This window comes from Gordonia sp. GONU, from assembly GCF_024733855.1.
GTDB lineage: Bacteria > Actinomycetota > Actinomycetes > Mycobacteriales > Mycobacteriaceae > Gordonia > Gordonia amicalis.
This window is the reverse complement of record NZ_JANRHB010000003.1, coordinates 230687-288357: the sequence shown is the minus strand read 5'-3', so window position 1 is coordinate 288357 and position 57671 is coordinate 230687. Positions and strand designations below refer to the sequence as shown.

Genomic DNA, 57671 nt, shown 5'->3' with positions numbered 1-57671 from the left:
GTGAAGATCGACGATTCCCTCGAACCCGCCGACGTGGCCGCACTCGCCGACGCCGGCCTGACCGCCTATCACGCGGCCGCCAAGGTCGCGCGGATGACCCGACCCGGCGACACGTGCGTGGTCATCGGCGCAGGCGGTCTGGGGCACATCGGAATCCAGGTGCTCTCCGCGATCTCCGCGCTGCGGATCGTCGTCGTCGACCGGAATCCGGATGCGGTCGAACTCGCGAAGGAGGTGGGCGCCGACATCGGCATCATCGCCGACGGAACACATGTGCAGCAGGTCCTCGACCTGACGGGCGGACACGGCGCCGAGGCCGTGCTCGACTTCGTCGGCGAGGGCGGGGCGACCGCCGAAGGGACCGCGATGCTGCGCCGCGCCGGCAGCTTCTTCGTGGTCGGCTACGGCGAGAACATCGACGTCCCCACCATCGACGTGATCTCCACCGAGATCAACTTCATCGGCAACCTGGTCGGTTCCTACAACGACCTCGGTGAGCTGATGGACCTCGCCGCCCGGGGAAAGGTGAAGCTGCACACCAGCACCTACGCCCTCACCGATTTCCAGCAGGCACTCGACGATCTCGACGCCGGTCGCGTACGCGGCCGCGCGATCCTCGTCCCCTGACCCTTCGAGGCTCGTCGCTATCGCTCCTCGCACCTCAGGGAGCAGAGGACGCGCGCTCCGCCGGCTGAGCCGGTACCGAGCGAAGCGAGGCACCCCCGCCGGCTGAGCCGGTACCGAGCGAAGCGAGGCCCCCCCCCGCCGGCTGAGCCGGTACCGAGCGAAGCGAGGCACCGCGTCGAAGCCCCACGCAGGCCGAACCCGCCCCTCGCACCGCAGCGAGCAGAAGGCACAACAGATTTCCCGCAGTACCCAGCCGAGAACATCAAGCCGAGAACACCACAGAAAGGCAGGACGACCATGGCCAAGGAGTTGCGCTACAACGCCGAAGCGCGACTGCGGCTCGAGCGAGGAGTGAACGCACTCGCCGACGCGGTCAAGGTGACATTGGGACCGAAGGGCCGCAACGCGGTCCTCGAGAAGCTCACCGGCCCACCGACCATCACCAACGACGGGGTGACGATCGCCCGGGAGATCCAGCTGCGGGACCCGTTCGCCAACATGGGCGCACAGCTGGTCAAGGAAGTGGCGATGAAGACCAACGGCGTCGTGGGTGACGGCACCACCACGGCAACCGTGCTGGCGCAGGCCATGGTTCGCGAAGGTCTGCGCGCGGTCGAACAGGGTGCCAACCCGATGCGCGTGCGCCGCGGGATCGAGCGTGCGATCAGCACGGTGATCGATGCGCTGTCGGAACAGTCCGTCTCGCTCGGCGGCCGTGGCGATCTCGAACGCATCGCGACCCTGGCCGCGAGTGACGACGAGGTCATCGGTTCGGCGATCGCCGCCGCGGTCGAGTACGTCGGCCGCAACGGCGTCATCACCACCGAGGAGAGCGACACCCTGGGACTGTCGGTGGACGTGGTCGACGGCATCGAGTTCGACCACGGCTACATCTCCGGGTACATGGTCACCAATCACGAACGGATGGAAGCGGTTCTCGACAATCCGGTGGTGTTGCTGACCAACAAGAAGATCACCTCGGTGCAGGAGATCATGCCGAGTATCGAGGCGGCCAAACGGGCCGACCGTCCGCTGGTCGTACTCGCCGAGGACGTCGACGGTCCCGCTCTGCAGCTGCTCGTCGGCGGCAACATGCACAAGACGATGCAGTCGGTGGTGGTTCGTGCGCCGGGATTCGGTCATCGCCGCGTCGCCGAACTCGAGGATCTCGCCGTCGCGCTCGGCGGTCATGTGATCGCCAAGGACACCGGCCTCGAACTGCATGAGGTCTCCCTCGAACATCTCGGCCAGTGCGACCGGATCACCGTCACCGAGGACGCCACCACGATCGTCGGTGCACGCGGCGACCAGACCCTCGTCGATGCGCGGGTCGCCCAACTCGAGGCGCAACACGCGCGCGCCCGGATCGACGCCGACCGGGACAGCCTGGAGCTGCGTATCGCACGGCTCACGGGCCGCGTGGCGGTGATCCGGGTGGGCGGCGTGACGAGCGTCGAACTCAAGGAACGCATGCTCCGTGTGGAGGATGCCCTGGCCGCAACGCGTGCCGCGGTCGAGGACGGCATCGTCTCCGGCGGTGGAACCGCACTTGCCCAGGCGCACCGGGCCCTCGACGTCCTCGGCGACGTAGGAGGTGACGAAGGAGCCGGCATCGACGTCGTCCGCAGGTCGATGGCCGAACCGCTGTTCTGGATCGCCACCAACGCCGGATTCGACGGCGAGGAAGTGGTCAAGGTCGTGAGTGGTCTTCCCCTCGGCCACGGATTCAATGCGATGACGGGCAACTACGGCGACATGTTCGACGAGGGCGTGATCGATCCGGCCAAGGTCACCAAGGCCGCGCTGGAGAGCGCCGCGTCGATCGCGGCGCTGCTGATCACCACCGAGACCGCGGTGGTCGAGGAGGTGTTGACGCACCCGGGCGCGATCGAGGCCCCCGGATTCGGTGATCTCGCCGAGGGGATGGTGCGGCCCTCCAACATCTACTAGTCCTCCCTCCCCCCAAGACCCCGGCGGGGACGTCGCCGCTGCAGCGGCGACGGGGGCCGGTCGCGATTGCGGATTCGTTCTCGGCGTCGATCGCGACCGGCCCACTTCCGCTGTCTGCGGACTCCTGACCAGGTATGACCCTGGTCGACACGACTGGTCGTTAACGCCCCATGACCAGCGCTTTGTCCGATACACTGCGGTGGACATGAGACCTACATCACAGTAGGGAGTTGCAGTCCCGGTGAAGCCCAAGCCAATTACAGCCCGCTCTCGTGAACCCATCGCCCACGTGGCCCGGGCTCGCGAGAAGTTCCTCAGTGCCGACGATTCCGCGGACGGTCGCCTCGACGACGCCGTCCGCGATGCGATCTCCACCTCGTGGCGCCGATCCCGGTCGTTCAAGGTCCAGGCCGACCGCCTGGAACTCCCGTTCGTGCGGGAGCCGAACACCGACAGCCCGCTGATGACCGCAGCCCAACCGGTCCTCGATCAGCTTGCCGCCGACCTGTCGTCCGAACCCGTGAGCATCATCCTCACCTCGCCGGACGGCGTCGTGCTCTCCCGCGCGGCCGGCAGCGGCGAACTCCTCGGCCGGCTCGACGAGGTGTCCCTCGCCCCCGGCTACAGCTACAGCGAGGAGCACGCCGGCACCAACGGGATCGGAACCGCGCTCGAGACCCGGCAGGCGACCCTCGTCACGGGTGCCGAACACTACGCCGGATGCCTCGCGCAGCTCAGTTGCGCCGGGGTGCCCATCCGAAATCCCTTCTCCGGCGGCGTCGTCGGTGCCCTCGACCTCACCGGGTGGGTCGAAGAGGGCGGTTCTCTCCTGCTGTCGCTGGCCAGGTCGGCGACCGTGCAGATCGAACAACAGATGCTCACCAACGCCAGTGAACGCGAATCCCGGCTTCTCTCCGCCTATCTCGCCACCTGCCGGCGCGCACCGCAGATGATGGTGCTCGCCCTCGCCGCCGACGTCGTGCTGATGAACCGGCGTCTCCGGCAGAGCATCGACCCACAGGATCAGGTGTCGATGCTCGAGCATGCCGTCGACCAGACCCTCGACATCGCCGCGGGTCGTCGGGTGAACACGCTGCCCAGCGGTCGCTCGGTACGACTCGCACCGGTCACCGAGTTCTCCGACGCCGACGCGGGTATCGCGATTTTCCATGTGCACCTGATGGATTCGGCAACCACACCACCGAAGCGCCAACCGGCGAAGGCCTCGGTGTTACCCGGGATCGTCGGGCGCAGTTCCTCGTGGCGGCAGGGATGCGAGCGCATCGCCCAGCATGTCGCGGCGGGTCAATGGATCGCGGTCTCGGGCGAACGCGGTTCCGGCCGGTCGGCGGTTCTGCGGGCGGCGGCGGGACAGTACCGACGCGGGACGACCCGGGTGTTCGCCGCCGAGGACTTCCAGGACACCGACACGATCGACGGCTTCGCCGCCGAGATCGACACGGACGGGTTCGCGATCATCCTGCGCGATGTCGACGAGTTCGACGACGACATGCTGTTCGACGTCGCCGAGGTGCTGCAGGGACGCGAGCACGCAGGCTGGCTGGGGATCACCCTCAGCACAAGCGACGCGATGCCGACGCTGGGCGCGACGCTCCTGCCGTTCTTCTCGCACACCATCGAGGTACCGCCGCTGCGCCATCGCATCGAGGACCTCCAGGTACTGGTGCCGACCATCCTCCGACAGCTCACGCGGGGACGGGAACTCGACGTCGCGCCGGACGCCATGCGGCAATTGAGCAAGTACACGTGGCCGGGAAACGTCGCGGAGCTACGCCAGGCGTTGCGCGACGTGGTGACCCACCATCGGTCGGGAACGATCGCCGCACAGCATCTTCCACCGACGTATCGCGCACAGAGCCGGCACACCCTCACGCGGATCGAGGCACTCGAACGGGATGCGATCGTGCGGAGCCTGGAGGAGAACGGCCAGAACAAGGTCGCGGCCGCGAACGCGCTCGGCATCTCGCGCGCGACGATCTATCGCAAGATCAAGGAATTCGGCATCGACGTCTAGCGGCCAGATCGGGAGGCCGGCAGATCGGGACGATGCCACCCCCGCCGAATGGCATCGTCCCCGGTGGGCCGCACGAGCACGGCATGACCGAAGTTGTTCACGATCGTGAATCCCGGATAGTCCAACATGTTCCGCGCACCGTGACAAGCAAAAGTGTCAAGGTGTGATGGTCGTAACAGCCGGCCGCGATCGCTGGATTCCGGCGCGGCCCGACCCCTCGACCGAGGGCCCGATACCGAGCGGACGATCGGCAGGGGCATGATGAACAAGTGCCCCGTGAGACGGGCACCACACAGCGGTCCGATCACGAGGAAGTGCGATGACCACACCCATGTCCCGGCGGGATCTCGAGTTCCTGCTGTACGAATGGCTCGATGTCGAGGCACTGACCTCACGGGACCGCTTCGCCGCGCATTCACGCGACACCTTCGACGCCGTCCTCGAACTCAGCGCCGACATCGCGATGAAATGCTTCGCTCCGGCCAACAAGATCGGCGACGCGAACGAGCCCTACATCGGCGAGGACGGCAAGGTCGTGCTCCCCGACGAGGTGGTGTCGGGGCTCGCCGAGTACCGGAAGGCCGGCCTCATCGCGGCCTCGTTCGACGAGGAGCTCGGCGGCATGCAGCTGCCCACCGTCATCCGGCAGGCGTCGGCGGTGTGGTTCCAGGCGGCCAACGCCGCCATGTCGTCGTACAACTTCCTCACGGTCGGCAACGCCAACCTGCTGGCGGAATACGCAACCGCCGAGCAGCGCGACACCTGGGTCCGGCCTCTCGTCGAGGGCCGCTTCTCCGGAACCATGTGCCTGTCCGAGCCGCAGGCGGGATCGTCGCTGGCCGACATCACGACCAAGGCCGAACCGGCCGGCGACGGCACCTACCGGATCACCGGGACCAAGATGTGGATCTCCGCCGGCGACCACGAACTGACCGAGAACATCGTGCATCTCGTGCTGGCGAAGGTTCCCGGCGGCGGGCCCGGCGTCAAGGGGATCTCGCTGTTCATCGTCCCGAAGTTCCTGCCCGACGGCACCCGCAACGACGTCGCCCTGGTCGGTCTCAACCACAAGATGGGTAACCGCGCGACCACCAATACGCTGCTCAACTTCGGCGACGGCACCTTCTCCCCCGACACGACGCCGGGCGCTGTCGGCTACCTGGTCGGCGAGGAGCACCGCGGCCTCTCCTACATGTTCCACATGATGAACGAGGCGCGGATCGGCGTCGGGTTCCTCGCCACCGCACTGGGTTACGCCGGCTATCAGGCGTCGCTGGAGTATGCGAAGGTCCGCACGCAGGGCCGGCCGGTCGACCAGAAGGACCCGTCGACCAAGCCGGTGCCGATCATCGAACACGCCGACGTCCGGCGGATGCTGCTGGCCCAGAAGTCCTATGTGGAAGGCGCACTCGCCTTCGAGCTGTATTGCAGTGTCCTCGTCGACCAGGCCGCGACGGCCGCGGACGCCGAGGAACGCGCGCGGATCGAGTTGTTGCTCGAGGTGCTGACCCCGATCGCCAAGAGCTGGCCGTCGCAGTGGTGCCTGGAGGCGAACAGCCTGGCGATCCAGGTCCACGGCGGATACGGCTACACCCGCGAGTTCGACGTCGAGCAGTACTACCGCGACAACCGGCTCAACCCCATCCACGAAGGGGCACACGGCATCCACGGCATCGACCTGCTGGGCCGCAAGGTGATCATGCAGGGCGGGGCCGGGCTGGCGCTGCTCGCCGAGACCATCGGCGCGACCGTCGCGCGCGCACTCGAGGTACCCGATGCGACGGCCCACGCCGAGGTGTTGCAGTCGACCGTCGACCGGCTCGTCAAGGTGACCGCGCACATCTGGTCGGCGGGCGATCCGAAGCTCTCCCTGGCCAACGCAACGCTTTATCTCGAGGCCACCGGTCACATCGTCATCGCCTGGATGTGGCTCGAGCAGCTGCTCGCCGCGGACGGCCGGACCGGTGACTTCTACGATGGCAAACGTGCTGCGGCCCAGTACTTCTTCCGGTATGAACTACCGAAGACCGGTCCGCAGCTCGATCTCCTGACCGCTCTGGACCGGACCACGCTCGACGTCGAACCGTCCTGGTTCTGACCTCACCACCACATCGACGCGGCGCCCGATGCGCCGCGTCACGTAAGAATATGCAAGGGAGACAACGATGTCCGTGATGGATCTGTTCGACACCACCGGCAAGGTGGTCATCGTGACCGGCGCTTCGTCGGGACTCGGTGTCTCCTTCGCCCGTGGCTTCGCCGAGGCCGGCGCCGACGTCGTGCTCGCCGCGCGTCGGGCCGAGAAACTCGCCGACACCGCCGCTGCCGTCGAGGCGCTGGGGCGCAAGGCGCTCGTCGTCCCCGCCGACGTCTCCGATCCCGAACAGTGCCAGCGCGTCGTCGACGCGGCGATGGAGACCTTCGGCAAGGTCGACGTCCTCATCAACAATGCCGGTGTCGGCACCGCGTACCCCGCCACCCGCGAGACCCCTCAGCAGTTCCGGGATGTCATCGACATCAACCTCAACGGCTCGTACTGGATGGCGCAGGCGTGTGGGCGGGTGATGCTGCCGGGCAGTGCGATCGTGAACATCTCGTCGATCCTCGGCATCACGACCGCCGGACTGCCGCAGGCTGCCTACGCCGCGAGCAAGGCCGGTGTCATCGGTCTCACCCGCGACCTCGCCCAGCAGTGGGGTACCCGCAAGGGCATCCGGGTCAACGCGATCGCACCCGGCTTCTTCGAGAGCGAGATGACCGACACCTACAAGCCCGGCTACCTCGACTCCCAGATGCCGCGGGTCGTCTTGGGCCGCACCGGCCACGGCGAGGAGCTGGCCGCCACCGCGATCTGGCTGTCGTCTGCGGCAGCCGGGTACGTCACCGGCCAGACCCTCGCCGTCGACGGTGGCGTGACGATCACCTAGACCGGGCACGCGATTGCGGCGCTCGACGGCCATGCGGCTCTAGACTGGCCGCAATGGAATCCGTACCCGCTCCTGACAATCCGTTGCATCCCACCCTGCGCGAACCGGTCAACCAGGTCGACCCCCGGGCCAAGACACTGTGGCGCATCGGACCCCTGATCCTGGGCGTCCCGGCCACCGTCGCGGCGATCGTGGTCGCGGTCGTCGTGGCCGACGCACGATGGGGCGCAGCGCTCGCCGCAATCGCGCTCGCGGTGCTGACCGTGTTCTACACGACGGTGGTCCCGTTGTGGCGGTATCGCTTTCACCGCTGGGAGGTCAGCGAGGACGCGGTGTACGCGCAGTCCGGCTGGTTCGTCCGGCACCGGGTGATCATCCCGATCGCACGTATTCAGGTCGTCGACACCGAGGCCGGACCGATCGAGCAGTTGCTGAGGCTGGCGAAGCTGACCGTGACCACCGCCTCGTCGGCGGGCACGATCCACATCGCCGGCCTCGACGCCGAGCTGGCCCGCGCGACCGCATCCGACCTCACCATCCGCACGCAGGCGTTCACCGATGACGCAACCTGATCCGCAGCCCGGCCCCGAGTCGCCACCGACCCCGGTGCCGGGCCTGCACATCGACGCCCCCGACGAGTGGCATCGCCTGTCGCCGTGGATGATGGCGGTGACCCCGGTCGAACAACTCCCCTCGCTGGTGCCGATCCTCATCGCACTGGTCTTCGCGGGTCAGGGCGCGCCGTTGATCACACTGATCGCGACGATCGTGATCGTGCCGCTGGTGACCGTCGTACCGTGGCTGACGACGCACTACCAGGTGACCGACGAACACGTCCGGGTCCGTAGCGGACTGGTCACCAAGAAGGTCGCCACTGCCCGGCGCGACCGGATCCGAAGCGTCGACCTCACCGCGTCCCTCGTCCACCGGGTGCTGAACCTGCAGAAGGTCACCATCGGAACCGGCGGCGACGAACAGGCGTCGCAGGTCAAACTCCGCGCCGTCACCCTCCCCGAAGCGCGCGCACTCCACGACGACCTGATGCCGACGGCAGGAGCCCGACCGGCTGCAGCGGCGTCGAATTCGCCGGCCTCTCCCGACACACCGGCGGCGGCACCCGAGGTGCTGACGCGATTCCAGAACGCCTGGCTGCGGTACTCACCGTTCTCCCTCGGCGGTCTCGCGATCGCCGCCGCGGTCGGCGGCATCGGACTCCAGATCGCGAACGACGCAGGCATGTTCGACGAAGGGGTCGGGCTGGCGCGCGACGCGTTCCACAGCCTGCGGTCGATCCCGCTCGCGCTCATCATCGCCGTGGGCGTGGTGGCGGTGATCCTCGTGGGCGCCGTCCTGTCGGTGATCGGATATGTCCTGAGCTACTGGGATTTCCGGCTCACCCGACATCCCGACGGAACGCTGCGCACCGAACGCGGACTCCTCACGACCACCGCGATCAGTTTCGACGAGAAGCGCATCCGCGGCAGCCATCTCACCGAACCCGTCCTGATGCGCCCATTTCGAGGCGCTCGTCTGCAGGCGATCGCCACCGGGGCAACCAAACACCCGCTCCTGCTCCCGCCCGCTCCGATCGACGAGGCGATGCGGGTGGCCGATCTGGTCACCCACGAACGTTCCGAACTCACCGCATCGCTGACCGGGCACGGCCGCGTCGCCTACCTCCGGCGGCTCAACCGCGGGTTCCTCGCGGGTCTGGTGATCCTCGTCGGTATCACCGTCCCGGTCGTCACCGGCGCGATCCCGGTCGGCTGGATCGCGGTGGGTGTGCTCGCGCTCGCCGGGTCGATCGGCCTCGGCGCGGTCCGGGCGCGGCACCTCGGCCACCGCCTCACCTCGTCGTCGGTCGTCATCGCACCCCCGACCGTCGCCCGACAGCGGATCGTCATCGACCGTGACGGCGTCATCGGCTGGGCGAGCAGAGCGTCGGTCTTTCAGCGTCGCGCCGGGGTCAGCACGCTGATCCTCGCAACGGCCGCCGGTTCCGAGCACTACTCGCTGGTGGACGTGGACGATCCGACCGCCGCGGCGATCACCGGCGAGGTGTCGCCGGACTGGGTGGCACCGTTCCTTCGCTCCTGACCCGACCGACGACCTGGACGACTGACCGAGACGTTCTCGGAAATCCGTCCGACGGCGCCAACCGCTGTGGTAGACATCACACCAGATGAGTCAGCACTGACTGTTCTGGGGTCGATGGAGGGTCGGACACATGTCGGATGACCAGCAATCAAGGGTGAGCGATTCCGGTGACGGGACCGCCCGGGAGGGCTTCTCCCGCCGCACGGTCCTGCGGGGATCGGCAGCCGCGGCCGTGCTCGCCGGCACCGCTACGGCACTCCCACACGCGCACGTGCCATCGGCTCGGGCAGTGCCGCGCCACGGGCGCGGCCGCGACGTCGCCGTCTTCGGCGGCGGGATGTCCGGTCTCGCCGCCGCGCACGAGCTCGTCGAGCGCGGCTTCGCGGTCACCGTCTACGAGCCCGCACACCTCGGTGGGAAAGCCCGCAGCCACGACGTGCCGGGCACCGCGAGCGGCGGCCGCCTGGCGCTGCCCGGCGAGCACGGATTCCGCTTCTTCCCCAGCTGCTATCAGCACGTTCCGGAAATGATGGAACGAATCCCCGCGGGCCGCAGCAGCGTTCGCGAACGACACCTGATCAGCGTCGAATCGGCGACGATCGCCTTCGACGAATCCGGCTACGCACCGACCACGGCGCCCGCCTCACTCCTGGGTTTCGTCGACCACGCACCCGAGATCGTCACCCTGGACAACCTACGCAACGCCATGATGACCGGACTGAAGTTCGTCGTCGACGTCCCCCTCACCGAACTCGCCTACTTCGTGTCGCGGGAGCTGGTGATCGCGACGAGCTGCACCGAACGCCGGATCGGTCAGTGGGAGAACCAGTCCTGGATGCAGTTCGTGAAGGCGAAGGGCAAATCGCGCTCCTACCAGCGTTACCTCGTCGGTGCCCTCACCCGCGCCCTGGTGGCCGCGAAACCCGACTCGGCGTCGGCCCGTACGATCGGCCAGATCGGCCTGGCCCTCACCACCGCCGCCAGCGGCCTGATCCCGCAGTACCAGTCCGGGCTGGTCATCGGTGACGTCGACCGTATTCTCAACCGGCCCACCAACCATGCGTGGATCGACCCGTGGGTCGCCTATCTCCGGAGTCGAGGCGTCCGATTCGCGATGGGGGCGGGTCTGGCGCAGCTGAACGTCGCCCGTGGCCGGATCACCGGTGCGCGGCTGACCACCGGCTCGACGGTCGAATCCGATTGGTACGTCGCAGCCATGCCGATCGACCGGCTCAAGCCGCTGCTGTCGCCCGAGCTGGTCTCCGCGGACCCGACGCTCGCGGGCATCCACCAGCTCCAGGACGACTGGATGGTGGGCATCCAGTACTTCCTGTCGAGGCGATCGGAGTTGCCACCGGGGCACATCGCCGCGCTCGGGACCCCGTGGGCGCTGACGGGCCTGTACCAAGCGCCGCCCTGGAAGGTCGACTTCTCCCGCAAGTACGGCGACGGTCGCGTGAAAGACTGCCTGTCCATCGACATCTCGGAGTGGGAGAAGCCCGGGATCCTGTACGGAAAGCCTGCGAAGCAGTGCACCAAGCAGGAGATCGCCCGGGAGGTGTGGGCGCAGATGAGCCGGGCGATGAACGCCGGTGGACGAAAGATCCTGAACTCCGCGGACATCGTGACATGGTCGCTCGATCCCGGGATCACGTGGTCGCCGAACATCGCCAACGCGACCCCGCTGATGGTCAACACCGCCGGGTCGTATGCGAACCGGCCGAACGCGCACACCAGGATCCCGAACCTGTTCATCGGCGGCGACCACGTCCGCAGCAACATCGACCTGGCAACGATGGAGGGCGCCAACGAATCCGGTCGTCGGGTCACCAACGCGATCATCGCCGCGGCCGACAGTCCCGCGAAGAATGCGACGCTCTTTCCCCTGTGGGAGCTGCCGATGCTCGACCCCCTCAAACAAATCGACCGCGACCGCTACCGCGCCGGCCTCCCGCACATCCTCGACGTGTGAGCCGTGCGATCTAGGATGCGGAGGTGACCACCTCACCCGGTGGCGCACGCCCCGCCGTCCAGCAACGCAGTGGCGTGACGCGTACCCGCATCCTCGACGCAGCGATCCGCGTGCTCGTCGAGCGCGGCTACTCCGGTGCCAGCACGGTCGCCATCCAGAACGAGGCCGGCATGAGTCGCGGCCGGCTCCTGCACCACTACCCGTCGCGGGATGCACTGCTGATGGCCGCGGTCGGGCACCTCGCCCGCACCCGGATCGAGGAACTCCCCAGTCGGGTGGACTGGCCCGACGACCCGATCGCCCGCATCTCGCTCGCCACCGACGTCGGGTGGTCGACGTTCCATCAGCCGTACTTCGTGGCGTCGATGGAACTGTGGGTCGCCGCCCGGACCAACGAGAACCTGCGCACCGCGTTGCTGCCGACCGAACGCGAGATCGGCAAGACCGTGCGCGAGGCGGTCGCCGGGTTCCTCGGGCCGGAACTGACGGCGTCGCCGCGGTACGCAGACCTCTACCCGATCCTGTTCACGAGCATGCGCGGTGCCGCGACGACCTACCTCATCGATCGACGCGACCCGCGCACCGACCCGCACCTGCCGCTGTGGAAGGACATGATCCGGGTGTACCTGGTGGACAAGTGAGGCCCCGCCCTCCTGCTGACCGAGGACCGTATCGAGGTCCCGCTTGACCATTTCCTTCCCGCCTATTGAGCTCAATAGGCGGGAAGGAAACCGATAAGCGGGAGCTTCTACTACCGAAAGTCGTTGTCACCAGGACGATCCGCACGATTGCACGTCGGGCAGGATTGTCGGTGGCTGATCGTATGGTGTTGGTCATGGATCGTGGACGCGCACCTGGCCGAAGCGATCCTGTCACGTGAACCCCTGTCCACCACGCGATTCACCGCCCTGGTCGACCAGGTCGTGCACAAGCACGCACCGGATGCGGTACGCCGACGCAACGACCACGCCACCCGCGACCGCGGTGTGACGATCCGCCCGGACCGATTCCAGCCCGGCCGGTCACGCACCACCGGCCACCTACCCCACACCGACGCCGCCGCACTCAACGCACAGCTGACCGCGATCGCCACCACCGCCCACCCCGGTGACGGGCGCACCATCGACCAACGCCGCGCCGACGCCCTCCTCGCCTTGGCTCACGGGCAACGAGCCCTGGACTGCCTCTGCCCGGACTGCACGCCCGAACCCGCTGAGCAGGAGCTCGACGCCCGCGAGCCCGGCGACGCGCCCACCGAGCGCGACGTACCGGAGCCCGCCGACAAGGTGAGCGCCGACAGGGTGAGCGCCGAAAAGAGTAGCGCCACCTACGCATCCGCCGACGCGCCCGAAACCCCCGACCGCGGCGGGAAGACCAGCGAACGCAACCTCAAACCGTTGTGCCGGTTCCACCATCGCATCAAGACCTTCGGGAGGTGGCGCGACCACCAGGACGACTACCTCGCCGTATTGTTCGAAGCACCCACCGGCCACACATATCTGGGCAACGCGTTCACCGGACGTGACCTCTTCGGTGCCCTGACGCCCCGGAAACCACCCGATCACCCGGCCCGGCAACGACTCGCAGACGAGCGGGCCGCCCGCACCACAACTCATCGTCGACAACTCGACGAGTGGGACACAGCCAACCCGCCGCCCTTCTAAAAGGGGACAGGCGGGAGTGCCTCGAGCAACCGGTCGACGAACGCCGCCTGCGCCGGGTTGAGTTTCTTCCGTGCGGTCTCCGGGTCGAACCACTCGGCGCGGTCGATCTCGGGGAACGACTGCATCCGCCCCGACCGCGGGGGCCAGGCCATCTCGAAGGTGTTGCTGATGACCGTCGACACGTCGAGATCACCTTCGACGGCGAACCCGATCACGATCTTCCCGCTCTTGAGTTTCACCTCGCCGAGTTCGATGTGCGGGCCGTCGGGCACCGGGGTGCCGACCTCCTCGAGGTACTCGCGTCGGGCTGCCTCCCATTCCGGTTCGTCCGGGTCGATCAAGCCCTTGGGGATGGACCACGATCCCTCGTCGGGCTTGCGGGCCCAGATCGGACCGCCGGGATAGGCGAGGAGCACCTCGACGCCCTGATCGGAGTCGGTCCGGCGGAACAGCAGGATTCCTGCGCTGCGGCGAGTGGTGGAAGCGGTCACCCACACATCATCGCGGAAACGCGTCAGATGTCGTCGAACGTCTCGGCGGGCGGCACGATCGGCGACATCTGCCGACGCATCGCTCGCTCCGAGCATCCTGGGCCGTCGAATGGGCATATCGTTGTGGACATGGCCTCCAGACTCGACCCCGAGGAATCGGGCCCCGACGAACACATCGTCGATCCCGACGTCCCGCATGAATGGCCGCACGCCTCGGCCTTCGCCTTCGGTGATTCGACGCCGATCGGCGAGACCGATCGCCTGGCACGTGAACGCGCCGCGTACGAGGCGGCCGGACACGCCGATTACAACCGTGGCCACGCGGTGGGCGGGTCCGACGGAAGCACCGAGGGGCAGTAGATGGAGGTCTTGTCCAGCCGAGTACTCCTGCTCTCGGCAGATCCCGAACGACTGCAGGCCTTCTACCGTGACCAGTTGGGTCTCCCGATCCACCGCGAGTACCCCGGCGGCATCGTGTTCTTCGCCGGCAACGGACTCATCGAGATCTCGTCGCACATGAAGACCGACGCACCCGACCCGTCGAGCAACGCGGCGCTCTGGTTGCAGGTCCGCGACGCCGAGGCCACCGAGAAGCAGTTCCGCGACCGCGGCGTGAGCGTCACACGCGAGCCGCGAACCGAACCGTGGGGCCTGATCGAGATGCATGCCGAGGACCCCGACGGACGCCGGATCATCGTCGTGGAGATCCCCGCCGATCACCCGTTGCGCAAGGACACCCGCTAGTCGGACGGCCTCGGCGGTGGTGAAACCGGCAGGACCGGGCATGACAAACTGGTTCGCATGAGTTCCTGGAACGCGCCCACCTGCGCGAGCGGCCCGAACGCCGGTCTGAACGCCACCGTCGAGCTGCCCGGTTCCAAGTCCATCACCAATCGCGCGCTCGTCCTGGCCGCGCTCGCCGACGGCCCGTCGACCGTCCGTGGAACCCTCCGCAGCCGCGACACCAACCTCATGCTGGATGCTCTGGCGGCGCTCGGTGTGCAGGTGCGCGTCGATCCTGCTGCCGAGACCACCGTCTCCCTCTCCCCCGGGCCGCTGCACGCAGCCGACATCGACTGCGGCCTCGCCGGAACGGTCATGCGGTTCCTGCCGCCGCTGGGTGCGCTGGCCACCGGCCGGGTGCGCTTCGACGGAGACCCGCAGGCCCGCGTCCGGCCCCAGACCACGATCCTCGACGCCCTGCGCGGTCTCGGGGTCGCCATCGAGGGTGACCGCCTGCCCTTCACCATCGACGGCACCGGCCGGGTGCGAGGCGGCGAGGTCACCATCGACGCGTCCGGGTCGTCGCAGTTCGTGTCGGGTCTGTTGCTGTCGGCCGCCCGGTTCGACGAGGGACTGGTCATCCGCCACGTCGGGCCGCCCGTCCCGTCGACACCGCACATCGACATGACGGTCGACATGCTGGCGACCGCGGGCGTCGAGGTCGACACCTCCGAGGCCGATGTCTGGCGCGTGTCCCCCGGTGCGATCCGGGCCGTCGGCTGGACCGTCGAACCCGACCTCTCGAACGCCGCGGCGTTCCTGGCCGCGGCCGCGGTGACCGGCGGAGAGGTCCGCGTGCCGTACTGGCCGGCGGTCACCACGCAGCCCGGTGCACGTATCGCCGACGTGCTGGCCGCGATGGGCTGCACCGTCGAGCACCTCGAGGGCACGCTGACCGTCCGCGGTCCCGCGGTGCTGAAGGCGGTGAACCTCGACCTGCGCGACATCGGCGAACTGACCCCGACCATCGCCGCCCTGTGTGCCCTCGCCGACGGCGAATCCGAACTGCGCGGCATCGCCCATCTGCGCGGCCATGAGACCAACCGGTTGGCCGCCCTCACCACCGAGATCACCCGGCTCGGCGGGATCTGCGCCGAGACCGAGGACGGGCTCCGGATCACCGGGACGACGCTGCACGGCGGGACCTGGGAGTCCTACGCCGACCACCGCATGGCCACCGCCGGCGCGATCGTCGGACTCGTCACGCCCGATGTCGTGGTCGACGACATCGAGACGACGAGCAAGACCCTGCCCGACTTCCCCGGTATGTGGCAGCAGATGATCGGTCGCCCTTGAGCCGCCGCGCGGCGAGCTACGACGAATCCGATGTCCGGGTTCGTCCGGGAAAAGGCACGCGTCCGCGCACCAAACAACGTCCGTCCCACGACGATGCCGAGCAGGGCATGGTCGTGTCGGTGGATCGCGGCCGGTGGGGTGTCGTCCTCGGCGGCGATCCGGACCGTCGCGTCGTGACGATGCGGGCCCGAGAGCTCGGCCGGACTCCAATCGTCGTCGGCGACGACGTGTCGGTGGTCGGCGACCTCTCCGGGAAGCCGGACACCCTGGCGCGGATCGTACGTGTCGCCGAGCGTCGAAGTGTGTTGCGGCGCACCGCAGATGACTCCGACCCGTATGAGCGGATCGTGGTGGCCAACGCCGATCAGTTGTTGATCGTCACCGCGATGGCCGACCCGCCGCCGCGCACGGGGTTCGTCGAACGAGCACTGGCGGCGGCCTACGTCGGCGGCCTGTCCCCCATCCTGTGCCTGACCAAATCCGACCTCGCCGATCCGACCGAGTTCACCGCCGCCTTCGCCGACCTCGACCTACCCGTCATCCGCGCCGGACGCGACGACCCCATCGACGACATCCTCGACGCGCTGCGCGGGCACATCACCGCCTTCATCGGACACTCCGGCGTCGGAAAATCGACGCTCGTGAATCGCCTTGTGCCCGACGCATATCGAGCGACGGGGGTGGTCTCCGGTGTCGGCAAGGGACGCCACACCTCGACCCAGTCGGTGGCGCTTCCGCTACCCGGGACGGGCATCCCGCGCGGCTGGGTCGTCGACACCCCCGGCATCCGATCCTTCGGACTCGCGCATGTCGGTCCCGACGACATCATCGCGGCGTTCGACGATCTCCGCGACGCCATCGAGGAATGCCCCAGGGGCTGTACGCATCTCGGCCCGCCGGCAGATCCCGAATGCCGGCTCGACGACCTCGAGGGGCACTCCTACCGGCGCGGCATGGCCGTCCGGCACCTACTGGCGGCCGTCAGCGGAACACTCAGCGACGACGACGCCGTGCCCGCAGCTGACGAATCGCCGTCTTGAGCCCGGTCGACCTCGGCATCCCGGCAAAACGCTTCTCCGACGCGGTTTCCGGGGCGTCGTCGGCGGTCGCGCGCAGGAACCGATCGGGCAGCGCCAGCTTGTTGATCGTGCGGAGCGTCTGGAAGTACTGCACCGCAAGCGAACCCGTGGTGTAGGGCAGGTCGTACTTGTCGCACAGCGCCCGCACCCGTTCGGCGATGTCGGCGTAGCGGTTGCTCGGCAGATCCGGATAGAGATGGTGCTCGATCTGGTAGCAGAGGTTGCCACTGAGGAACGCCATCGCCGGCCCGGCGTCGAAGTTCGCCGTGCCGAGCATCTGCCGCAGATACCACTGACCCTGGGTCTCGTCCTCGAGCGACTCGACCGTGAACTTCTCTGCGCCGTCCGGGAAGTGGCCGCAGAAGATGACCACATAGGCCCACAGGTTGCGGATCAGGTTCGCGGTGAGGTTGGCCGTCAGCGTGTGCTTGAAGTTGGGTCCGGTCAGCGCGGGGAACAGGACGTAGTCCTTGGCGACCTGCTTCGCGATCTTGCGGCCGAACTCTTTGATCTGCGGGATCGCGACCTCTTTGGGCTTCTCGCCCGCGATGACCTCTTTGAGGCCGATGTCGTGCAGGCCGATCCCCCACTCGAAGGTCGCAGCCAGCATCACGTTGAAGAACGGCTGGAAGAGGCGTCGCGCCTCCCACGGCTCGTCGCGGGTGACGCGGAGGATCTTGTAACCCACGTCGTGATCCATCCCGACCACGTTCGTGTACTTGTGATGGATGTAGTTGTGGGAGTGCTTCCAGTGCGGCGACGCGCACACCATGTCCCATTCCCAGGTGGTCGAGTGGACCTCCGGGTCGTTCATCCAGTCCCACTGCCCGTGCATCACGTTGTGCCCGAGCTCCATGTTCTCGATGATCTTCGAGAGCGCGAGCGCCCCGGTCCCGAGGAGCCACAGCGGCCGCGACCGACTGCCGAGCAGAGCTACTCGGCCGGTCACCTCGAGGGCGCGGTGCGCCAGGATCGTGCGACGCAGGTACTTGACGTCCCGCATCCCCCGGTCCGTCTCGATCTCGCGGCGGAGGGCATCGAGTTCGGCACCCAGCGCCTCCACATCGGCGTCCGTCAGATGCGCGTACTCGTTGATGTCAGTGATCGCCATTGCGTCCCATTATGCCGACGTTGTCGAATCCGTGCCCGGGCGCGGTCGGGCGGACGCCCGACGCGCCCCCCGACCACGATCCGAGGATCAGGCCGCAGCCTCGTCGTCGTCGCGCGTCGCACGCAGCGGCGTCACGACGGCTCGACTTCCACGGCCGGCGCGCCGCCGCTCGCGCAGACCCGCGATGGCCGATCGCAGTCCGCGACGGGTGCCGGTCTGTTCGTCGATGGTCGCCTGCAGCCGAGCACCTTCTGGGAGCCCCTGCTTGAAGCGCCGCTCCGACGCCGTCTCCGGCGCATCGTCGGCCGTCGCCTTCAGGTACTTGTTCGGCAGCGACAGCTTGGCGATGGTGCGCCACGTCTTGGCGTACTGCACCGGGAACGGCCCGGAGGTGTACGGCAGGTCGTACTTGTCGCACAGCGCCCGGACGCGCACCGCGATCTCGGCGTACCGGTTACTCGGCAGATCCGGGAAGATGTGGTGCTCGATCTGGTACGACAGGTTGCCGCTCATGAACGCCAGCACGAAACCGGCGTCGAAGTTGGCGCTGCCGAGCATCTGACGCAGGTACCACTCGGCCTGGGTCTCGTTGTCGACGTCCTGCTTGGTGAACTTCTCCGCACCGTCGGGGAAGTGCCCGCAGAAGATGACCGCGTTGCTCCACACGTTGCGGATCACGTTGCCCAGGGCGGTCGCAGTGGCCGCCTTGCGGTAGGCGTTGACGTATCCCACCTTGTGTCCGGTGGTGGCGGCCACGAGCGCCGGGTAGGCGAGATAGTCCTTGGCGACCTGCTTGCCGACCTTCGACAGCACGTCGGCGACGTCGCGCTTGTACTGTTCCTTCTCCTCGGGCGTCCGGCGCTTCTTGCCGAGTTCGAGGTGCTGCACGGCGACTCCGTACTGGAACGCCAGCGCCAGGATCGTGTTGTAGACGAGGTTGCCGTAGTTGAACGGCCGCCAGCGCTGGTCACGCGTGACGCGCAGCAGGCCGTAGCCCACATCGTCATCCATGCCGAGCACGTTGGTGTACTTGTGATGGATGTAGTTGTGGGTGTGCTTCCAGTGCGCCGACGGGTCGGTGTTGTCCCACTCCCATGTGGTGCTGTGGACCTCGGGATCGTTCATCCAGTCCCACTGCCCGTGCATCACGTTGTGGCCGAGCTCCATGTTCTCGACGATCTTCGCCACTCCGAGTGCAGCGGCACCGGCCCACCAGGCCGACTTCTTGGTCGACCCGAACAGCAGGGCGCGTCCGGTCAGCTCCAGCCCGCGCTGGAAGCGGATCGTGTTCCGCAGGTACCGGGCGTCCCGCTCGCCGCGGCTGGCCTCGATGTCGGCGCGGATCGCATCGAGCTCCGCGCCGAGTGCTTCGACGTCGGCTTCGGACAGATGCGCGTATTCGGGGATGTCGGTGATAGCCATACGTGTGGTCCCTTCGCCGGGTGGGTGGCTGCGCTGGTGTCGGCGTCGACAACCGGTGCGGCTCATGCCTGGGTTCCAAACCCTACGTTTCCGTAACTTACGCAAGCGTAGGTTACGTGTCGCGTGTGTGTCCAGCGATGTGACGTAGCAAGGGCACGGATTTGCGCGGCGAGGGTTTCGACGGGGCTCAACCAGCAGACCAGCCGGGCTCAAACAGCAGACCAGCCGGGCTCAACCAGCAGACCAGCCGGGCTCAACCAGCAGACCAACGGGGCTCGACCAGCAGATGAAACGGGACTCTCAGTCCGTGGACGAGGCCTCGCGGTAGTCGTCGACGAACAGCTCGAAGCCGATGAGGTCCTCGAAGACACCGTCGGAGCGGGCGGCCAGCTTCTGCCTGCTGACCTCGCGGAAACCGGCCGCGCGGGCGAGTTTCTTGCTGCCCTCGTTGCTGTCGGCGGCGAACAGCGTCAACCGCCGGAACCCCAGCTTCTCGAAGGCATAGCGCACGGACGCCGGGAACGCCTCTCCCAGAACACCCTGACCGCGTGCCTCGGGATGCGTGTAGAAGCCGGCCTCGGCACCGGTGACCTCGTCGATGTGCAGCAGGGTGATGTCACCGAGGTAGTCGTCGGTCTCCAGGTCGGCGACCGCCCAGGTGCAGGTGAGGCCCTGCGCCGCGGTCCACCACTTGCGCAGACGTTCCGCCGCGGCGTGCTCGAGTTCCAGCGGGTCGGGTCGTGCGAAAAGGTATCTGCGGGAGACCGGGTCGTCGAGGGTTTCGCGGATGCGCGGATCATCGTGTTCGGCGAGGGGCCGGAGACGGAACCGCTCGGTCTCGAAGACGTCGGTGCGCCATTCCGTCTTCGGTTTCCGCACATCGTCGGCACGCAGTGAGCCGACCCACGCGTCACGAATGTGTCCGCGGACCTCGATCCCGTCGGGCACCGCGGCGTCGAGACGGAACCCGCAGGAGTGCGCGACGCGCAGGGCGTCGATGTTGCCCGCGACCGTGGTCCAGCGGACGACCTCCTTGCCCGCCTCGGTGAAGGCGTAGTCGACCGCCAGGAGGACCGCGCGTTTCATCACGCCCCAGCCACGGGCGTCGGGGTGGAGGTCGTAACTCAGCCTGCTGAGCGGACCCTCCCCCTCGAGGTCGACGGTGCCGACGAACCGGCCGTCGAACTCGACGGCCCACAACATCCGGGAACCCTCCGCCCAGGATCGGGGCGCATAGTCGAGGGCGAACCTCTCGGCGGCGGCGCGACTGTAGGGCGCCGGGACGGGTGTCCACCGCATCATGGCCGGATCAGCCGCGAGCTCGACCATGCGATCGAGATCTCGGGGCTCATGAGGCCGCAGTGTCACCCCGCCGTCGGTGAGAACGGGGACGTTTTCGGGAATCGGGACCGCGGCTTTCACCGGTCAGCCCCCAGACCGAACTGGACGCTGAGCTCGACGGGACCCATCACTGTGACCACGCACGTTCCCGAGCGTACCGTCTGTTCCCGAGGCGTCGCCGGGTCACAGACGAAGAAGGTGGTCAGACGTCCAGCGTGCAGTCTCCGGCAGCGGCACTGATGCACGTCTGGATGCGTTCGCCCTCGACATGTTCGACGCCGGAACGGAGATCGCGCACGCAGCCCTTGTCGAGCATCACCACGCAGCTCTGGCAGATCCCCATCCGGCAACCGAACGGCATGATCGCGCCCGCGGCCTCGCCGGCCTCGAGAAGAGTGGTGGCGCCGTCGACAGCCGCGGTCTTGCCGGACCGGCCGAAGGTCACCGTCCCGCCCTGCGCACCCACCACACCGCGTTCGAGGGCGAACCGTTCGATGTGCAAGCGGTCGGCCAGGTCGGCGTCGGAGTAGAGGTGATGCAGACCGTCGAGGAAACCTGCGGGGCCACACGCCCAGGTCTGGCGCTCACGCCAGTCCGGGCACAGGGCCGGCAGCACCTCAGGGGTGATCTTGCCTGCCGTGCGGGTGTACTGCACGTGCAGGTCGACGAGACCCGAAGACGCCATCTCCTCGAGTTCGTCGGCGAAGAGCAGGTCGGCCTCGGTGGGTGTCGAGTGGATCAGGCGGATGTCGGTGTTCTGCTTGCGCTGTTTGACGGTGCGCAGCATCGAGATGATCGGCGTGAGTCCGCTGCCTGCGGTGGCGAACAGGATCTTCTCCGGCAGCGGGTCGGGCAGGACGAACTCACCGCGCGGCGCGGCGAGGCGCACCACGGTGCCCGGCGTCAGGCCGTTCACGAGGTGGGTTGACAGGAAACCCTCCGGCATCGCCTTCACGGTGATCGCGATGGTCTTGTCGTTCGCCGACGTATCGGGGGTCGAGGTGAGCGAATACGAGCGCCACGTCCATCGGCCCTCCATGAGCACGCCGATCCCGACGTACTGTCCCGGCGCGTAGTCGAACGAGAATCCCCAGCCCGGACGAATCCGGATGGTCGCGGTGTCCTCGGTCTCCCGGATCACCGAGATGACCTTGCCGCGCAGCTCGCGCGCCGACCACAACGGGTTGGCGAGATGAAGGTAGTCGTCGGGCAGCAACGGCGTGGTGATGCGGGTGACCGCCGCACGGACCCACTGGGCACCGCGACTACGCGCCGCGACCCCGGCCACCGGTTCTTCGAATCGCTCGAGCAGACCCAACCCACACACCGCCTTCGACGTCAGGAACACTGCGATGACACTCTAACCTACGCAACCGTAGGTTAGCGCCGTCGGGAGTCGGGGACGAGTCGGGTCAGAGCAGTTCGAGCAGGAACGGCAGCTCCTGGGTGGCATACCACGCGAGGTCGAAGTCCTCGGCGTCGCCGACGGCCAGTTCGGCGTCCAGGTCGCCCATGTCGGCTGCGTCGATGACGACCACGGCGGCACGGACCTTGTCCTCCGCCTCCTTGACGTCGACGTGGACCGAGGCGATCGCCGAGACCGGAATCGGCCCGCCCACCTTCACCACGGCGTCGTCGAGATCGGGACGGAGTTCCACCTCCTCGACGTCGGCGGCCACCACGACCCGACGAGGCGGCAACGAGGGGGTGTCGCCCGGCTTCGTGACGGCCTCGTCGGCGGCGAGATCGCCCTCGGCGGCGGCATCGCCGGGCTCCGGCGCCTCCCCGGCGAGCAGACGCAACGACGCCCGTGCCGCCTCGCGCATCGCGACCTCGGAGAGTTCGTCGTCATCGCCGGAGACGAACGCCTCGCGCAGCGCCGGGGTCAAGGAGAATCCGGTACCGCCGATCGGACGGAACTCTCCATCCGAGTTGAGCTGCATCAACATTGCCAACGTCGCCGGCAGGTAGACCCTCATTCGACCTTCGCTCCTCGCGGTCCGATTGCGGTACCCGCTCACCTTAGCCGCGACCTCGGCTTAGCCGGTGACCAGCAACTCCTCGAAGGACTCGGCGACGTAATCCGCCATGTCGGGCAGGTCCCGGATGACACCGCGGTCGGCCATGAACGCGAACTGCAACCGGTCGCCGTACTCGACGACGCTGACCGCGAGCGCCCGCGGGGACACGAGAACCGGGATGTAGAAAACCTCGCGCACCGGAACACCGAGCACGAAACGGTCGGCGACCGGGGCCGTGCTCATCGCCACCGGCACGTTGTACGAGCGGCTGTCGAGAGACCGGAACGCCCGGGAACTGATGTCGGCGAACGGCACCATACCCAGCTCGGGAAACAGCGGACTCGGGCCGGTACTCATGCGTCGCGACGACTGCGCGTACCGGTCGGCGAGTCCCGCGACCTGGGCGAGCCGCACGGTCGGGTTCGATTCCCCCACCGGCAGGTCCGTCACGAAGCTCGGTTTGCCGACACTGATCCAGCCGGGTTCGGACTCCGCCTCGACCTCCACCCCGGGGTCCCGGGTCGACAACGGGATCACCACCCGAACGGTGTCGGCCGGTACCGTGGCCGGGTCGACCGACAGCATCCACCTGCGCATCACCCCGGAGATGATGGCGAGCTCGACGTCGGTGACGGTGCAGTTGTGGTGTTCGGCGATCTTCGCGCAGTCGCGGCGCGGCACCGACGCCGTGGTGAAGGTCCGCGTCGTCGTACCCGAGTTGTTGAGCGGACTGCGGGGAGCGGAGTCGGTGAGCTGACCGACGACGTCCCCGAACCGCCGGACGGTGTTGCCGACCACCGAACGCACCTCGGACACCAGGCCGTTGCCGTGCACCATGGTCTCGACGAGGTCGCCCGGACGGGCCATCGCCTCGGCGAGCGCACCGATGACCAGGCTCGTCGTTCCCGGCGGGGAGCCGGGCATCCACAGTTCCTCGGGTAGCGACTCCGGCGTGTCGGTGTCGTCGCAGATGACCTCGCTGATCTCCGGGTGCTCCGGACCGTCGATCAGGCAGCGGTGCGACTTCGTCAGGATCGCCAGCCGTCCGTCGGCCAGACCCTCGATCAGGTACATCTCCCACAGCGGCCGTGTGCGATCCAACGGTCGGGACATCACCCGGGAGATGAGCTCGGCGAGGTCGGTGGGACCGCCCGGCCGCGGCAGGCCCGAGCGCCGGATGTGGAAGTTGATGTCGAAATCCCGGTCGTCGACCCACACCGGGCGAGCGAGCCCGAGCGTGACCTCGCGGACCACCTGCCGGTACCGGGGCGCACGCTGGAGTCGGTTCTCGACCAGCGACACCAGCGACTGATAGTCGATCGCGGGTCTGCGGGACACGGAAGCGGAAGCGGAACCGTTCTCCCCGGTCGCCGTGTCACCCGCCTTCGTCCCTTCGCCGGCGCAGGGGTCGACGACCAGCAGCGCCCCGAGATGGGTCGTCGACCGGGCATCGTCGAGGAAGTAGTACATCGCGTCGCGCGGCGACAAACGGTTCACCACGCCGCCGATCCTAGCCGCCCGGACGCGTGGTGGCCGGAATCGACAGCGTCAGCAGAACTCGAGCGCCACGAGTTGCCAGCGGTATTCGACCTGACCGAGGCCGGCTCGCGCACCCCGGCCACCGGCGCGCGGATCGGCACCACGCACACGGCACGGCTTGCGTTCGACGCGCCCGGCGAAGGCGCGGACCCGCCCGCCACTGGTGTACGACCCGAAGACCTCGGCGCTGCTGGTGTCACGCAGCTGGACGTGGACGCGGTGGAGGACCGTACCGCGAGCCGGCGGTCCCCCGGGGGCACCGCTCGTCTCGGCGACGCGGAAGGCGTCGTGGCGGACCAGTGCCGCCACCTGGTCGGCGATCGCGGGCGACACGGAGTCGCCGAGGTGCGCGATCCCGCGGCGGCGGTCGATCACCTCGAAGAGCAGTCGAGACGTGGCGACGGTGAACCTCCGGGCCTCCACCGCGGCGGCCACGGTCTTGCGCGACGGCCCCGCACCGGAGCGCGGCCGTGGGAACACGGTGCGCTCCCGGTCGGTCCCGGCACCGGTCGCCCCGGCCCCCATCGCGCCGGGCCCGGCCGGTTCATATGTGGGGGCCGGCCGAATCCGAACCCTCGTCGTCTGTGCGCCGGCGGGTGGAGCGGAAGTGAGTGTCTGCATGGGGATTGGACGCAGCCACTCCCCTGTCAGGTTCCGCTTTCACCCGAAATTTTTCAGCGGCGCTGCTTCTTGGCCTTCGGCGGCTTCGGGCGGCTGCCCTTGGTGTTCGCACGCGCGGCCGCACGACGCTCGCGACGGCTGGCCGACTCGGCGGCACCGGCCAGTTCCTCCTCCTCGGAGTGGACGACCGTGCCACCACCCTCGTCGGGGCCGGAGAACGTCATCGGCACATCGCCGTCTGAGACGCCGGACCCGCGCAATGCCGCGGGCACCTGCGAACCGGCATCGGCCGCCGGTGCCGGGGTGGGTGCACCGGCACCGACCGCAGCACGCAGATCGGCGGCGGTGGGCAGCGGCGCCTGCGGTGCCGGCTGCTCGGTCTGCACCTGTGCGTTGAACAGAATGCCGAGCGCTTCCTCCTTGAGACCCTCGAGCATGCCGGTGAACATGTCGAAGCCCTCGCGCTGGTACTCGACCACCGGATCGCGCTGCGCCATCGAACGCAGGTGGATGCCCTCGCGGAGGTAGTCCATCTCGTACAGGTGGTCACGCCATTTGCGGTCGAGGACGCTCAGCAGGACGCTGCGCTCGAGCTGGCGCATCGCACCCTCACCGGCGAGCTCGTCGATGGCCTGCTCACGCTTGTCGTAGGCGGCCTTCGCGTCGGCGACGAGGGTCTCACGCAGCTCCTCGGCCGAGATGTCGTCGCGCTCACCGTATTCCGTCTCTCCGACAACGGCTTTGGGATCGAGTTCGATCGGGTACAGGGTGCGCAGGGCGGTCCACAGCTCGTCGAGATCCCAGTCCTCGGCGTAGCCCTCGGCAGTCGCGCCGTCGACGTAGGCGCCGACCACGTCGTCGATCATCTGCTTGACCTGCTCGTGGTGATCCTCGCCCTCGAGGATCTGGCGACGCTCGGCGTAGATGATCTTGCGCTGCTCGTTCATGACCTCGTCGTACTTGAGGACGTTCTTGCGCATCTCGAAGTTCTGCTGCTCGACCTGGGTCTGAGCGCTGCGGATGGCCTTGGTGACCATCTTGGCCTCGATCGGCACGTCGTCGGGCAGACGGCTCATGATCGCCTCGAGCGCACCGCCGTTGAAGCGGCGCATGAGCTCGTCGGCGACGGAGAGGTAGAACCGCGACTCGCCCGGATCGCCCTGACGGCCCGAGCGGCCGCGCAGCTGGTTGTCGATACGACGCGACTCGTGGCGCTCGGTGCCGAGCACGTACAGGCCGCCGGCCTTGCGCACGGCCTCGGCCTCGTCGGTCGCCTCCTTGCGCGCGACCTCGATGGCCTCGTCCCAGGCCGCCTCGTACTCGTCGGGCGTGTTGACCGGGTCGAGACCGGCCTTGCGCAGGCGGGTGTCGGCGATGATGTCCGGGTTGCCGCCGAGCACGACGTCGGTACCACGGCCGGCCATGTTGGTGGCCACGGTGACCGCTCCCAGACGGCCCGCCTCGGCGATGATCTGGGCTTCCTGCTCGTGGAACTTGGCGTTGAGGACGTTGTGCGGGATCTCGCGCTTCTTCAGCTGGCGCGACAGGTACTCCGACCGCTCGACGCTGGTGGTACCGATGAGCACCGGCTGGCCGATCTCGTGACGCTCGACGATGTCGTCGACGACCGCGGCGAACTTGGCCTCTTCGGTCTTGTAGATCAGGTCGCCCTGGTCCTTGCGGACCATGGGTCGGTTGGTCGGGATCGGCAGCACCCCGAGCTTGTAGATCTGGTCGAACTCGGCGGCCTCGGTCTCGGCGGTACCGGTCATACCGGACAACTTCTCGTAGAGACGGAAGTAGTTCTGCAGGGTGATCGTGGCGAGAGTCTGGTTCTCGGCCTTGATCTCGACGCCTTCCTTGGCCTCGATCGCCTGGTGCAGGCCCTCGTTGAAGCGGCGGCCGTCGAGCACACGACCGGTGAACTCGTCGACGATCAGGACCTCACCGTTGCGAACGATGTAATCCTTGTCGCGCTGGAACAGCTCCTTGACCTTGATGGCGTTGTTCAGGTAGCTGACCAGCGGCGAATTGGCGGCCTCGTACAGGTTGTCGATGCCGAGGCGGTCCTCGACGAACTCGACACCGGCCTCGTGCACGCCGATGGTCTTCTTCTTGATGTCGACCTCGTAGTGGACATCCTTCTCGAGCAGCGGGGCGATGCGCGCGAACTCGGTGTACCACTTGCTCGACCCTTCGGCCGGGCCCGAGATGATCAGCGGGGTGCGCGCCTCGTCGATGAGGATCGAGTCGACCTCGTCGACGATCGCGTAGGCGTGGCCGCGCTGGACGAGGTCGGCGAGCGAGTGCGCCATGTTGTCGCGCAGGTAGTCGAAGCCGAATTCGTTGTTGGTGCCGTAGGTGATGTCGGCTGCGTAGGCCTCACGGCGCGCAGATGACGACATGCCGGTGAGGATCACCGCGGTCTCGAGGCCGAGGAAGCGGTGCACGCGCCCCATCCACTCCGAGTCGCGCTTGGCGAGGTAGTCGTTGACCGTGACGACGTGGACGCCGTCGCCCGACAGCGCATTGAGGTACGCCGGCAGCACGCAGGTGAGGGTCTTGCCCTCACCGGTCTTCATCTCGGCGATGTTGCCGTAGTGCAGCGCCGCGCCGCCCATGAGCTGCACGTGGAAGTGCTTCTGGTCGAGCACGCGCCACGCCGCCTCGCGGGCCGTCGCGAAGGCCTCGGGCAGCAGCTCGTCGAGCGTCTCACCGTCGGCGATCCGTTTCTTGAACTCGTCTGTCTTGGCTCGCAGTTCGGCGTCGGAGAGCGCCTCGAACTCGTCGGACAGCGCCTCGACGTGCGACGCGATCGCGTCGAGTCGCTTGACCATGCGGCCTTCGCCGACACGCAACAGCTTGTTCAGCACCGTGGATCGAGTCCCTCACCTGTAGAAAACACACGGAATCCGGCCCGTGCGAACACACAGACCGGATCCCATGGTAGCGAGGTGAGCTGAGCAGACCCTGATCGACCGGCACGTTGGCCGAAGACTTCATCCCTTCGGATTCGTCGGCGGCTCACCGGAAGGGCGGCTCAGCGGCGTTCAGGTCAGGCGGATGAGGCCGTAGTCGAACGCATGCCTGCGGTACACCACCGACGGCTTGTCGGTCTCCTTGTCGTGGAACAGGAAGAAATCGTGCCCGACGAGCTCCATCTCGTAGAGCGCGTCGTCGACGGTCATCGGTACCGCGGTGTGTTCCTTCACGCGGACGATCTGACCGGGCGTGTACTCGTCCACGTCGTCATGATCGGACGCCGTGGCGCCGGCCGGGGCGTTCCCGGGCTCACCGACGAGCCCGTCCACGGACAATTGGTTGTCCCGCAACGGCGGCGCCCCGATCTCGGTGGCCTCGGCCACCGACAGCGGACGGCGGTTGCCGTGGTGCACACGGCGCCGGTCCTTGACTCGGCGCAGGCGGGATTCGAGCTTGTCCAGGGACCGCTCGAGTGCGGCGTAGAAGTTCTCGCCGCAGGCCTGCGCACGGACGATCGGACCCTTGCCCTTCGCGGTGATCTCGACCTGCTGACAGGCCTTGGACTGTCTCCGGTTGCGTTCGTGGTACAGCTCGACGTCGAATTGGAAGATCGTCGGATCGAATCGCTCGAGGCGGGCGAGCTTGTCGCCGACGTAGATGCGGTAGTGGTCGGGTATTTCGACGTTCCGGCCGCTGAACACGATCTTGGCGATGGGCTCGGCGGGTTCGTCGGACTCCACCGTTCCCGGTGGGCGGACGAACGCGAACTCCTGGTCGTCGGAGTCGGTTTGGGCGGGTTGGTGGTCGGGCTCGAGGCCCTCCTCCACGGTCGGCCTCTGCTCTGCGAGTTTGGGTTCGCGCTGGCCTCTGCGGTGGATGACGTTGGACATTCAACTACCTCCTGAATTGTTCCCGGCGCGCCTGATACATCGTGATCTGTTGTCGCACTGATGATTTGGTCGACGTCGAGGATTAGTCCATGCCAACTGACAGCTGACACTCAACGGCAGGGGCACCACCTCCTGAAAACCGGTCGTTACCGGCGCGGGGAGCTTGTTGTCCTCCCGGCAACCCGATGTACCCACGACCGTAGTCGCAAGTTCGGGTATCGGCCACGTTTTGGCCTGCCGCGTCGGCGGAGTCGGGACAAGTGGGGTACGAAGGCCCCGGCACGGTGATCCCAAGGTCTCGGCCCACGCCGTCCAACAGGCCGATCCGTCCACAGCCGGCGCGACGCCACCGGGTCGGAGCACGACCGGACCTAGGGTCGGGACATGACCTGGCGACAGGTGCCGGCCGCGGCGGCAGATCTGGTTCTTCCCGTGGTGTGCGGCGGGTGCGGGCGGCCGGGGACGCCGTGGTGCCGACGCTGCGACAAGGCGTGGCACGACGTTCCCGTCGCCGCCCGGCCGCGCATCGAGCCGGGTGTTCCGGTGTGGGCTCTCGGGCGCTACCGGGGTCCGCACCGGCAGGGGATCATCGCGGTCAAGGAACACGATCGACGTGATCTGATCCCACCGCTGGGCGCCGCACTCGCCCACGCCGTGCGGGTCCTGGCCGGCTGGGGCGAGATGCCCGACGCGGATCGCCTGACATTGATCCCCGCACCGACCCGCCGGATGAGCGCCCGGCGTCGCGGCGGCGACCGGGTGACCGCGATCGCCGAACACGCCGCACCTCTTCTGGGGTCCCGGGTCGTCGTGACGCCGCTGTTGGTGACGTCGGCGACCGCTCGCGACTCCGCCGGACTCGACGCCCGGGCGCGTGCCCGCAATCTCGCGGGCGCGGTCCGTCTGCGCGCCGGTCCGTCTCCACCGCACGGTGCCGCGGCACTACTGATCGACGACGTCATCACCACGGGTGCCACCGCGGCCGAGTCGGTGCGCGTACTGCGTGCGGCCGGCGTCGGGGTCGCGGCGGTCGTGGTGCTGGCCGCCGCCTAGGGAGGGATCAGGGCAGCACCGGGATGGCGCCGGCGATCATGGCCGGCTCGACCTCGGTCCAGTACTGGTCGGGCTGCCCGTTGTTGCTGCCGAGACGGAGCACGCCACGCTGATCCCCGACGTAGATGGTCGACGAGTTCGCCACCACGGCCCGCACCGGTGGCGACACGTTGCCGCTGAGCAGGCCGACCGCCGGGGTGCCGTTGATCGACAGCTGCACGACCGGGGACTCGGGTGCCTCCCGCGCGATGACCAGCGTCGTCGGCGACGCCCAGTCCAGGGACACCGCACGATTGCCGACGTTGTAGGCGGCGATGCGCGGACTGGTCAGCGACACCTGCCCGTCGGCGTTCGTCGACAGCACCGCGAACACGATCTGCCCGCCGACGACGAGTGCGGCACGGACGCCGTCTGGTGCGACCTGCATCTCGGTGATGGCCCCGCGCGCCACGGTCGGGATCGACGACGCCTCGACCGGGACGGTCTGGGTCCCGTCGTCGTCACGCTGCCACTGGACGGGCTTGCCGTCCACGACCACCCACACGGAGTTCTCGTCCGCCCCGAAGGACGGCCGGGTGATGGACACGCCGCTGACGATCGGACCGACGTCGCCGCCGTAGTCGCCGATCACGCATTCGAGCCGGCGGTCGCTCGCGGTCCGGACCGCGGCCACCCGCGCGCCGTTGTCGGAGATCGTCGCCGCCCGCACATCGCGTGACGACCCCAGCGGTCCGCGCACGGGCACGGTCCCGGTGTCGGTCACCGCGCGCAACGCCCCGCCGGTGACGATGTTCAGACCGACGTCGGTCGACGGCACCGCGTTCGGATCGAAGGACCGGACGTCCGCGGGCTGCCACCCCGAGGCCCGTTCGCCCACCAGTGGCGCACCGTCGGCGTCGATCACGTACGGCCCCGAGATGTCGGCTCCGTCGAGGGTCCAGACGATCTGGGCCGCCAGGACCGTGCGATCCCTGCTCGACGCGTTGCCGATGCCGTTGAGGTCGACGCGTACCCCGCCGCCGGCCAGTCCCACCACCGGTCCGCGCAGCGTCGCCCCGCTCGGGAATCCGCTGTCGACAGCGGCGGACAGGTCGGCCGCCGGACCGTTGATGAGCCGGTTGACCAGCACGGTCGGGTCGGTGGCCTGCCCGGCGTAGAACCACCGCGGGTCCGGGACGAGTCGCCGGCCGGTGCGGTCGGAGAAGTAGAGCGAGACCGGACGGTAGGTGTTGTCGAACTGGTCGCGGTCGATCATCGTCCCGTTCGGCAGGGGCCCGTCGATCCGCCACTGGTCGCCCTGCCGGGTCAGGCTGATGCTGGTCTCGACCCGGCCCGAGGCGGGCAGCAGCTGCCCGTCCGATTTGAGGGTGCCGACGTTGTCGCCGGTCAGCCGCATGCGGACGGAGTCCTCGTTGCGCTGGTCGACGAAGATGCTGATCTCGTCGAGGATCAGCGCGTCCCCGCGGTCGTCCCACTGCTGCGAGGCGACCGGGGTCAGGAAGGCGCGCGCGGTGTCGTGTCCGGAGTCCGGGTCGACCGTCGACTTGAGAAACGCGCGGACGAGGGCCTCCGGGTCCATGTCGGACTGCGGCACCGGGGCCGCGTTGGTGGCGCCTTCGCGCTGGAAGGACTTGATGGGCTGCGGAGACGAGTCACTCGGGATCGACCCGCACGCCGACACCACCACCATCGCGACGGTGGCCATCGCGACGGCGATCACGAACCCCAGGACACTCCGACGCGGGTGTTCCGGACGACCTGCGACGCTCATTCGATACCAGCCTCCACGCCTGGTGTACGGCTACTCGTCTTGGCGGCGGTCCGGGGAGCCGAGCCGACGGATTTCAGCGGCAACGGCGAGCCGAGCACCTTGTGGCCGCGCACCAGAGGCAGGGTCAATCGGAAGCACGCACCCTTGCCGGGTTCGCCCCATGCCTCGAGCCGGCCCTGGTGAAGACGGGCGTCCTCGATGCTGATGGCCAGTCCGAGACCGGTGCCGCCCGAGCGGCGGAACCGCGACGGATCCGAGCGCCAGAACCGGTTGAACACCAGCTTCTCCTCCCCCGGCCGAAGCCCGATGCCCTGGTCGCGGACCGTGATGGCGACCGCGTCGCCATCGGACCGCATCGTGAGCGTCACCGGCTTCCGTTCACCGTGGTCGATCGCGTTGGCCAGCAGGTTCCGCAGAATACGTTCGACGCGGCGCGGATCGATCTCGGCGAGCACCGGTTCTGCGGGCAGATCGAGGACGAGTTCGGTCCCGGTCTCCTCGGCGAGATGCCGCACCGTGGCGAGAGCTCCGTCGATCGGGATGGCCATGTCCATCCGCTCGGCCGCCAGCTCGGCCATACCGGCGTCGTGGCGGGAGATCTCCAGCAATTCGTTGAGCAGCGTCTCGAAGCGGTCGAGCTCCTTGTCCAGCAACTCGACCGAACGTTTCCGGACGGGGTCGAGTTCATCGCGGCCCTCGTAGAGCACGTCCGAGGCCATGCGGACCGTGGTCAGCGGCGTCCGCAGTTCGTGACTGACGTCGGAGGTGAACTGACGCTGCAGCCCGCCGAACTCCTCGAGATGGGTGATCTGCTTGGACAGGCTCTCCGCCATGTCGTTGAACGACATCGCGAGCCGGGCCATGTCGTCCTCACCGCGCACGGGCATGCGTTCCTTGAGGCGGCCGTCGGCGAAGCGGACCGCGATCCGGGACGCCGACCGAACCGGGATGACGACCTGCCGCGAGACGAGCCAGGCGATGGCCGCGAGCAACCCGAGCAGCACGATGCTGCCGGTCAGCAGGGTGCCGCGGACGAGGTCGACGGTGTTCTGCTCCGCGGTCAGGGGGAAGACCAGATACAGCTCGAGACCGGGAACCGACGCGTTGGTCGGCGTGCCCACGATCAGCGCCGGCGCGTGCCCGCCGGAACCGTTGGGTACCTGGGTGTACTGATAGGCCACCTGGCCGCCCCGAACCATGTCCCGGAGGTTCGACGGCACCTCGGCGGTCGGGCCGACGCCGCTGGACGCACTGCCCCCGGACGATCCGGGGACGAGCAGGACGGTGTCGAATGCGCCGACGGTTCCAGAGGCCTGTCCGGTGTCGGCATCACGATCGGTCAGCAGCGACCGCGTCTGCTGCAGCCGGTTCTGCACCGACATGTTGCCGGCGCCGCTGGACAGGTCGCGTTCCACCGAGATGCGGGCGCGGTCGATCTCCTCGGTCGCCGCCGCCAGCTTCACGTCGAGGAGTCGGTCGGTGATCTGGGAGACCAGCACGAAACCCAGGATGAGCAGCACGACGACCGACAGCGACAGCGTCGACGCCACGACCCGCAGCTGCAGCGAGCGCCGCCAGATGTGCCCGAAGGCACGTCCGACAGCGCCGGCAGCGCGGGTGAAGCGTCCGAAGGTGCTGTTGACCCGTCGTCGGGAACGACCGATCACGGCGGGCCGGCCTTGTAGCCGACCCCCCTCACAGTCAGCACGACCTCGGGGTTCTCCGGGTCGGTTTCGACCTTCGCACGCAGACGCTGAACATGCACGTTGACGAGTCTAGTGTCCGCCGGGTGACGGTAGCCCCACACCTGTTCGAGGAGGACGTCGCGGGTGAAGACCTGACGCGGCTTTCGCGCGAGCGCGACCAGTAGATCGAACTCGAGCGGGGTGAGCGAGATCGGCACGCCGTCGCGGGTCACCTTGTGCGCAGGGACGTCGATCTCCACCGGACCGATCGAGAGCAGTTCGGCCGGCTCCTCGTCCGTCCGGCGCAGGCGTGCGCGCACACGGGCGACGAGTTCCTTCGGCTTGAACGGCTTGACCATGTAGTCGTCGGCACCGGACTCGAGACCCAGCACGACGTCGACGGTGTCGGACTTCGCGGTCAGCATGACGATCGGGACACCGGAGTCGGCACGCAGCACGCGACACACGTCGATGCCGTTCATGCCCGGGAGCATGAGGTCGAGGAGCACGAGGTCGGGACGGATCTCCCGCACCGCGGTGAGTGCCTGCGTCCCGTCACCGACCACGAAGGGTTCGAAACCCTCGCCGCGCAACACGATCGTCAGCATCTCGGCGAGAGCGGCGTCGTCGTCGACGACGAGGATGCGAGGCTTCATGTGTTCAATGGTGACACCATCGTGATGAAAGCGTGGTGAATGACGCGCCGTACCGGACGTACTGGCTCGATTCGTCCCACCACATACACTCCTCCGCGTGGGTCAGTTGATTGCGGTGGAGGGGCTCGACGGCGCCGGTAAGAACACGTTGGTCACCGGTCTGGTCGAGCGCTGGACGGCGTCGGGTCTGCGGATCGCGACGTTCACCTTCCCGCGCTACGGGAAATCCGCGACCGCCGACATCGCGTCCGAGGCGCTGCACGGTTCGCACGGCGACCTGCGGGACAGCGTGTACGCCATGGCCCTGCTCTTCGCCCTCGACCGGGCCGATGCCGCGGAAGACATCGCAGCGGCCACCGCGGCCAACGACATCGTCATCCTCGACCGTTACGTCGCGTCGAACGCGGCCTACAACGCCGGACGCCTGGAACAGGACGTCGACGGAGAGGTCGTGCGATGGGTCGCCGACCTCGAATACGGCCGGTTCGGGATGCCCGTACCCGATCGACACGTGTTGCTGGGGGTGCCCGCCGAGGTGGCGATGCAGCGCGCCCGGACCCGGGCCGCCGGCGATGCGAGCCGGGTACGCGACGCCTACGAACGCGACAGCGACCTGCAGCGCCGCGTCGACGCGGTGTACCGCCGGCTCGCCGAGGACAACTGGACATCCCCGTGGTACCGGTATGACGGGCAGGACATCGCCGCGCTGGCCGATCTCCTGATTCCCTGACCCAAGGCGCGCGCAACACCCGAAACAGGTGTCATTCGGACGAACGCCACCGGCGATGACGGGGCTCTGCCGCCACCACGGCACTTCGATAGCCTGAATCAATGACTGGGGAGAGGGTCGCATGACCTATCAGCCGCCACCACCCGGCGGTGCGCCGCCACCGTTCGGACCCGGTCGGCCCGGACAAGGCCCCCAGTGGCCGGGCCCCGGCGGGCGGCAGCCCGGCGGACCCCGTCCAGGACAGTTCCCGCCCGGGCAGACACCCCCCGCGCCACAGCCGCGACCACCCTACGGACCATACGGCCCCCCGCCTCCCTACGGCGCCTACGGTCCCGGGCCATACGCTCAGCGCGGCGGTCACGGAGGCCCTCCGGGCGGCCCCTATGGTCCCCCGCCACCCCGGCGCAACGCCGGCGTGATCGTCGCCTGGATCACCGGCGGCGTCGCGGTGGTGGCCCTCGTCGCCCTCGTGGTCACCCTCATGGTGACGTCGTCCGGACCAGACGAGTCCACCGTGGCAACGGGTTCGAGCACCTCGTCGAACAGTTCGCCGGATGGTTCCGCGAGCACCGCGGACGAATCGGAATCCGAATCCGCAGACCACGCAGCGCTTTCCCAGATCCGGGCGGCCCTCCAGAACTACGTGTCGGCTCGCAACGCGCGTGACGTCGTGCGCATGAAGGCCGCGGTCTGCACGCAATCGCGCGACCGGATCACCGGCCCGCCGCCCGACGACGACGGCAACATCGTGGTCGACGGCTTCCTCGGGACCGTGTTCGACGGCGACGTCGCACAGTCCGAGGTCGTGTCCCACCTCGAGAAGGGCAACCAGCGCACCGAATCCGAGAAGTCCAAGGAGCGGTTCCTGAAGGAACGCGGTTCGTGGATCTACTGCCCCGACGCCGAACCCGACATCGGTGCCTGAACAGCGAAAAAGCCGCAAACCCACCACTTTTGGAGATTTCCACCACCCGATCGGGTGGTGGATTTCTCCATCAGTGGTGGGTTTGCGACGCAGGTCCGATCAGTAGCGGTAGTGCTCCGGCTTGTACGGACCCTCGACGTCGACGCCGATGTACTCGGCCTGCTCCTTGGTGAGCTTCGTCAGCTTGCCGCCGAGCGCCTCCACGTGAATGCGCGCAACCTTCTCGTCGAGATGCTTGGGCAGACGGTAGACCTCGTTGTCGTACTCGTCGTTCTTGGTCCACAGCTCGATCTGCGCGATGACCTGGTTGGAGAAGCTGTTGCTCATCACGAACGACGGGTGGCCCGTCGCGTTGCCGAGGTTGAGCAGACGCCCCTCGCTCAGCACGATGATCGACTTGCCGCTGTCGAAGATCCACTGGTCGACCTGCGGCTTGACGTTGATGCGCTTGGCGCCCGAACGCTCGAGGCCGGCCATGTCGATCTCGTTGTCGAAGTGACCGATGTTGCCCAGGATCGCCTGGTGCTTCATCTGACGCATGTGGTCGATGGTGATGATGCCCAGGTTGCCGGTGGAGGTGATCACGATGTCGGCGTCACCGATCGCGTCCTCGACGGTGACCACGTCGTAGCCGTCCATCAGGGCCTGCAGCGCGTTGATCGGGTCGATCTCGGTGACCTGGACACGGGCGCCCTGCCCGGCCAGCGACTCCGCGCAACCCTTGCCCACGTCGCCGTAACCACAGATCAGCACCTTCTTGCCGCCGATGAGGACATCGGTACCGCGGTTGATGCCGTCGATCAGCGAATGGCGGGTGCCGTACTTGTTGTCGAACTTGGACTTGGTGACCGAGTCGTTGACGTTGATCGCGGGGAACGTCAGTTCGCCGGCGGCGGCGAACTGGTAGAGCCGCAGTACGCCGGTGGTGGTCTCCTCGGTCACGCCCTGGACCGACTCGGAGATGGTGGTCCACTTGTTCTTGTCGGTCTCGAAACGCTTGCGCAGCAGTTCGAGGAAGACCTTGTACTCGGCCGGGTGATCATCCTCGGCGGGCGGCACGACACCGGCCTTCTCGAACTCGGCACCGCGCAACACCAGCATGGTGGCGTCACCACCGTCGTCGAGGATCATGTTGGCCGGCTTGTCCGCCTCGGGCCAGGTCAGCATCTGCTCGGCTGCCCACCAGTACTCCTCGAGCGTCTCGCCCTTCCAGGCGAACACCGGGACACCCTTGGGCTCGTCCGGGGTGCCGTGGGGACCCACGACGACGGCCGCAGCCGCGTGATCCTGGGTCGAGAAGATGTTGCACGACGCCCAGCGGACCTCGGCGCCGAGCGCAACAAGCGTCTCGATCAGCACAGCGGTCTGAACGGTCATGTGCAGCGATCCGGAGATTCGAGCACCCTTGAGCGGCAGGACGTCTGCGTTCTCACGACGCAGTTCCATCAATCCGGGCATCTCGTGCTCGGCGAGCTCGATCTCCTTGCGGCCGAAGTCCGCCAGGGACAGATCGGCCACCTTGTAGTCGATCCCGTTGCGGCTGTCGGCCTTCAGCTCGTCCTGAGCAGTCGTCATCTGATCCCCTTGTCGTTCGCGTCGGACGCCGCGTGTCTGCAGCGCGATATGCGTTCGATCCAGGCTATCCGACCACGCCCGCCGAGCCCATTGTCAGGTGTCGGGCCCGGGTTCTCCGGCTGCTACGCCCGGGGTTCCGATCTGCTCACCTCGCTCGCGCCGGGCGAAGACCGAATGGCGGTATCCGTACGAGAAGTACACGACGACGCCGACCACCATCCACACCACGAACCGGATCCATGTCTCCACGGACAGGTTCAGCATCAACCACAGGCAGGCGAGGATGGCGAGGATCGGGATGAGCGGAACGAAGGGCGCCCGGAAGCCGCGTTCGAGATCGGGCCGGGTCCGGCGGAGGACGAGCACCCCGATGCTCACCAGTACGAACGCGAAGAGGGTGCCGATGTTGACCATCTCCTCGAGGGTTCCCATGGGGAAGAACGCCGCCAGCACACCCGAGACGATGCCGACGACGACGGTGAAGCGCACCGGTGTACCGCGCCTGCCGGTGTGCGCCAGCGATCGGGGCAACAGTCCGTCGCGCGCCATCGCGAATCCCACGCGGGTCTGACCGAGCAGCAGCACCATCACGACCGTGGTCAGGCCGGCGAGCGCGCCGAGGTCGATGACCCAGCCCGCCCAGGTGACACCGTTCGCCTCGAATGCCGTGGTGAGGGTCGACCCGGTCACCTCTCCGGTCACCGGATCGGTCTGGTCGGCCAGTTCCGGGTAGGGCACCATCCCGGACACGACCAGACTGACCGCGACGTAGAGGACCGTCACGATGGCCAGAGATCCCAGGATGCCGCGCGGCATCGCCTTCTGCGGGTTCTTCGTCTCCTCGGCGGTCGTGGCCACGACGTCGAAACCGATGAAGGCGAAGAAGACCAGCGATGCCGCCGCCAGCAGGCCGTACCAGCCGAAGGTGCTGCCCTCGGCACCGGTGATCGCCGAGAAGAGCGTCTGGTGGAGGCCGGTGTCGCCCTCGGCGGGCGGCGCGGCGGGCGGCACGTAGGGGTCGTAGTTCTTCATCTTGATGTAGAACGCGCCGACCACGATGACCAGCAGGACGACGAAGACCTTGATGGTGGTGATGACGAGTGACACCCGCGACGACAGTTTGGTACCGAGAGCCAGCAACACCGTCAGCACGGCGATCAGCAGCACCGCGCCCCAGTCGAAGCTGATCGAGTCGGTGATCTGTACCGATGCCGCGGAGCCGAGGATGTTGCCCAGGTAGAGCGACCAGCCCTTCGCGACCACGGACGCGGCCAGGGCGAACTCGAGGATCAGGTCCCACCCGATCACCCATGCGACGAACTCGCCGAAGGTGGCGAACGAGAAGGTGTACGCACTGCCGGCGACGGGCACGGTCGAGGCGAACTCGGCGTAGCAGAGCGCGGCCAGCGCGCAGGCGATCGCGGCCAGCACGAAGGCCAACGACACCGACGGCCCGGCGAGATTGCCCGCGGTCCGGGCGGTGAGGGTGAAGATGCCGGCACCGACCACGACCGCGACGCCGAACACGGTGAGATCCCACGCCGTGAGGTCTCGGCGGAGTTTGGTATCCGGTTCGTCGGTGTCGGTGATCGACTGCTCGACCGACTTGATGCGCTTGAACGGGTTACTCATCGTGCCTCCTAGGACCGAAGGTGACGCGCATCGCAGCTCATCCAGGCCAGTTGACCGGAGGCTGATCGTACGCCGAGCGCAGGTGGGACCACCAGGCCCGACTGAGCTCAGCCGTTGCGGTTCAGGTGTCGCGGAACGGGTGCGGCTGCGCTGCGCGTTCCTCGTCGTCGCGCACGAGGTCGGGATCCTCGAACAGATCCACCTCGGAGCGACGGTTCAGGAAGATGATGCTCGCGACCAGCCCTCCCCACACGATCCCGATGGAGACGAGGAGCATGACGATGGCGACACCACTCATCGGAGGGCCTCCTCGGTGGGATTGGGGGCGGCGCCGCGGACACCGTCCGGCAGTGGTGGCCACGGCAGGAAATCGGGTTCGTCGCGGCCCTTCCACGACGGCAGGGTCAGGGCGACGGCAGCGATGACGATCAAGGCGATGGTGCCCCACCCGAAGACGCTGATGTACCAGGTGGGATACCCCTCGTACCCTTCGTCGATCACCGACCAGACCTTCTGGACGAGCATGATCGTCAGGAAGATCGGCGCGACCACACCGACCAGCCCGAGCCAGATCTTGCCGACCTTGAACGTCGACACCGCATTCAGGTGGTGGCGCAGCATGTCGCCGCGTCGCAGCACCCAGATCAGGATGATCGTCATCAGGATCGCCGAGGAGACCACGCCGACGTTGTTGGCGAACATGTCGACGGTGTCGAGGGCGATGAGGCCCGAAGTGGTCGAGAACAACCCGACCGAGATGAGACCGCACACCACGGACACGCCGACCGCGGCCTTGGTCCGGGACAGGCCCCACTTCTCTTGCAGCGCACTCGACACGCCGATCATCAACGAGATCAACGACGTGAACCCGGCGATGACCAGCGAGCCGAAGAACAGCGCACCGAAGAACGCGGCGCCGGGCATCTCCGAGATGACCGCCGGGAACGTCACGAAGGACAGGATCGGTCCGGTGAGACCCTCGAGGTCGGACACGGCGACCTGCTGCTGGTAGGCGAGGAAGCCGAGCGCGGAGAAGACGCCGATGCCGGCGAGGATCTCGAACGAGGAGTTCGCGAATGCGACCACGAGACCGGAGCTGGTCATGTTCGCCTTACGCCGCTGGAACGACGCGTAGGCGATCATGATCCCGAAGGCAATCGACAGCGAGAAGAAGATCTGGCTGTACGCCGCGATCCACACGTCGAGGTCCTTCAACGCCGCCCACTGCGGGGTGAACAGGGCATTGAGGCCGTCGACGGCACCGGGCAGCGTGAGAGCGCGGATCACCAGCCCCGCGAAGCCGACGAAGAGCAGCGGGATGAAGACGACGTTGACCTTCTCGATGCCGTTCGCGACGCCCAGCATCAGCACGGCGAGCACGGCCAGCCACACGACGATCAGCGGTAACGCGACGCCGCCGACGATGGTCGTGGAGACCCCGGGGTCGCCGACCTTCAGGTACTCGCCGGTGAAGAAGGCCGCGGGATCGTCGCCCCAGCTCTGATCGAACGAGAAGAAGAAGTAGCTCAGGGCCCACGCGATGACCGCCGCGTAATAGACACCGATGACGAACAGCAGGCCGGTCTGGAACCAACCGAGGACCTCGGCCGGCTTCTTGATCCGCCGAAAGGACAACGGCGCGGTGCCGCGGAAACGATGACCTACTGCGTAGTCGAGGAACAGCACCGGGATGCCCGCGGTGAGTAGGGCGACCAGATACGGGATGAGGAATGCCCCACCACCACTCTCGTAGGCCACGCCGGGGAACCGCCAGATGTTGCCGAGCCCCACCGCCGATCCGATTGCGGCGAAGATGAAGCCGGAATTCCGGGTGAAGGACTCCCGGGGCTCTCCGGCGGCGTTCGCAGATGCCACTGCTACCTCCTCGTCGGGCGCTGAGTCCTCGAGACACGGGTGCCCCGACGACCGTCGGATTCCGACGCTATCGCACCCACCCGTCACGCGGGCCCGTTGACGTCGGCCTGTCGGAATGCCGTCGACGGATGCTCCCCGATGAGCAGAGACGACAACGGGAACCCCGCGGGATGACCGCGGAGTCCCCGTCGGCGTGTCGATCAGGCGAGCGAGCGGAACCCGCTGGCGATCGAGGAGTCGGTGTCCGACATGATGCGGCTCGCGTTGCTGACGCCGGACTGCAGCGACTGCAGCGACTCCCGCGACTGCGTGAAGATGCGGTCGAAGTTCATCTGTGCGTCGAGGTAGGCCGCCTTCGCCTCAGCCGAACTCCAGTTGCCGTCGAGCGCGGCGATCTGGTTCTTGAGCTGCGTGTTGAGAGCGTCGAGCTCACTGAATGCCCGCTGCAGTCCGCCACTGAGGTCACCGAGTGCCGCGAAATCGTAGTTGATGGTCATGGAAGTCCCTTTCGAAGAGGCGAAGCAGGTCAGACGGTGATGTTGAGGCCACCGGCTGCGGCGGCGTCCTGGTCCTCGTAGCCGGTGAAGCCGTTGGTCAGCTGGGCCTTGATCTGATCGAGGAGCTGGTTCATCGTGTTCGCGGCCTTGTTCCAGTCGGTGTGTGTGCCGTCGAATGCCACGCCCGCCTTGCCTTGCCACGTCGGCGTCGCGTTCGACGCGTGCTTCGCGATGACGTCGATCGTTTCTTTCATATCGGCGACGATCCCGCCGACGCCGGCCGCGGTGGCCTGGCCCTCCGCGACATCGACCTTCACACCGGGGCCACTGGCACCTGGCAGATTCAGCATGAGTTGTCCTCCTGTGTAACGGCACCGTTTGGCGATGCCCCCGTTGGTATCCGTGACACAGATACCCCTGACAGTTGTCTCTCGCGGTGTGGACCGCGAGATCCCCCGATGCGGATCATGTCGACCACGTCCCGCCCGGGAGGGTCTCGATCAGCAGGCGCACGGCCTGCGCGATCCGATGACCCGAACCCGGTGAGAGGGTGGTCCACACCCGACCGTCCGGAGACTTACTGGGACTCGACACGATCCGCCCCCGGGCGGTGTCGAAAACGGCTAGGGCCCCAGAAGATTGGGAGAATCGTCCGTCCTCGTTCGAGGAGGCGACGATCTCGGTGCGCACCCGGCAGGATGCGAATGCCGAGGAGATGACGACGGCATCGGCCAGCGGCACGCCGAGCGTGTACAGAGCGTCGGTGACCTCGGTACCCGTGCCACTCCGTCCGAGGCTGTCGACGAGTTCGTCGGTGGGTACCGAGAACGAGGTGAACTCGCATGCAGCGGCGTCGTCGAACCGGGAGCGCACGATGTCGGCCACCGCGTCGAGGTCGGCGAGCTCGACGACGGCCAGGTCGAGCCGTTCGCCGGAACGTTCGGCCAGAACATGCTCATAACCCCTGCGTGCCAGGCACATTCGGCGAACACCGGTATCGGTGAAGGAACGGATCTCGATCTCACGTTGCGGCCGGGAGAGGACGCGGAGAACCGTGGCCAGCCACGGGACGGGCTCGTCGTGGTCCACCAGGCCGAGGGCGGCGATGGCCGCATCGCTCTCGCGGTCGGCCACATGCTGCGCGGACTCGTCCTCAGCACCGACGGGCATGTCGAGCACCACCGGCCAGGTCTGCACGCCGAAGCGATCCCCGAGGCGAAGGAGCACAGCCGCGTCGAGCGCGACGGCGTCGTCGTGAGTCGTCGGCATCATGCGCGGTCCCCGTGATCACCGAGGAACAATGTCTCCGCCAGATACCGCGGATCAACCTTCGAAGACTCGGAGACCGGCGCCGAGACATAGTGGGCTGCAGGATGATCGGAGGTTTCGACGTCGGCCCAGGTGCGCGGGGCGTCAAGGCCGTCCGACGCACGTGCGAGGCCATCGCCGGGATCGGACGACTCGGAGTCGACGGAGACGCTGCGGATGGTGGCGCCACGATCGCCGGCGGCCGCCGTTCCGGGCGCCATCGGTGGCGGCACACCGGCCCCCGGCGTGGTCGCCGTACTCGCGGATGCCGCAACGGGAGTCGCAGACGGGGGTCCAGCACTCGCCACGACCGTCGGCGCGTAGCGGAGCTTTTCCGCGGGCGGCGCGTACGAGCCGGACATCACACCCGTCATCGGCGCGCTCGGAGGCGTCATCGGTGGCGTGACCTCGGCTCGCGCCCCGGCCCGAGCTGCGGCGGCCTGCTCGGAAGCAAGCGCCTCGCCGGACACCAGGTCGGGAGCCCGGCGCGAAGACGGCCAGGGTTTGCCCACCGGTTCCGTCGCGTTCTCGTACGTCTGCATGACCCGGGCTGCGCGCATACGTTGCTGTGCGACAGCACGTTCGGCCTCCGCCGCGGCCCCGGCGATGATCGGCGCGACCGCGGTTGCGCTGGTGGCGATCTCGTGGAGCTTCGTCGCCACCTCGACCTCGGCGAGGTTGGGCATGTTCAGGCGCGCGACGGTGGTCGCAGCTGCCTGCGCCTCCGCACGCAGGGCATTCTCCGCAGCCTCGGCGGCGGTGTCGGCGAACCACGGAGCCAGCTCCGTGAGTTTCTCGAACGCCGCACTGGTGTGTGCGGACTGCCAGTGCACACCCATTCGCGCGAGTACCGCAGCGTAGTCGATCCCGGCCTCGCCGATCTCGGTCGCGAGCGACGCCCACGCCGACCCGGCTTCCGCCAGTGGCGCGGGACCCGGCCCGGCCCCGAGGTCGGCGGCAAGTTGTCCGCTCGTACGCGCGTCCCAGTTGACGCCGGTGAAGCCTGCTCCGGTCGTGCTGGTCATGGTCCCTCCCCTCTGCTGGTCCACGAGTCTGGTGCGATGTCCGAGTCGACTGCCGCGGTGGCGGCGGTCGGTCAGGTATGTGGGTTCACGCCTCGGTCTTGAATGCGGCGGCGGCCTCGGCTTCACCCTCGATGAATCCGGACGCCTGCGCCCGGAGCAGGGCGGCGATCTTGCGAAGCTCGAGAATGCCGGTCGCCGTGTCCTTCTCGAACTCCCGGGCCACCGAGGTGAAACTGGCCGCGGTTGCGGTCGACACCTCATCCCGACCCTGGGCGTGAACCGCGAGCTTCGGCCCCGCACCGTTGAGAGCCAGTTCCAGCCGATCCGCGATCTTGTCGAGATCACCTGCAGCCGAGAACAATGCGTCGGGCTCTACGCGAAGTTGTGTGTTGCTCATACTTCCTCGTCTCGTGTCAGACCGGGCACGCCCAGCCGTAGCTCGATGTCCGGACCGGAATCGGTGTCGGCCGTCTCGTCGTGGCCGATGACCGCGGGTGCGACCTCGGGATCTTCACCGACCACCGCGCGCCCGTTGTCCTCGGTGACCAGATAATCGGGCACGCTGTGCTGCCCCTCGGACGCACCTGCTCCACGCGCTCCGGCTCCGGCTGCGCCCATCGGCGCCCCGCCCATCGGCATCGCCGCCGGCGTCGTCGCGACCCGAGTCGCCGCCGGCGACCCCATCGCAGGCTCGCCGACGCCGAAACTGGTCGGCACCGTCGGACGGGAAGCGCTCAGCGGCGCCATGATGCCGCCGACTCCGCCGATTCCGCCGCCACCACCGCCTCCGCCCCCTCCGCCGCCGCCTCCGGCGGCCTTGGCCTTGGTGAGCGGGATTCCGGCCGGGCCGACGATCGCCGAATCGGGATTGACGCCGAGCATCTTGCTGATCGGCTGCATCAACGAGGACGGGAGTTCGGCGGCAGTGGACACCGCCGGGGAGACCACGTCGAGGACCGAGCCGGCCAGGGCGAACGGGGACTGCCCGGCACCTGCGGTGGGCGCGCCGGTGACCGCGACGGGCGCCCCGTTCGCGGTCATGGCCGTCGTGGGAGCGAGGAGCTCTGCCCGGGTCACCGCGACCGCCGCGGTGGCCAGTTCCAGCCCGGCCCCGGCGACCACCGCCGCCGTACTGAGCCCGACCGCGATCGCCGGACTCATGATGACGGGGACCAGAGCCGAGATCTTGGCGACCGTGGCGGCGACGATTCCCTGGACGACGGCCAACCCCTTCGCGACGATGGCGGCGGCGGTCTTGGTGTCGATCGAGATGCCGGATCCCTGGGCTGCCAGGGCCGTGCTGTTCGTTCCGGCCTCGGCAGTCTTGGTGGCCGCACCGACCGCACCCTGGCCCGACCACAGCTGATCGGCGAGCTTGAGTGCGCCCTGCCCCATCGTCATCGACGTCTCGAGCACCTTGGTGAGGCTGTCGAAGATGATCGTCGGGTCGAATCCGGCACCGTTGAGATCACCGCTGCCGAACCCACCGAGCAGGTCGGTGATCGGCTTGATGAACATGTCCAGGTTCGGTGGCTGTATCGGTGGCAGACCCGGCATCGGCGGCAACGGCGGCAGTGCGGGGAGGGGCGGAAGTCCCAGTCCCCCGAGCACATCCGCAACCGTGCGGTCGAGGATCGGTCCCAGCGGACTGGCGTCGATCATCTCCTGCACCGTCATGTGGTTCAGTGCAGGCACGTCCGGGACGCCGGGCAGCGGGCCTGGCCACGGAGGGATCGGGGTCACAGCACCGAGCGGATCGCCGCGGCGGTCGCCGCGTCGGTGCCCTCGTACTCGGCGAGACCTGCCACCGTGGAGGCGGCGGTCGCGGCGTGTACCGCGGCGAGCTGTCCGACCGACATCAGGTGATTGGCCTGAGCCACGATGAACGACGCGAGGAACTCCTGACCGATGAGGCCGAACACCGGGACCATCGCAGCCGTGTTGGCGGCGGCGTCGATCGACCCGGCCGTTCCGATGGCGGACGCCATGGCCGCATTCGTCGCCGCGAAGCCTTCGAGCGCTTCGGATGTCACTTTCACGTTTGTCATCACAACCCCCTCGTGAGTGCAAGTCTTTCTCGGTCGGCCACCTGTCGGCCGGTCGGTGTCATTCACCCGCCGGACGCGCACCGAGCATGTCGCCGAACGATTCGTTGAAGTCCTCGGTCACGGCCGCCACGCGGGCGTAGACCCGTTGTGCGGCAAGAGCCGAAGTCGCCACGATCTGCTCACCCAGCCGTGCGGCGCCGAGTTCGTTCGCGCCACGCTCGAGGCGAAGATCGATCAGGGCCCCCTTCGCGTCGACCTCGGCGGTCACCAGACCGTCGGCCGAGGTCACCGCCACCGTGATCGCCTCGAGGTTCTCCTGGAAAGATCGCAGTCCGTCCAGCTGACGGGCGGCACGCGCCTCGAGTTCGTCCATGGCCCAGCTCATCGGCGCAACCACGACGTCATGGCGTCGGCTTCCTCGTCGTCACGCTCTTCGGCCGCGGACAGATCCTCCGGACGCGGCAGCTTCATCTCGTTGACGAGATCGCGATCGACTCCGGCCGCGAGCAGGTTCTCCCGCAACCGGATTCCGGCCGACATCGCGGCCTGCTTGCACAGGCGCAGGATGTCAGCAGCCAGCAGTTCGGGATGTTTGTCGAGTTCGGTGGACGCGATGTGCACGGCAACCGGCAGACCTTGGGCCGTTGTCCGGACGGCCAGGCCACCAGATCGCGAACGTGCTTGTGAGAACTGATGCACAGGCGCCCACGGATCGTCGTCGCGCGCGTCATCGGCATACGTTGCCGTCTCATCGGTGTAGCTCATCGAAGCCGAACCCCCCTTCACGCCGAATTAGACGCAGACGGGGTTCCTCCCGGTTCCATCGAATTTTCGTTCGACGAAGCCACCTCCCAGATACGGTCACCGCGTCATGCATCACCATGACCACGGTGCCGCCCCGCCTCGCACCTGGGATTCAAGTGCCTGATCCTGCCACAATCCGATCAACGCCACCACACGCCGAATCCGATATCTCGAACCCAGGTGTGAGACGAACTGTGGATCTCGTCCGAAATCCTCTCACACCCTTGGGTACACTCTCGTCGACGCTGCCGGAGTCGATCACAGTGCAAGCAGATCCTCGCATGCCGCCGGTGATCATGCTCGCGCACGGATCACCGCTCGCCCGGTCGGCCCGGCCGCAAGACCAGAGGATTCCCGATGACGTACGAGAACTCGACGCCGAACGGCGCCGACGCGCCGGCACCACCGCCGTGGCTGCAGTTCGCACCGCCTCCCCCGGAGGCCGCACCGGCTCCGCAACCACCGTCGGCACCGGCGCCACCGCCCTCGTCGAAAGACGGCCTAGACACCGCTTTACCGCCGATCCCCGGCCACACCCAGCCGAAGGCCACGGCGCCGCCCGGCCACGACGCACCGCGTCCACCCGAGACGAATCCCGCTGGCCGCACCACGCCCGCGACCGCCGGTCGGTACACGCCACCGCCGGTTCCGCCCGCGCCCGAGCCGGGCCGGTTCCCCGCTACGAATCCGGCAGCCGACCCGTACACGCCTCCGCCCGGACCGCCCATCCACGCCGGGCCCACTCCCCCGTTCGACCAGTCATCCCCACCGGCACCTCACCTGCCTCCGTCGTTCCCGGAGTCCGGAGCCCACGTCCCGGCCCGCCCCGCCGGCCCGCCGATGGTGAACAGTCAGATGCCGCCGGGACAGTTCGGCCCGGGCACCGGCCCCGCACCCGCATATCCGGGTCAGCCGATGCCTGCGGGTTACGGCCCGCCACCGGGCGGACCGTCGCTGGACGAGGTCGCATTGATCCGCAAGGCGCGTCGTGCACCGAGCCGCGGATGGCGACGAGCGGTCCACACCCTGTCGGCCGGCGCCATCAACCCCGGTGAGTCACAGGGCGACATCGCCCATCAGCAGCTCCTCGAACGCGTGAACCGGCCCGTGCGGGGCGACTATCGGATCGCGGTGCTGTCGCTGAAGGGCGGCGTCGGCAAGACGACGACCACCGTCGGCCTCGGCTCGACCTTCGCGTCCCTGCGCGGTGACCGGGTGATCGCCGTCGACGCCAACCCCGACCTCGGCACGCTCGCCCAGCGGATCCCGCAGCAGACGCGGTCCACGGTCCGCGATCTGCTCGCCGATCAGAACGTGTACCGCTACTCCGATGTCCGGGCTCACACATCCCAGGCACCTAGCCGCCTGGAAGTGCTTGCCTCCGAACGTGATCCGGCGGTGGCCGAGGCGTTCAACGAGGAGGAGTACCGCGGGGTCGTCACCATCCTCCAGCGGTTCTACAACATCATCATCACCGACTGCGGCACCGGTCTGAGCCACTCGGCGATGAACGGTGTCCTCGACCTCGCCAACACGATCATCCTGGTCAGCTCGCCGGCGCTCGACGGTGCACGCAGCGCCGGTGCGACCCTGGACTGGCTCGAGGCCCACGGTTTCGGGCACCTCGTGTCGCGGGCCGTCGTTGTGCTGAGTTCGTCGCGTCCCGGGTCGTCGACCATCGACACCGATCAGCTGGGCCAGCACTTCCTGACCAGGTGCCGTGCGGTCCACAAGATCCCGTTCGACGACCATCTCGCGGAGGGCGCCGACGTCGACCTCGAGCTGATGTCGAAGGACGCCAAGCGGTCGTTCGTCGAGCTCGCGGCCACCATCGCCGACGATTTCTCGGGTACCACGCTGCCGCGGGAAGATCCCTACCTCGGATAGATCGGGGTCTCACGTCGCTTCTGGCGGGACCTGTTTCTCCGACGGGGCCGAGTCCACCGGCACGACGGCGCGTTGCCGTCGTCGCGTCTCCCGCCAGCGCCGCGCCGCGTGCACGAACATCGGCACCACGACCGTGAAAACAGATCCGATGATGAGGATCTCGATGTTGTCGCGGACGACCGGCACGTTGCCGAGCAGGTAGCCCGCCAGGATTATCCCGCCCGCCCAGACGAAGCTACCCAGAACGCTGAACAGCGTGAACACACGGTGCGACATCCCGCTGAAGCCCGCGACGAGTGGCGTCAGCGTTCGGACGATCCCGATGAACCGGCCGAAAAACACCGTCAGCGGACCGAATCGGTCGAAGAAGGCGTTGGTCTTCACCACATATTCGGGACCGATGCTCCGCATCATCCGGCCCTCGACGACACCGCGACCCAGCCGTCGACCGATGAGGTAGCCGCACTGGTCCCCCGCCACCGCGGCCAGCGCCACCAGGGGAATGACCAGCCAGACCGGTGCGAACGGGTCGGGTTGCGCGGCGAAGACACCCGCGGTGAACAGGAGCGAGTCACCGGGGAAGACGACACCGACCAGCAATCCGGTCTCGACGAAGACCAGGACGCACAGACCGACCAGGCCACCGGTGGCCACGAAGGATTCGACATCGAACGGATTCATCAGCGCCAACAGTAGTGGTTCGCGCAGGTGAGACGGTTGTTCGGACCGGACCAACAGATGAATTCCGGTGGAGGTCCGGGCGACGGCCGGCCTGGTCATCCGTCCCACTCACATACCGGCGCGCGACCTCCCACGAGATGGGGTTTACTCGAGGAAAGCAGCACACCTCGAGCAAGAAGGGGGAACCACAGTGCAGTCCAAGACCCCCGGTCCGTCGAAGACACCAGGCCCGTCCTTGCGACCCGTCACCGACACCGACGTCCGCGTCGAGTACCACACGATCCACGGCTACCGTCGCGCCTACCGGATCGCCGGCAGCGGTCCCGCCCTGCTGCTCATCCACGGCATCGGCGACAACTCGTCGACGTGGGATGAGGTCATCCCGATCCTGGCCCAGCACTACACGGTCATCGCGCCGGATCTCCTCGGCCACGGCCTTTCCGACAAACCCCGGGCCGACTACTCGGTCCCGGCTTTCGCCAACGGGATGCGCGATCTCCTCGTCGTCCTGGGGCACTCCAAGGTCACCGTCGTCGGGCACTCACTCGGCGGCGGTGTGGCGATGCAGTTCTGCTATCAGTTCCCGCGGTTCGTCGAGCGCCTGGTCCTCGTCGCCGCCGGCGGCGTGACCAGGGAGGTCAACCCCGCCCTGCGCCTGATCTCCCTACCAGTCGTCCACCAGGCCCTGTCGGCACTCCGAATCCCGGGCGTCGTACCCGGACTCCGGGCCGCCGCGAAGGCCGCCGCGGCCGCCCCGGTACTCCCGTTCGCGCCGGCGAGCACCACACCCAGGCGCCTTCTCGCCGATCACGAGGACCTGATGCGCGTCCTGGGCGGCCTCGCCGACCCGACGGCATGTTCGGCGTTCCTGCGAACACTGCGAGCCGTGGTCGACTGGCGCGGACAGTCGGTCACGATGCTCGACCGCAGCTACCTCACCGAACGCCTCCCCGTGCTGCTCGTATGGGGTGACGAGGACATCGTCATCCCGTATCACCACGCCGAACTCGCGCATTCGGCGATTCCGCACTCCGAACTCGAAACCTTTGTCGGCTCCGGACATTTCCCGTTCCACGACGATCCGGAACGCTTCTGCCGAGTGGTCATCGACTTCATCTCGCGGCACGAGCCCATCGTGTTCGACCCGCTGAACTGGCGTCATCTGATGTCCGAGGGAGCACATCCCGAGCAGTTCACCGGCGACGAGGACACGGTCGAGGAGGTACTCGAGGCGTTCGAAGACGAACGCAATGCGACCTGAGCGAGCACACCGCCGTCCCGTGTCGGAGGTCTGTGCCACCATGGGTCCATGACCTACCCGGGTGGCGGGCCCGACGGCACCACGCCGTTCCCGCACCAACGTTCCGAGTACGACTCGAGCCCCGGTTTCGCCGTGCCCGGCTACGGTGCGCCACAGTCGGATCCGACTCAGTACCAGTACGGCGCGGCACCGATCCCCGAGCAACCGCTCGTCGTGATCGGCGACATCACGTGCACCCAGAACTTCGTCATCACGCCTTCGGGCACCTGTCCGATCTCCGGTACCCAGTGGACCGTCACCGACATGTCCGTGTCGACCGAACGGATGTCACAGACCGGTCTGGTACTGGCCATCGTGGGGTTCTTCATGGTGTGCTTTCTCAGCCTGCTGTTCCTGCTGATGAAGGAACGCAGTACCAGCGGCTACATCCAGGTGATCGTGCGCGGCGCGGGCGGCTTCCTGCACGTCACCAACATCCCGGCGTTTTCGCCGGTCACCATGGGTGACGTCTCGGGTCGCGTCAACTACGCCCGCACGCTGGCCGCGATGGCCTGACCGCACGACCACCGAGCACGCTCGACACCACGCAGGACCATACCGAGGAGGACGACCCCGATGACCAGTCCGGAGAACCCCGGAGACAAGCCGTACGACCCGTTCGTGAAACAGCCCCCGCCTGCGGAGACCTCCCAGAACGGCGGCCCGGCCCACGGCACCGACCCCAACGCGGGATACGCGGCACCGCCGTCTCCCGGTGCGCCCGAGGGCTACCAGTCACCGCAGGGGTATGACGCCCAGCAGCAGTACGGCACCTCGCCGCAGTACGGTTCCGCTCAATACGGAGCACCTCAGTACGGAGCACCTCAGTACGGTGCACCCCAGTACGGGGCACCCCAGTACGGGGCACCGGCTGGCTACGGATATCCCGGCGCACCGGACCCCACCGCTCCGTACGGTCGCGATCCCGCGACCGGCGAACCGCTGTCGGACAAGTCGAAGCTCGTCGCGGGTCTGCTCCAGATCTTCCTCGGCTCGCTCGGCGTCGGCCGCTTCTACATCGGCGACAACACCATCGGCGGTATCCAGCTCGGTCTGACCATCATCGGCTACATCACCGCGATCTTCCTGATCGGGTTCGTGCTGATCTTCGGCGTGGCGATCTGGGCCCTCGTCGACGGCATCATGATGCTGACCGGCAGCGTCCGGGACAAGAACGGCCTCAAGCTCGGGAACTGACCCTTCGATACGCTCCGGGGCTACTCAGGGAGCAGGGCTACCTCAGCCGCCGCAGCAACCGGTGGATCCGCGCACGTCGCGGGTCACCGTGTTGCGGGCGGCTAGTTCGTCGTCGGCCGGATAGTCGACGCCAACCAGACACAGTCCGCGGGCCTCCGCCACCGGAACCTGCGGGCTGCGCACCTTCTCCGAGAGAAGTCCTCGACACCAGTCGATGCCGCGCCGGCCGTCGCCGACGCTCGCGACGGCACCCACCAGCGACCGCACCATCGACCAGCAGAACGCATCCGCAGTGACCTCACCGACGAGGACACCGTCCGGGTCGCGGGTCCACTCGAAACGCTGGAGGTCGCGGATCGTCGTCGCGCCCTCGCGTCGACGGCAGAAGGCGGCAAAATCGTTCAGCCCCAACAACTCCGACGACGCGGCATTCATCGTTCGCACATCGAGCGGTCGGCGCCACGTCGCCGTGGTCCGGGCCACCACGGGTTCCGGGCCCCAGCGCGAATCGTCCAGGCGGTACCGGTAGTGGCGTCGTAGCGCGGAGAACCGCGCATCGAATGCGTCAGGTACCACCCGGACTTCTTTCACCCGGATGTCATCCGGGCACATCTTCGCCAGTCGACCGACGAGGGTCGACGGGTCCCCGCCGATCGACCGGGTCTCCAGCGCCGAGGCCGGGATGACGGCGTGCGCGACCTGCCCCGTCGCATGCACACCGGCGTCGGTCCGCCCGGCCACCGTCAGCCGGACCGGCACCCGCAGGATCGTCGACAACCGGGTCTCGAGTTCCTCGCACACACTGCGCTGACCGATCTGCCGTGCCCATCCGGCGAAATCGGTGCCGTCGTAGCCGAGGTCGAAGCGCAGACGACAGAACCCGCCGGCACCGGAATCCGGGCCGACGGGTTCGGTCAGCAGTTCTCGACTCAGTCGACTACTTCTTGTCGTCGTCTGTGTCGGACGAAGCGGGGTCGGTCGCCTCTTCCGCCTCCACGGCGGTGGCGGCGGTCGACTCGTCGTCGACGGCCTCGGCGACAGCTTCGGCGTTGGCGACCTCGGCGTCGGTGGCGTCGGCCTCGACAGCCTCCACCACGTTCTCGGTCTCCGCAGCCTTCTTCGAGGCGGCGACGCGGGTCGCGCGCGAAGCCTCGCTCGACGCGGTGGTCTCGCGCACCAGCTCGATCACGGCCATGGGGGCGTTGTCACCCTTGCGCGGCAGCGTCTTGATGATGCGGGTGTAACCACCGTTGCGATCGGCGAAGAACGGGCCGATCTCGTCGAACAGCGTGTGCACGACGTCCTTGTTGCGGATGTCCTTCAGCACCTCACGACGGTTGGCCAGCTTGCCGGCCTTGGCGTGGGTGATGATCTTTTCCGCGTACGGGCGCAGGCGCTTGGCCTTTGCTTCGGTGGTGGTGATGCGGCCGTGCTCGAAGAGCGAGGTGGCGAGGTTCGCCAGCATCGCTTTCTGGTGGCTGGCCGACCCGCCGAGGCGGGCACCCTTGGTGGGCTTGGGCATTGTCTTCTCCTAGGAGGACTCCCGATCGCTCGAGCGGGAAGTCAGGGTTTGGGCGAGCGTGACAGCTTGCCGCGGCGACGCGACTAGAGCTGTTCGGTTTCGGCGAAATCCTCACCGGAATCGGCGTCGAACGACGCGTCTTCCGACCACGTACCGGTGGCGGGGTCGTAACCGGCGACCTGCGACGGATCGAAGCTGGCCGGACTGTCCTTGAGGGACAGGCCGAGCGCGTGCAGCTTGACCTTGACCTCGTCGATCGACTTCTGGCCGAAGTTGCGGATGTCGAGCAGATCCGACTCGGTCCGGGCAACCAGCTCGCCGACGGTGTGAACACCCTCGCGCTTGAGGCAGTTGTACGAACGGACGGTCAGCTCGAGATCCTCGATCGGCAGGCTGAACGACGCGATGTGGTCGGCCTCCGCCGGAGACGGCCCGATCTCGATGCCCTCGGCCTCGACGTTGAGCTCCCGGGCGAGCCCGAAGAGCTCCACCAGGGTCTTGCCCGCCGACGCCAGCGCGTCACGCGCGCTGATCGAGTTCTTGGTCTCCACGTCGAGCACGAGCCGATCGAAGTCGGTGCGCTGCTCGACACGGGTGGCCTCGACCTTGTAGGTCACCTTGAGCACCGGCGAGTAGATCGAGTCGACCGGGATACGGCCGATCTCGGCACCCGACGCCTTGTTCTGCACGGCCGGCACGTAGCCGCGGCCCCGCTCGACGACGAGCTCGATCTCGAGCTTGCCCTTGTCGTTCAGGGTTGCGATGTGCAGATCGGGGTTGTGCACGGTGACACCGGCCGGGGGCACGATGTCGGCGCCGGTGACGGTGCCCGGACCCTGCTTGCGCACGTACATGGTGACCGGCTCGTCCTCGTCCGAGGAGACCACGAGGCCCTTGAGGTTCAGGATGATGTCGGTGACGTCTTCCTTGACCCCGGGGACGGTGGTGAACTCGTGCAGGACACCGTCGATCCGGATGCTGGTGATCGCAGCACCCGGGATCGAGCTGAGCAGAGTACGACGCAGCGAGTTACCGAGGGTGTAACCGAAGCCCGGCTCGAGCGGTTCGATGACGAACTTCGACCGGTTCTCGGCGATGACTTCCTCGGTGAGGGTGGGTCGCTGTGAGATGAGCATTTCGTTTTCTCCTTTGGCCGCCCGCTATATGACGGCCTCGAGGGTGAACCGAACAGCAGGTAGCTGTCGGGCTGGTCTTGCTCGAGGAACTACTTGGAGTAGAACTCGACGATGAGCTGTTCCTGCAGCGGGACCTCGATCTGAGCGCGCTCGGGCACCGAGTGCACGAGGATGCGCAGGGTCGAGGGCACGACCTGGAGCCAACCCGGGACCGGACGATCGCCGACGAGCTCCTTGGCGATCTGGAACGGGACGGTCTGCAGCGACTTCGGACGGACGTCGATGATGTCGTACTGGCTGACGCGGTAGCTGGGGACGTCGACCTTCACACCGTTGACGGTGAAGTGGCCGTGGCTGACCAGCTGGCGAGCCTGACGACGGGTCCGCGCGATGCCCGAGCGGTACACGACGTTGTCGAGACGGGTCTCGAGCAGCTTCAGCAGTTCGTCACCGGTCTTGCCGGTGCGACGATTCGCCTCCTCGAAGTAGCGACGGAACTGCTTCTCCATCACTCCGTAGGTGAAGCGGGCCTTCTGCTTCTCCTGCAGCTGCAGGAGGTATTCGCTCTCCTTGATCCGCGAGCGGCCGTGCTGGCCGGGCGGGTAGGGGCGACGCTCGAACGCAGCGTCTCCACCGATCAGATCGACGCGAAGACGACGAGACTTCTTAGTTGCGGGGCCGGTATAACGAGCCATGTTTCTCTGTTCCTCCCTTTCCCGCTAGACCCGACGCCGCTTGGGCGGACGGCAACCGTTGTGCGGCTGCGGGGTGACATCGGAAATGGTGCCGACCTCGAGGCCGGCTGCCTGCAGGGAGCGGATGGCGGTCTCGCGACCCGAGCCCGGTCCCTTGACGAACACGTCGACCTTCTTGACGCCGTGTTCCTGGGCCTTGCGCGCAGCGTTCTCGGCCGCGAGCTGAGCCGCGAACGGGGTGCTCTTGCGCGAGCCCTTGAAACCGACGTGGCCCGACGACGCCCAGCTGATGATGTTTCCGCTGGGGTCGCTGATCGACACGATGGTGTTGTTGAACGTCGACTTGATGTGTGCGTGGCCGTGCGGGACGTTCTTCTTATCGCGACGGCGGGTGCCCTTCTTGGGGCCTGCGCTACGTGACTTCGGAGGCATTACTTCTTCTTCCCGGCGATGGTCTTCTTCGGGCCCTTGCGAGTGCGGGCATTGGTCTTGGTGCGCTGTCCACGGACGGGCAGGCCACGACGGTGGCGCAGACCCTGGTAGCAGCCGATCTCGATCTTGCGACGGATATCGGCCTGCACCTCGCGACGCAGGTCACCCTCGACCTTCACCGAGGCTTCGATGTACTCACGCAGCTTCGAGACGTCTGCGTCAGTGAGATCCTTCGCGCGGAGGTCGGGGCTGAGGCCCGTTCCCGCGAGGATCTCCTTGGAGGTGGTGCGTCCAACTCCGTAGATGTAGGTCAGTGCGATCTCCAGCCGCTTTTCGCGGGGGAGATCCACACCAGCAACACGTGCCATGTGGCGGATTTCCTTTTCGATGTCCAGAGGTCTTCTCCCAGTCCGTCCCGTGAGCTGTGTGCGGACCGTGTGTCCACACCTCGCGGGCTCCGGCCTCTGATCCGGAGGTAGGCGGTGACTCGTCTGTCGCCGCTGGTGCTGAGAGGTCTTCTGATATTCGGTTGTCGTTCTTCAGTTGTTCTGACTCAAGCGACCCGGAGGGGTGCGCGTGATCAGCCCTGACGCTGCTTGTGACGCAGGTTCTCGCAGATCACCATGACCCGACCGTTGCGGCGGATCACCTTGCACTTCTCGCAGATCGGCTTGACGCTCGGCTGAACCTTCACGTCAATCTCTCCTGCTCGGCTCGCCCGCGCGCACGCCGAAACGCGGCCGTACACGTGGGTGTCGGTCTCCTCCCAGACGGATGTCGGGGAAGTCTTCTCCCGGCGGCGCCGGGAAAGTCTTACTTGTAGCGGTACACGATCCGCCCACGACCGAGGTCGTAGGGCGAGAGTTCCACGACGACCCGATCCTCGGGCAGGATGCGGATGTAGTGCTGCCGCATCTTGCCGCTGATGTGGGCGAGAACCTTGTGTCCGTTCTCCAGCTCAATACGAAACATCGCATTGGGCAGGGGTTCGATCACTCGACCCTCGACCTCGATGGCCCCGTCTTTCTTCGCCATGTCCTCCGCGATCCTGGCCGTTTCCGCGACACCCGGATGGTGCTGCGTCGTTGGCCCGGTTGAATCAGTGTTTGTCCGTTAGGGTGTGGGCACCGGTCCGCAAGGACCTGCACCCGGTGCGAGCGTCTCCGGATCCGCGTGGGGGCACGCGAACACCGGCACGCGAGACGCACCGACGATCTATGTTACGCGAACTGCGAGAACAGTCCAAATGCGTGCCGATCTACCCGGCCATCCACATGGTTCGGACACGAGACCACGATTTCGGCACGACCGTACTGGCAGACTGTTGCCCATGCTGGCATTTCTGGTCCGCACCGTGTGCACCGCGGTGGCGTTGTGGGTGGCGACGCTGATCGTCCCGGGCATCGAGTTCGTCGGCGGGTCGACGACGGCCGAGAAGATCGGGATCGCACTGGTCGTGGCCGTGATCTTCGGCGTCCTCAACGCCTTCGTGAAGCCGATCGTGCAGATCATCTCGATCCCCTTCTACATCCTGACGCTGGGGCTCATCCACATCGTGATCAATGCATTGATGTTGGAGATCACCGCGTGGATCACCCGCAACACCACGCACTGGGGTCTCGAGGTCGACGACTTCTTCTGGTCGGCCATCTTCGGCGCGATCGTCGTCTCGGTCGTGGGCTGGCTACTCGCGCTGCTGATGCGGGACCCGGTCGATCGATGAGCGCCGCGAGGAAGACCCTCGAGGGCCTCAGACGCCTCGGGGGCGTGGCCGTCGCCGTCCCGGCGCTGTCTCTCACGCTCGCCGCGTGCGGCAGCGACGCGGCCGTCGATCAGGAACGGTCGGTCACCGTCGTCGGCTCCGGACAGGTCAGCGGCGCCCCCGACACATTGCGCGCCGACATCGGCGTCGAGTCGACGGCCGGCGACGTGACCACCGCGGTGAACGAGACGAGCGAGAAGATCCGCGCGGTCACCGACGCGATCGTCGGCGCCGGTGTGGAACGCAAGGACGTGGCCACCCAGCAGGTCTCGGTCACCCCGCAGTACTCGAGCCCGGTCCCCGGCGGTTCCGGTCAGATCAGCGGATATGTGGCGACCAACTCCATCCGGGTCACCATCCGCGACATCTCCACGGCCTCGACGATCCTGAGCGCGGCCGCCACCGCGGGCGGCGACAACACCCGGATCAGCAATGTCGCCTTCGCCATCGACGACGATTCTCAACTCCTCGAGGAGGCCCGGGAAACGGCGTTCAACGACGCCCGGGGGCGCGCCGAGCAGTACGCCTCGCTGGCCGGCGACGATCTCGGCAAGGTCCTGACCGTCAAGGAGACGACCAGCGGCCAGGAGCAGCCCGCCTCCCCCGGTTCGTTCGAGCGCGATGTCG

58 protein-coding genes (2 of these 58 running past the window's edge) are annotated in these 57671 nt (G+C 67.5%); 23 read left to right on the top strand and 35 right to left on the bottom strand.

Going from position 1 to position 57671, the window contains the following annotated elements:
* From NWF34_RS04825 to NWF34_RS04780, 10 genes are all read left to right on the top strand, one after another.
* A protein-coding gene (locus tag NWF34_RS04825; RefSeq protein WP_258324320.1) for an NAD(P)-dependent alcohol dehydrogenase crosses the window boundary here: on the top strand, positions 1–627 show its 3' portion. Its footprint begins 399 nt before the window's first position; 627 of the gene's 1026 nt are visible here — the last part of the coding sequence; its start codon lies beyond the left edge, outside the window; it ends in the stop codon at positions 625–627.
* Between the two features lie 297 nt (positions 628–924).
* Positions 925–2577 (top strand): chaperonin GroEL, encoded by a 1653-nt coding sequence (gene groL, locus NWF34_RS04820; protein WP_258324319.1) that lies wholly within the window; start codon positions 925–927, stop codon positions 2575–2577.
* 241 nt (positions 2578–2818) lie between these two features.
* Positions 2819–4612: a sigma-54-dependent Fis family transcriptional regulator gene (locus tag NWF34_RS04815; RefSeq protein WP_258324318.1), complete on the top strand. Its 1794-nt coding sequence runs from the start codon at positions 2819–2821 to the stop codon at positions 4610–4612.
* Positions 4613–4931: 319 nt separating this feature from the next.
* Complete coding sequence (locus tag NWF34_RS04810; protein WP_258324317.1) at positions 4932–6710, top strand: acyl-CoA dehydrogenase; 1779 nt, start codon at positions 4932–4934, stop codon at positions 6708–6710.
* Positions 6711–6777: 67 nt separating this feature from the next.
* Entirely contained in the window at positions 6778–7539 is a 762-nt protein-coding gene (locus NWF34_RS04805) for an SDR family NAD(P)-dependent oxidoreductase (protein WP_258324316.1), read from the top strand.
* 53 nt (positions 7540–7592) lie between these two features.
* On the top strand, positions 7593–8111 hold the full coding sequence (locus NWF34_RS04800) for a PH domain-containing protein (RefSeq protein WP_258324315.1): 519 nt from the start codon (positions 7593–7595) through the stop codon (positions 8109–8111).
* Positions 8098–9636 carry a PH domain-containing protein gene (locus tag NWF34_RS04795; RefSeq protein WP_258324314.1) on the top strand — a complete coding sequence of 513 codons (1539 nt, stop codon included), beginning with the start codon at positions 8098–8100 and terminating at the stop codon, positions 9634–9636. The genes NWF34_RS04800 and NWF34_RS04795 overlap by 14 nt, the downstream gene beginning before the upstream one ends.
* A gap of 130 nt (positions 9637–9766) precedes the next feature.
* Entirely contained in the window at positions 9767–11608 is a 1842-nt protein-coding gene (locus NWF34_RS04790; protein WP_258324313.1) for an FAD-dependent oxidoreductase, read from the top strand.
* Positions 11609–11631: 23 nt separating this feature from the next.
* Positions 11632–12249 (top strand): TetR/AcrR family transcriptional regulator, encoded by a 618-nt coding sequence (locus NWF34_RS04785; RefSeq protein ID WP_096274460.1) that lies wholly within the window; start codon positions 11632–11634, stop codon positions 12247–12249.
* 201 nt (positions 12250–12450) lie between these two features.
* Positions 12451–13272: a DUF222 domain-containing protein gene (locus tag NWF34_RS04780; RefSeq protein ID WP_375295622.1), complete on the top strand. Its 822-nt coding sequence runs from the start codon at positions 12451–12453 to the stop codon at positions 13270–13272.
* Here NWF34_RS04780 and NWF34_RS04775 read toward each other — a convergent pair.
* The gene (locus NWF34_RS04775) at positions 13269–13763 is read right to left on the bottom strand and encodes an NUDIX domain-containing protein (protein WP_096274998.1); all 495 of its coding nucleotides are present in this window, start codon (positions 13761–13763) and stop codon (positions 13269–13271) included. The two genes, NWF34_RS04780 and NWF34_RS04775, sit on opposite strands and share 4 nt — an antisense overlap.
* A 129-nt stretch (positions 13764–13892) precedes the next feature.
* On the opposite strand from NWF34_RS04775, the gene NWF34_RS04770 reads away from it, so the two are divergent.
* From NWF34_RS04770 to rsgA, 4 genes are read left to right on the top strand one after another with little or no spacing between them, the layout of a single operon-like run.
* Complete coding sequence (locus NWF34_RS04770) at positions 13893–14123, top strand: hypothetical protein (RefSeq protein ID WP_096274999.1); 231 nt, start codon at positions 13893–13895, stop codon at positions 14121–14123.
* Positions 14124–14507 carry a VOC family protein gene (locus NWF34_RS04765; RefSeq protein WP_258324312.1) on the top strand — a complete coding sequence of 128 codons (384 nt, stop codon included), beginning with the start codon at positions 14124–14126 and terminating at the stop codon, positions 14505–14507.
* Positions 14508–14564: 57 nt separating this feature from the next.
* Entirely contained in the window at positions 14565–15842 is a 1278-nt protein-coding gene (aroA, locus tag NWF34_RS04760) for a 3-phosphoshikimate 1-carboxyvinyltransferase (RefSeq protein WP_258324311.1), read from the top strand.
* On the top strand, positions 15839–16882 hold the full coding sequence (rsgA, locus tag NWF34_RS04755) for a ribosome small subunit-dependent GTPase A (RefSeq protein ID WP_258324310.1): 1044 nt from the start codon (positions 15839–15841) through the stop codon (positions 16880–16882). Before aroA ends, rsgA begins: the two co-directional genes overlap by 4 nt.
* On the opposite strand, the gene NWF34_RS04750 is transcribed toward rsgA, so the two are convergent.
* From NWF34_RS04750 to hpf, 9 genes are all read right to left on the bottom strand, one after another.
* On the bottom strand, positions 16836–18032 hold the full coding sequence (locus NWF34_RS04750; RefSeq protein ID WP_258324309.1) for an acyl-CoA desaturase: 1197 nt from the start codon (positions 18030–18032) through the stop codon (positions 16836–16838). The genes rsgA and NWF34_RS04750 overlap by 47 nt on opposite strands.
* An 87-nt stretch (positions 18033–18119) precedes the next feature.
* On the bottom strand, positions 18120–19454 hold the full coding sequence (locus tag NWF34_RS04745) for a fatty acid desaturase (protein WP_258324308.1): 1335 nt from the start codon (positions 19452–19454) through the stop codon (positions 18120–18122).
* A 300-nt stretch (positions 19455–19754) separates the two neighbouring features.
* Positions 19755–20876, bottom strand: a complete 1122-nt coding sequence (locus NWF34_RS04740; protein ID WP_258324307.1) for a GNAT family N-acetyltransferase — start codon at positions 20874–20876, stop codon at positions 19755–19757.
* A 121-nt stretch (positions 20877–20997) separates the two neighbouring features.
* Positions 20998–22113 (bottom strand): ferredoxin reductase, encoded by a 1116-nt coding sequence (locus NWF34_RS04735; protein WP_309148628.1) that lies wholly within the window; start codon positions 22111–22113, stop codon positions 20998–21000.
* Positions 22114–22207: 94 nt separating this feature from the next.
* A complete protein-coding gene (locus tag NWF34_RS04730; RefSeq protein ID WP_258324306.1) occupies positions 22208–22774 on the bottom strand; it encodes a DUF6912 family protein in 567 nt (188 codons plus the stop codon).
* A 60-nt stretch (positions 22775–22834) separates the two neighbouring features.
* Complete coding sequence (locus tag NWF34_RS04725) at positions 22835–24316, bottom strand: wax ester/triacylglycerol synthase domain-containing protein (protein ID WP_258324305.1); 1482 nt, start codon at positions 24314–24316, stop codon at positions 22835–22837.
* A 48-nt stretch (positions 24317–24364) separates the two neighbouring features.
* Positions 24365–24835 carry an Rv3235 family protein gene (locus NWF34_RS04720; protein ID WP_309148626.1) on the bottom strand — a complete coding sequence of 157 codons (471 nt, stop codon included), beginning with the start codon at positions 24833–24835 and terminating at the stop codon, positions 24365–24367.
* A 194-nt stretch (positions 24836–25029) separates the two neighbouring features.
* A complete protein-coding gene (gene secA, locus NWF34_RS04715; protein WP_258324303.1) occupies positions 25030–27849 on the bottom strand; it encodes a preprotein translocase subunit SecA in 2820 nt (939 codons plus the stop codon).
* Positions 27850–28026: 177 nt separating this feature from the next.
* Positions 28027–28848, bottom strand: coding sequence for a ribosome hibernation-promoting factor, HPF/YfiA family (gene hpf / locus NWF34_RS04710; RefSeq protein WP_024497766.1), 822 nt, complete (start codon positions 28846–28848; stop codon positions 28027–28029).
* Between the two features lie 384 nt (positions 28849–29232).
* Between hpf and NWF34_RS04705 the strand changes: the two genes are divergently transcribed.
* Entirely contained in the window at positions 29233–29901 is a 669-nt protein-coding gene (locus NWF34_RS04705; RefSeq protein WP_024497765.1) for a ComF family protein, read from the top strand.
* Positions 29902–29908: 7 nt separating this feature from the next.
* Here the strand turns inward: NWF34_RS04705 and lpqB are convergent, their stop codons facing one another.
* From lpqB to mtrA, 3 genes are read right to left on the bottom strand one after another with little or no spacing between them, the layout of a single operon-like run.
* Complete coding sequence (lpqB, locus tag NWF34_RS04700; protein ID WP_024497764.1) at positions 29909–31672, bottom strand: MtrAB system accessory lipoprotein LpqB; 1764 nt, start codon at positions 31670–31672, stop codon at positions 29909–29911.
* Positions 31669–33339 carry an MtrAB system histidine kinase MtrB gene (gene mtrB, locus NWF34_RS04695; protein WP_024497763.1) on the bottom strand — a complete coding sequence of 557 codons (1671 nt, stop codon included), beginning with the start codon at positions 33337–33339 and terminating at the stop codon, positions 31669–31671. Before mtrB ends, lpqB begins: the two co-directional genes overlap by 4 nt.
* Complete coding sequence (mtrA, locus tag NWF34_RS04690) at positions 33336–34013, bottom strand: MtrAB system response regulator MtrA (RefSeq protein WP_004023513.1); 678 nt, start codon at positions 34011–34013, stop codon at positions 33336–33338. Before mtrA ends, mtrB begins: the two co-directional genes overlap by 4 nt.
* Before the next feature lie 97 nt (positions 34014–34110).
* Between mtrA and NWF34_RS04685 the strand changes: the two genes are divergently transcribed.
* Together NWF34_RS04685 and NWF34_RS04680 are read left to right on the top strand one after the other, a co-directional pair.
* The gene (locus NWF34_RS04685; protein WP_024497762.1) at positions 34111–34743 is read left to right on the top strand and encodes a dTMP kinase; all 633 of its coding nucleotides are present in this window, start codon (positions 34111–34113) and stop codon (positions 34741–34743) included.
* 415 nt (positions 34744–35158) lie between these two features.
* Positions 35159–35668, top strand: a complete 510-nt coding sequence (locus NWF34_RS04680) for a hypothetical protein (protein WP_081712384.1) — start codon at positions 35159–35161, stop codon at positions 35666–35668.
* A 99-nt stretch (positions 35669–35767) separates the two neighbouring features.
* On the opposite strand, the gene ahcY is transcribed toward NWF34_RS04680, so the two are convergent.
* The 13 genes from ahcY to NWF34_RS04615 all read right to left on the bottom strand — a co-directional run bounded on the left by ahcY (position 35768) and on the right by NWF34_RS04615 (position 46393).
* A complete protein-coding gene (ahcY, locus tag NWF34_RS04675; protein WP_006434582.1) occupies positions 35768–37243 on the bottom strand; it encodes an adenosylhomocysteinase in 1476 nt (491 codons plus the stop codon).
* 93 nt (positions 37244–37336) lie between these two features.
* Positions 37337–38875, bottom strand: a complete 1539-nt coding sequence (locus tag NWF34_RS04670) for an amino acid permease (protein ID WP_024497760.1) — start codon at positions 38873–38875, stop codon at positions 37337–37339.
* Between the two features lie 121 nt (positions 38876–38996).
* Positions 38997–39173, bottom strand: coding sequence for a methionine/alanine import family NSS transporter small subunit (locus tag NWF34_RS04665; RefSeq protein WP_159404889.1), 177 nt, complete (start codon positions 39171–39173; stop codon positions 38997–38999).
* The gene (locus NWF34_RS04660) at positions 39170–40750 is read right to left on the bottom strand and encodes a sodium-dependent transporter (RefSeq protein WP_159404890.1); all 1581 of its coding nucleotides are present in this window, start codon (positions 40748–40750) and stop codon (positions 39170–39172) included. The genes NWF34_RS04665 and NWF34_RS04660 overlap by 4 nt, the downstream gene beginning before the upstream one ends.
* A gap of 200 nt (positions 40751–40950) precedes the next feature.
* Complete coding sequence (locus NWF34_RS04655) at positions 40951–41247, bottom strand: WXG100 family type VII secretion target (protein ID WP_006434586.1); 297 nt, start codon at positions 41245–41247, stop codon at positions 40951–40953.
* 29 nt (positions 41248–41276) lie between these two features.
* Positions 41277–41597, bottom strand: a complete 321-nt coding sequence (locus tag NWF34_RS04650; protein ID WP_006434587.1) for a WXG100 family type VII secretion target — start codon at positions 41595–41597, stop codon at positions 41277–41279.
* A gap of 115 nt (positions 41598–41712) precedes the next feature.
* Positions 41713–42519, bottom strand: a complete 807-nt coding sequence (locus tag NWF34_RS04645) for an ESX secretion-associated protein EspG (RefSeq protein ID WP_024497758.1) — start codon at positions 42517–42519, stop codon at positions 41713–41715.
* Positions 42516–43580 (bottom strand): PPE domain-containing protein, encoded by a 1065-nt coding sequence (locus NWF34_RS04640; RefSeq protein WP_024497757.1) that lies wholly within the window; start codon positions 43578–43580, stop codon positions 42516–42518. Before NWF34_RS04640 ends, NWF34_RS04645 begins: the two co-directional genes overlap by 4 nt.
* A gap of 85 nt (positions 43581–43665) precedes the next feature.
* Complete coding sequence (locus tag NWF34_RS04635; RefSeq protein WP_024497756.1) at positions 43666–43977, bottom strand: PE family protein; 312 nt, start codon at positions 43975–43977, stop codon at positions 43666–43668.
* Positions 43974–45323 carry a hypothetical protein gene (locus NWF34_RS04630; RefSeq protein WP_159404891.1) on the bottom strand — a complete coding sequence of 450 codons (1350 nt, stop codon included), beginning with the start codon at positions 45321–45323 and terminating at the stop codon, positions 43974–43976. The genes NWF34_RS04635 and NWF34_RS04630 overlap by 4 nt, the downstream gene beginning before the upstream one ends.
* Positions 45320–45628 (bottom strand): type VII secretion target, encoded by a 309-nt coding sequence (locus tag NWF34_RS04625; protein WP_006434592.1) that lies wholly within the window; start codon positions 45626–45628, stop codon positions 45320–45322. Before NWF34_RS04625 ends, NWF34_RS04630 begins: the two co-directional genes overlap by 4 nt.
* Positions 45629–45686: 58 nt before the next feature.
* The gene (locus NWF34_RS04620) at positions 45687–46001 is read right to left on the bottom strand and encodes a YbaB/EbfC family nucleoid-associated protein (RefSeq protein ID WP_006434593.1); all 315 of its coding nucleotides are present in this window, start codon (positions 45999–46001) and stop codon (positions 45687–45689) included.
* A gap of 8 nt (positions 46002–46009) precedes the next feature.
* A complete protein-coding gene (locus tag NWF34_RS04615; protein WP_024497754.1) occupies positions 46010–46393 on the bottom strand; it encodes a hypothetical protein in 384 nt (127 codons plus the stop codon).
* 396 nt (positions 46394–46789) lie between these two features.
* Between NWF34_RS04615 and NWF34_RS04610 the strand changes: the two genes are divergently transcribed.
* Positions 46790–48319: a MinD/ParA family protein gene (locus NWF34_RS04610; protein WP_159404892.1), complete on the top strand. Its 1530-nt coding sequence runs from the start codon at positions 46790–46792 to the stop codon at positions 48317–48319.
* A gap of 9 nt (positions 48320–48328) precedes the next feature.
* On the opposite strand, the gene NWF34_RS04605 is transcribed toward NWF34_RS04610, so the two are convergent.
* A complete protein-coding gene (locus tag NWF34_RS04605) occupies positions 48329–49000 on the bottom strand; it encodes a DedA family protein (protein WP_159404893.1) in 672 nt (223 codons plus the stop codon).
* Positions 49001–49190: 190 nt separating this feature from the next.
* Between NWF34_RS04605 and NWF34_RS04600 the strand changes: the two genes are divergently transcribed.
* The 3 genes from NWF34_RS04600 to NWF34_RS04590 are packed head-to-tail and all read left to right on the top strand — an operon-like array spanning position 49191 to position 51497.
* Positions 49191–50261, top strand: coding sequence for an alpha/beta fold hydrolase (locus NWF34_RS04600; RefSeq protein WP_191834493.1), 1071 nt, complete (start codon positions 49191–49193; stop codon positions 50259–50261).
* Between the two features lie 48 nt (positions 50262–50309).
* A complete protein-coding gene (locus tag NWF34_RS04595) occupies positions 50310–50816 on the top strand; it encodes a hypothetical protein (RefSeq protein ID WP_159404895.1) in 507 nt (168 codons plus the stop codon).
* A 60-nt stretch (positions 50817–50876) separates the two neighbouring features.
* Positions 50877–51497, top strand: coding sequence for a TM2 domain-containing protein (locus tag NWF34_RS04590; RefSeq protein WP_024497749.1), 621 nt, complete (start codon positions 50877–50879; stop codon positions 51495–51497).
* Between the two features lie 42 nt (positions 51498–51539).
* Here the strand turns inward: NWF34_RS04590 and truA are convergent, their stop codons facing one another.
* The 8 genes from truA to infA form a co-directional block, all read right to left on the bottom strand.
* Entirely contained in the window at positions 51540–52415 is an 876-nt protein-coding gene (gene truA / locus NWF34_RS04585) for a tRNA pseudouridine(38-40) synthase TruA (protein WP_191835022.1), read from the bottom strand.
* A gap of 19 nt (positions 52416–52434) precedes the next feature.
* Complete coding sequence (gene rplQ, locus NWF34_RS04580) at positions 52435–53019, bottom strand: 50S ribosomal protein L17 (RefSeq protein ID WP_159404897.1); 585 nt, start codon at positions 53017–53019, stop codon at positions 52435–52437.
* Between the two features lie 83 nt (positions 53020–53102).
* Positions 53103–54155: a DNA-directed RNA polymerase subunit alpha gene (locus tag NWF34_RS04575; RefSeq protein ID WP_005197582.1), complete on the bottom strand. Its 1053-nt coding sequence runs from the start codon at positions 54153–54155 to the stop codon at positions 53103–53105.
* Between the two features lie 89 nt (positions 54156–54244).
* Positions 54245–54850, bottom strand: a complete 606-nt coding sequence (gene rpsD, locus NWF34_RS04570) for a 30S ribosomal protein S4 (protein WP_005197585.1) — start codon at positions 54848–54850, stop codon at positions 54245–54247.
* 24 nt (positions 54851–54874) lie between these two features.
* Positions 54875–55282, bottom strand: coding sequence for a 30S ribosomal protein S11 (rpsK, locus tag NWF34_RS04565; protein WP_004023536.1), 408 nt, complete (start codon positions 55280–55282; stop codon positions 54875–54877).
* Entirely contained in the window at positions 55282–55650 is a 369-nt protein-coding gene (gene rpsM, locus NWF34_RS04560; protein WP_006360180.1) for a 30S ribosomal protein S13, read from the bottom strand. The genes rpsK and rpsM overlap by 1 nt, the downstream gene beginning before the upstream one ends.
* A 212-nt stretch (positions 55651–55862) precedes the next feature.
* Entirely contained in the window at positions 55863–55976 is a 114-nt protein-coding gene (gene rpmJ / locus NWF34_RS04555) for a 50S ribosomal protein L36 (protein ID WP_005207978.1), read from the bottom strand.
* Positions 55977–56095: 119 nt separating this feature from the next.
* Positions 56096–56317, bottom strand: coding sequence for a translation initiation factor IF-1 (infA, locus tag NWF34_RS04550; RefSeq protein WP_005170487.1), 222 nt, complete (start codon positions 56315–56317; stop codon positions 56096–56098).
* Positions 56318–56612: 295 nt separating this feature from the next.
* Here infA and NWF34_RS04545 point away from each other — a divergent pair, with 295 nt between their 5' ends.
* Both NWF34_RS04545 and NWF34_RS04540 read left to right on the top strand, forming a co-directional pair.
* The gene (locus NWF34_RS04545) at positions 56613–57005 is read left to right on the top strand and encodes a phage holin family protein (protein WP_006434603.1); all 393 of its coding nucleotides are present in this window, start codon (positions 56613–56615) and stop codon (positions 57003–57005) included.
* A protein-coding gene (locus NWF34_RS04540) for an SIMPL domain-containing protein (RefSeq protein WP_159404898.1) crosses the window boundary here: on the top strand, positions 57002–57671 show its 5' portion. Its footprint extends 77 nt past the window's final position; 670 of the gene's 747 nt are visible here — the first part of the coding sequence; its start codon is at positions 57002–57004; the stop codon falls past the right edge of the window. The genes NWF34_RS04545 and NWF34_RS04540 overlap by 4 nt, the downstream gene beginning before the upstream one ends.

Excerpts from the sequence above, each read along its gene's own strand:
- groL (WP_258324319.1), top strand. The coding sequence starts at position 925 with ATGGCCAAGGAGTTGCGCTACAACGCCGAAGCGCGACTGCGGCTCGAG.
- NWF34_RS04810 (WP_258324317.1), top strand. The coding sequence starts at position 4,932 with ATGACCACACCCATGTCCCGGCGGGATCTCGAGTTCCTGCTGTACGAA.
- NWF34_RS04805 (WP_258324316.1), top strand. The coding sequence starts at position 6,778 with ATGTCCGTGATGGATCTGTTCGACACCACCGGCAAGGTGGTCATCGTG.
- NWF34_RS04800 (WP_258324315.1), top strand. The coding sequence starts at position 7,593 with ATGGAATCCGTACCCGCTCCTGACAATCCGTTGCATCCCACCCTGCGC.
- NWF34_RS04795 (WP_258324314.1), top strand. The coding sequence starts at position 8,098 with ATGACGCAACCTGATCCGCAGCCCGGCCCCGAGTCGCCACCGACCCCG.
- NWF34_RS04790 (WP_258324313.1), top strand. The coding sequence starts at position 9,767 with ATGTCGGATGACCAGCAATCAAGGGTGAGCGATTCCGGTGACGGGACC.
- NWF34_RS04770 (WP_096274999.1), top strand. The coding sequence starts at position 13,893 with ATGGCCTCCAGACTCGACCCCGAGGAATCGGGCCCCGACGAACACATC.
- NWF34_RS04765 (WP_258324312.1), top strand. The coding sequence starts at position 14,124 with ATGGAGGTCTTGTCCAGCCGAGTACTCCTGCTCTCGGCAGATCCCGAA.
- aroA (WP_258324311.1), top strand. The coding sequence starts at position 14,565 with ATGAGTTCCTGGAACGCGCCCACCTGCGCGAGCGGCCCGAACGCCGGT.
- NWF34_RS04750 (WP_258324309.1), bottom strand. The coding sequence starts at position 18,032 with ATGGCGATCACTGACATCAACGAGTACGCGCATCTGACGGACGCCGAT.
- NWF34_RS04745 (WP_258324308.1), bottom strand. The coding sequence starts at position 19,454 with ATGGCTATCACCGACATCCCCGAATACGCGCATCTGTCCGAAGCCGAC.
- NWF34_RS04730 (WP_258324306.1), bottom strand. The coding sequence starts at position 22,774 with ATGAGGGTCTACCTGCCGGCGACGTTGGCAATGTTGATGCAGCTCAAC.
- hpf (WP_024497766.1), bottom strand. The coding sequence starts at position 28,848 with ATGTCCAACGTCATCCACCGCAGAGGCCAGCGCGAACCCAAACTCGCA.
- NWF34_RS04705 (WP_024497765.1), top strand. The coding sequence starts at position 29,233 with ATGACCTGGCGACAGGTGCCGGCCGCGGCGGCAGATCTGGTTCTTCCC.
- lpqB (WP_024497764.1), bottom strand. The coding sequence starts at position 31,672 with ATGAGCGTCGCAGGTCGTCCGGAACACCCGCGTCGGAGTGTCCTGGGG.
- mtrA (WP_004023513.1), bottom strand. The coding sequence starts at position 34,013 with ATGAAGCCTCGCATCCTCGTCGTCGACGACGACGCCGCTCTCGCCGAG.
- ahcY (WP_006434582.1), bottom strand. The coding sequence starts at position 37,243 with ATGACGACTGCTCAGGACGAGCTGAAGGCCGACAGCCGCAACGGGATC.
- NWF34_RS04670 (WP_024497760.1), bottom strand. The coding sequence starts at position 38,875 with ATGAGTAACCCGTTCAAGCGCATCAAGTCGGTCGAGCAGTCGATCACC.
- NWF34_RS04665 (WP_159404889.1), bottom strand. The coding sequence starts at position 39,173 with ATGAGTGGTGTCGCCATCGTCATGCTCCTCGTCTCCATCGGGATCGTG.
- NWF34_RS04655 (WP_006434586.1), bottom strand. The coding sequence starts at position 41,247 with ATGACCATCAACTACGATTTCGCGGCACTCGGTGACCTCAGTGGCGGA.
- NWF34_RS04650 (WP_006434587.1), bottom strand. The coding sequence starts at position 41,597 with ATGCTGAATCTGCCAGGTGCCAGTGGCCCCGGTGTGAAGGTCGATGTC.
- NWF34_RS04645 (WP_024497758.1), bottom strand. The coding sequence starts at position 42,519 with ATGATGCCGACGACTCACGACGACGCCGTCGCGCTCGACGCGGCTGTG.
- NWF34_RS04640 (WP_024497757.1), bottom strand. The coding sequence starts at position 43,580 with ATGACCAGCACGACCGGAGCAGGCTTCACCGGCGTCAACTGGGACGCG.
- NWF34_RS04635 (WP_024497756.1), bottom strand. The coding sequence starts at position 43,977 with ATGAGCAACACACAACTTCGCGTAGAGCCCGACGCATTGTTCTCGGCT.
- NWF34_RS04625 (WP_006434592.1), bottom strand. The coding sequence starts at position 45,628 with ATGACAAACGTGAAAGTGACATCCGAAGCGCTCGAAGGCTTCGCGGCG.
- NWF34_RS04620 (WP_006434593.1), bottom strand. The coding sequence starts at position 46,001 with ATGGACGAACTCGAGGCGCGTGCCGCCCGTCAGCTGGACGGACTGCGA.
- NWF34_RS04615 (WP_024497754.1), bottom strand. The coding sequence starts at position 46,393 with ATGAGCTACACCGATGAGACGGCAACGTATGCCGATGACGCGCGCGAC.
- NWF34_RS04610 (WP_159404892.1), top strand. The coding sequence starts at position 46,790 with ATGACGTACGAGAACTCGACGCCGAACGGCGCCGACGCGCCGGCACCA.
- NWF34_RS04605 (WP_159404893.1), bottom strand. The coding sequence starts at position 49,000 with ATGAATCCGTTCGATGTCGAATCCTTCGTGGCCACCGGTGGCCTGGTC.
- NWF34_RS04595 (WP_159404895.1), top strand. The coding sequence starts at position 50,310 with ATGACCTACCCGGGTGGCGGGCCCGACGGCACCACGCCGTTCCCGCAC.
- NWF34_RS04590 (WP_024497749.1), top strand. The coding sequence starts at position 50,877 with ATGACCAGTCCGGAGAACCCCGGAGACAAGCCGTACGACCCGTTCGTG.
- rplQ (WP_159404897.1), bottom strand. The coding sequence starts at position 53,019 with ATGCCCAAGCCCACCAAGGGTGCCCGCCTCGGCGGGTCGGCCAGCCAC.
- NWF34_RS04575 (WP_005197582.1), bottom strand. The coding sequence starts at position 54,155 with ATGCTCATCTCACAGCGACCCACCCTCACCGAGGAAGTCATCGCCGAG.
- rpsD (WP_005197585.1), bottom strand. The coding sequence starts at position 54,850 with ATGGCTCGTTATACCGGCCCCGCAACTAAGAAGTCTCGTCGTCTTCGC.
- rpsK (WP_004023536.1), bottom strand. The coding sequence starts at position 55,282 with ATGCCTCCGAAGTCACGTAGCGCAGGCCCCAAGAAGGGCACCCGCCGT.
- rpsM (WP_006360180.1), bottom strand. The coding sequence starts at position 55,650 with ATGGCACGTGTTGCTGGTGTGGATCTCCCCCGCGAAAAGCGGCTGGAG.
- infA (WP_005170487.1), bottom strand. The coding sequence starts at position 56,317 with ATGGCGAAGAAAGACGGGGCCATCGAGGTCGAGGGTCGAGTGATCGAA.
- NWF34_RS04545 (WP_006434603.1), top strand. The coding sequence starts at position 56,613 with ATGCTGGCATTTCTGGTCCGCACCGTGTGCACCGCGGTGGCGTTGTGG.